Annotated in this window: 42 protein-coding genes and 1 pseudogene (1 of these 43 only partly in view); 30 read left to right on the top strand and 13 right to left on the bottom strand. The window is 63.3% G+C overall.

What is annotated here, in order from left to right:
- Positions 1-85: 85 nt before the first annotated feature.
- A complete protein-coding gene (locus ABE528_RS04960) occupies positions 86-1,408 on the bottom strand; it encodes an ATP-binding protein (RefSeq protein WP_346652359.1) in 1,323 nt (440 codons plus the stop codon).
- Entirely contained in the window at positions 1,405-2,088 is a 684-nt protein-coding gene (locus ABE528_RS04955; protein WP_346652358.1) for a response regulator transcription factor, read from the bottom strand. Before ABE528_RS04955 ends, ABE528_RS04960 begins: the two co-directional genes overlap by 4 nt.
- A gap of 334 nt (positions 2,089-2,422) precedes the next feature.
- Here ABE528_RS04955 and ABE528_RS04950 point away from each other — a divergent pair.
- The 3 genes and pseudogenes from ABE528_RS04950 (at position 2,423) to ABE528_RS04940 (ending at position 5,063) form a co-directional block, all read left to right on the top strand.
- Positions 2,423-3,768: pseudogene (locus tag ABE528_RS04950) on the top strand (DUF6861 domain-containing protein).
- 18 nt (positions 3,769-3,786) lie between these two features.
- Entirely contained in the window at positions 3,787-4,404 is a 618-nt protein-coding gene (locus ABE528_RS04945; RefSeq protein WP_346652357.1) for a GAD-like domain-containing protein, read from the top strand.
- A 35-nt stretch (positions 4,405-4,439) separates the two neighbouring features.
- Positions 4,440-5,063, top strand: a complete 624-nt coding sequence (locus ABE528_RS04940; protein ID WP_152958938.1) for a GAD-like domain-containing protein — start codon at positions 4,440-4,442, stop codon at positions 5,061-5,063.
- A 9-nt stretch (positions 5,064-5,072) separates the two neighbouring features.
- On the opposite strand, the gene ABE528_RS04935 is transcribed toward ABE528_RS04940, so the two are convergent.
- From ABE528_RS04935 to ABE528_RS04915, 5 genes are read right to left on the bottom strand one after another with little or no spacing between them, the layout of a single operon-like run.
- The gene (locus ABE528_RS04935) at positions 5,073-5,639 is read right to left on the bottom strand and encodes a nucleotidyltransferase family protein (protein ID WP_346652356.1); all 567 of its coding nucleotides are present in this window, start codon (positions 5,637-5,639) and stop codon (positions 5,073-5,075) included.
- The gene (locus tag ABE528_RS04930; RefSeq protein WP_346652355.1) at positions 5,636-6,607 is read right to left on the bottom strand and encodes an XdhC family protein; all 972 of its coding nucleotides are present in this window, start codon (positions 6,605-6,607) and stop codon (positions 5,636-5,638) included. Before ABE528_RS04930 ends, ABE528_RS04935 begins: the two co-directional genes overlap by 4 nt.
- Before the next feature lie 3 nt (positions 6,608-6,610).
- On the bottom strand, positions 6,611-7,822 hold the full coding sequence (locus tag ABE528_RS04925) for a cytochrome c (RefSeq protein WP_152958936.1): 1,212 nt from the start codon (positions 7,820-7,822) through the stop codon (positions 6,611-6,613).
- A 2-nt stretch (positions 7,823-7,824) separates the two neighbouring features.
- Positions 7,825-8,361 (bottom strand): (2Fe-2S)-binding protein, encoded by a 537-nt coding sequence (locus tag ABE528_RS04920; RefSeq protein WP_013973477.1) that lies wholly within the window; start codon positions 8,359-8,361, stop codon positions 7,825-7,827.
- On the bottom strand, positions 8,354-11,185 hold the full coding sequence (locus ABE528_RS04915) for a xanthine dehydrogenase family protein molybdopterin-binding subunit (RefSeq protein ID WP_152958935.1): 2,832 nt from the start codon (positions 11,183-11,185) through the stop codon (positions 8,354-8,356). Before ABE528_RS04915 ends, ABE528_RS04920 begins: the two co-directional genes overlap by 8 nt.
- Before the next feature lie 280 nt (positions 11,186-11,465).
- On the opposite strand from ABE528_RS04915, the gene dsbD reads away from it, so the two are divergent.
- From dsbD to dsbG, 3 genes are read left to right on the top strand one after another with little or no spacing between them, the layout of a single operon-like run.
- Positions 11,466-13,178 (top strand): protein-disulfide reductase DsbD, encoded by a 1,713-nt coding sequence (gene dsbD / locus ABE528_RS04910; protein ID WP_346652354.1) that lies wholly within the window; start codon positions 11,466-11,468, stop codon positions 13,176-13,178.
- Positions 13,178-14,014: a TlpA family protein disulfide reductase gene (locus ABE528_RS04905; protein ID WP_152958933.1), complete on the top strand. Its 837-nt coding sequence runs from the start codon at positions 13,178-13,180 to the stop codon at positions 14,012-14,014. Before dsbD ends, ABE528_RS04905 begins: the two co-directional genes overlap by 1 nt.
- A gap of 1 nt (position 14,015) precedes the next feature.
- Complete coding sequence (dsbG, locus tag ABE528_RS04900; RefSeq protein ID WP_152958932.1) at positions 14,016-14,774, top strand: thiol:disulfide interchange protein DsbG; 759 nt, start codon at positions 14,016-14,018, stop codon at positions 14,772-14,774.
- 72 nt (positions 14,775-14,846) lie between these two features.
- On the opposite strand, the gene ABE528_RS04895 is transcribed toward dsbG, so the two are convergent.
- Positions 14,847-14,969 (bottom strand): hypothetical protein, encoded by a 123-nt coding sequence (locus tag ABE528_RS04895; RefSeq protein WP_346652353.1) that lies wholly within the window; start codon positions 14,967-14,969, stop codon positions 14,847-14,849.
- Between the two features lie 402 nt (positions 14,970-15,371).
- Here ABE528_RS04895 and ABE528_RS04890 point away from each other — a divergent pair, with 402 nt between their 5' ends.
- The 3 genes from ABE528_RS04890 to ABE528_RS04880 all read left to right on the top strand — a co-directional run bounded on the left by ABE528_RS04890 (position 15,372) and on the right by ABE528_RS04880 (position 17,309).
- Positions 15,372-15,578, top strand: coding sequence for a hypothetical protein (locus ABE528_RS04890; RefSeq protein ID WP_294337493.1), 207 nt, complete (start codon positions 15,372-15,374; stop codon positions 15,576-15,578).
- Positions 15,579-15,655: 77 nt separating this feature from the next.
- On the top strand, positions 15,656-16,528 hold the full coding sequence (locus ABE528_RS04885) for an McbB family protein (RefSeq protein ID WP_346652352.1): 873 nt from the start codon (positions 15,656-15,658) through the stop codon (positions 16,526-16,528).
- Complete coding sequence (locus ABE528_RS04880; RefSeq protein ID WP_346652351.1) at positions 16,518-17,309, top strand: SagB/ThcOx family dehydrogenase; 792 nt, start codon at positions 16,518-16,520, stop codon at positions 17,307-17,309. The genes ABE528_RS04885 and ABE528_RS04880 overlap by 11 nt, the downstream gene beginning before the upstream one ends.
- Before the next feature lie 316 nt (positions 17,310-17,625).
- On the opposite strand, the gene ABE528_RS04875 is transcribed toward ABE528_RS04880, so the two are convergent.
- Positions 17,626-17,880, bottom strand: a complete 255-nt coding sequence (locus ABE528_RS04875) for a hypothetical protein (protein ID WP_346652350.1) — start codon at positions 17,878-17,880, stop codon at positions 17,626-17,628.
- A 623-nt stretch (positions 17,881-18,503) separates the two neighbouring features.
- On the opposite strand from ABE528_RS04875, the gene ABE528_RS04870 reads away from it, so the two are divergent.
- Both ABE528_RS04870 and ABE528_RS04865 read left to right on the top strand, forming a co-directional pair.
- A complete protein-coding gene (locus ABE528_RS04870; RefSeq protein WP_346652349.1) occupies positions 18,504-19,262 on the top strand; it encodes a hypothetical protein in 759 nt (252 codons plus the stop codon).
- Positions 19,263-19,973 carry an ATP-binding cassette domain-containing protein gene (locus ABE528_RS04865; protein WP_346652348.1) on the top strand — a complete coding sequence of 237 codons (711 nt, stop codon included), beginning with the start codon at positions 19,263-19,265 and terminating at the stop codon, positions 19,971-19,973.
- A gap of 144 nt (positions 19,974-20,117) precedes the next feature.
- Here the strand turns inward: ABE528_RS04865 and ABE528_RS04860 are convergent, their stop codons facing one another.
- A complete protein-coding gene (locus ABE528_RS04860) occupies positions 20,118-33,059 on the bottom strand; it encodes a non-ribosomal peptide synthetase (protein WP_346652347.1) in 12,942 nt (4,313 codons plus the stop codon).
- A gap of 295 nt (positions 33,060-33,354) precedes the next feature.
- On the opposite strand from ABE528_RS04860, the gene ABE528_RS04855 reads away from it, so the two are divergent.
- Entirely contained in the window at positions 33,355-33,885 is a 531-nt protein-coding gene (locus tag ABE528_RS04855; RefSeq protein ID WP_079229034.1) for an RNA polymerase factor sigma-70, read from the top strand.
- A gap of 87 nt (positions 33,886-33,972) precedes the next feature.
- On the opposite strand, the gene ABE528_RS04850 is transcribed toward ABE528_RS04855, so the two are convergent.
- Positions 33,973-34,986 (bottom strand): GNAT family N-acetyltransferase, encoded by a 1,014-nt coding sequence (locus ABE528_RS04850; protein WP_346652346.1) that lies wholly within the window; start codon positions 34,984-34,986, stop codon positions 33,973-33,975.
- A gap of 64 nt (positions 34,987-35,050) precedes the next feature.
- A complete protein-coding gene (locus ABE528_RS04845) occupies positions 35,051-35,851 on the bottom strand; it encodes a transporter substrate-binding domain-containing protein (protein ID WP_152958926.1) in 801 nt (266 codons plus the stop codon).
- 163 nt (positions 35,852-36,014) lie between these two features.
- Between ABE528_RS04845 and ABE528_RS04840 the strand changes: the two genes are divergently transcribed.
- Positions 36,015-36,566 (top strand): exonuclease domain-containing protein, encoded by a 552-nt coding sequence (locus ABE528_RS04840; RefSeq protein ID WP_152958925.1) that lies wholly within the window; start codon positions 36,015-36,017, stop codon positions 36,564-36,566.
- A gap of 76 nt (positions 36,567-36,642) precedes the next feature.
- Complete coding sequence (locus ABE528_RS04835; protein ID WP_152958924.1) at positions 36,643-36,927, top strand: pyrimidine/purine nucleoside phosphorylase; 285 nt, start codon at positions 36,643-36,645, stop codon at positions 36,925-36,927.
- A 55-nt stretch (positions 36,928-36,982) separates the two neighbouring features.
- Here ABE528_RS04835 and ABE528_RS04830 read toward each other — a convergent pair whose 3' ends face one another.
- Positions 36,983-37,675, bottom strand: a complete 693-nt coding sequence (locus ABE528_RS04830) for an alpha/beta family hydrolase (protein ID WP_346652345.1) — start codon at positions 37,673-37,675, stop codon at positions 36,983-36,985.
- Positions 37,676-37,726: 51 nt separating this feature from the next.
- On the opposite strand from ABE528_RS04830, the gene ccoN (ABE528_RS04825) reads away from it, so the two are divergent.
- From ccoN (ABE528_RS04825) to ABE528_RS04750, 16 genes are all read left to right on the top strand, one after another.
- A complete protein-coding gene (gene ccoN / locus ABE528_RS04825; protein ID WP_152958922.1) occupies positions 37,727-39,151 on the top strand; it encodes a cytochrome-c oxidase, cbb3-type subunit I in 1,425 nt (474 codons plus the stop codon).
- Between the two features lie 13 nt (positions 39,152-39,164).
- Complete coding sequence (ccoO, locus tag ABE528_RS04820; protein WP_054884101.1) at positions 39,165-39,773, top strand: cytochrome-c oxidase, cbb3-type subunit II; 609 nt, start codon at positions 39,165-39,167, stop codon at positions 39,771-39,773.
- A 5-nt stretch (positions 39,774-39,778) separates the two neighbouring features.
- Positions 39,779-39,985 (top strand): cbb3-type cytochrome c oxidase subunit 3, encoded by a 207-nt coding sequence (locus tag ABE528_RS04815; RefSeq protein WP_152958921.1) that lies wholly within the window; start codon positions 39,779-39,781, stop codon positions 39,983-39,985.
- On the top strand, positions 39,982-40,923 hold the full coding sequence (ccoP, locus tag ABE528_RS04810) for a cytochrome-c oxidase, cbb3-type subunit III (protein WP_152958920.1): 942 nt from the start codon (positions 39,982-39,984) through the stop codon (positions 40,921-40,923). Before ABE528_RS04815 ends, ccoP (ABE528_RS04810) begins: the two co-directional genes overlap by 4 nt.
- Positions 40,924-41,288: 365 nt before the next feature.
- Entirely contained in the window at positions 41,289-42,731 is a 1,443-nt protein-coding gene (gene ccoN, locus ABE528_RS04805) for a cytochrome-c oxidase, cbb3-type subunit I (protein ID WP_085677877.1), read from the top strand.
- Positions 42,731-43,339, top strand: a complete 609-nt coding sequence (gene ccoO, locus ABE528_RS04800) for a cytochrome-c oxidase, cbb3-type subunit II (protein ID WP_054884105.1) — start codon at positions 42,731-42,733, stop codon at positions 43,337-43,339. The genes ccoN (ABE528_RS04805) and ccoO (ABE528_RS04800) overlap by 1 nt, the downstream gene beginning before the upstream one ends.
- Before the next feature lie 5 nt (positions 43,340-43,344).
- Complete coding sequence (locus ABE528_RS04795; RefSeq protein ID WP_056801413.1) at positions 43,345-43,536, top strand: CcoQ/FixQ family Cbb3-type cytochrome c oxidase assembly chaperone; 192 nt, start codon at positions 43,345-43,347, stop codon at positions 43,534-43,536.
- Positions 43,533-44,513: a cytochrome-c oxidase, cbb3-type subunit III gene (ccoP, locus tag ABE528_RS04790; RefSeq protein WP_152958919.1), complete on the top strand. Its 981-nt coding sequence runs from the start codon at positions 43,533-43,535 to the stop codon at positions 44,511-44,513. Before ABE528_RS04795 ends, ccoP (ABE528_RS04790) begins: the two co-directional genes overlap by 4 nt.
- Before the next feature lie 246 nt (positions 44,514-44,759).
- Positions 44,760-46,175: a cytochrome c oxidase accessory protein CcoG gene (ccoG, locus tag ABE528_RS04785; RefSeq protein ID WP_152958918.1), complete on the top strand. Its 1,416-nt coding sequence runs from the start codon at positions 44,760-44,762 to the stop codon at positions 46,173-46,175.
- 17 nt (positions 46,176-46,192) lie between these two features.
- Positions 46,193-46,723 (top strand): FixH family protein, encoded by a 531-nt coding sequence (locus ABE528_RS04780; RefSeq protein WP_346652344.1) that lies wholly within the window; start codon positions 46,193-46,195, stop codon positions 46,721-46,723.
- 80 nt (positions 46,724-46,803) lie between these two features.
- The gene (locus ABE528_RS04775; RefSeq protein ID WP_346652343.1) at positions 46,804-49,275 is read left to right on the top strand and encodes a heavy metal translocating P-type ATPase; all 2,472 of its coding nucleotides are present in this window, start codon (positions 46,804-46,806) and stop codon (positions 49,273-49,275) included.
- Positions 49,257-49,472, top strand: coding sequence for a cbb3-type cytochrome oxidase assembly protein CcoS (gene ccoS / locus ABE528_RS04770; protein WP_152958915.1), 216 nt, complete (start codon positions 49,257-49,259; stop codon positions 49,470-49,472). The genes ABE528_RS04775 and ccoS overlap by 19 nt, the downstream gene beginning before the upstream one ends.
- Positions 49,465-50,148 carry a sulfite exporter TauE/SafE family protein gene (locus tag ABE528_RS04765; protein ID WP_346652342.1) on the top strand — a complete coding sequence of 228 codons (684 nt, stop codon included), beginning with the start codon at positions 49,465-49,467 and terminating at the stop codon, positions 50,146-50,148. Before ccoS ends, ABE528_RS04765 begins: the two co-directional genes overlap by 8 nt.
- A gap of 107 nt (positions 50,149-50,255) precedes the next feature.
- Positions 50,256-51,638 (top strand): oxygen-independent coproporphyrinogen III oxidase, encoded by a 1,383-nt coding sequence (gene hemN / locus ABE528_RS04760; protein WP_152958914.1) that lies wholly within the window; start codon positions 50,256-50,258, stop codon positions 51,636-51,638.
- Positions 51,639-51,823: 185 nt separating this feature from the next.
- Complete coding sequence (gene fnrA, locus ABE528_RS04755) at positions 51,824-52,558, top strand: Crp/Fnr family transcriptional regulator FnrA (protein WP_060508220.1); 735 nt, start codon at positions 51,824-51,826, stop codon at positions 52,556-52,558.
- Positions 52,559-52,613: 55 nt separating this feature from the next.
- Positions 52,614-53,101, top strand: the 5' portion of a protein-coding gene (locus ABE528_RS04750; protein ID WP_009683910.1) for an adenine phosphoribosyltransferase. 61 nt of this gene lie beyond the right edge of the window; the window shows 488 of its 549 coding nt (coding positions 1-488); it begins with the start codon at positions 52,614-52,616; the stop codon falls past the right edge of the window.

Genomic DNA, 53,101 nt, shown 5'->3' with positions numbered 1-53,101 from the left:
ACCGCGTTTGTCCGGGGATTGGGCGGGCCCCGGCCCGGCCCTTGCGGGGAAAACCCCCCCACCGGCCCGGCACTGGCAGAAAAAATCAACTGGCCGAACGCGCCGGCACCTGCAGCAGCACTCGCAACCCATCATTGCGGCTGTCAAACCTCAGGCTGCCAGCACAACGCTGCACGATCGCCTGAACGATCGCCAGCCCCAACCCACACCCACCACTCTGCCCGTTACGCCAGAAGCGCTCGGTCAGGTGCTGCAAATCGGCTTCGGCAATGCCCGGACCATGGTCGCGCACCATGAACCCCACCTGCCCATCGGCCATTTGCACTTCCAGTTCCACCTCGGTATCGCCGCCGTGACGCAGGGCGTTGTCCAGCAGGTTGCGCAAGGCCGCCACCGCCAGCGGCGCAGGCATGCCCAGATAGATCTGCGTCGCCTCCTGCGGCAGGCGCAAAACGATACGCCGGTTGTCACCGCCGCCAGCATCCTGCACCGCCTGGCGGGCGACCTGCTCGGCACTGCACTGCACACCGTCCTCGAACGACAGGCTGCCCTCGACCCGCGCCAGCATCAGCAGCTGCTCCAGGGTCCGATGCATGCGGTCGGCGCCTTGCTCGGCATGCTCCAGCGCCTGCTCGCGCACCGCGCCGTCGGTCATGCGCGCCACCTGCAGGTGGGTCTTGATCGCGGTCAGCGGGCTGCGCAGTTCGTGGGCGGCATCGTCGGTCAGGCGCCGTTCGCGCTCGATGGTCTGAGCGATGCGCAGGAACAGCTGGTTCTGGGTGTCGAGCAAGGGTTGCAGCTCGCTGGGCAAGCCGGCCACCTGCAACGGTTCGACACTGTCGGCACGCCTTCGTCGCAGGGCATCGCGCATGCGATTGAGCGGCTCCAGGCCTTTGCCCAGGCCGATCCACAACAGCCCGAGGCTGCCGAGCAAGGCCATCAGCACCGGTGCCGAGGCAGCCAGCAGAATCGACTGGTTCAGCGCCTCGCGCTCCATGTGCCGGTCGGCGGTGGTGATGCGCACGTCATTGTGGCTATAGGTGAAGGTGCGCCACAACGCGCCATCGATGGTCTGGTCGCGGAAGCCGCTGCGCTGGTCGTCCATGGCGCCGTCATGCTTGTGGTTGCTCGCGAGGATCTCGCCGCGCAGGGAACTCACCTGGCAGGCCATGCCGTCGGGCACGCTCAACTGGTCGGCAGAAAAGTGCGCGTCCTCGCCCTTGGCCGCCAGCGGTTGCGGCAGCTGGTCGATCAGCCCCGCTACCATGCGCGCCGAAGCCACCAGGCGCTGGTCGAGGGAGAACATCATCTGCTGGCGCAGGTCGCGCAGCATCCACGCGGCTGCCAGCGCCCAGATGATGATGAAGGCGGTACCGAGGATCAGGCTGAGGCGTACCCGCAGGCTCATGAAGCGCTTCTCTCAGGGGCCTGCGCCGGGCCCAGGCGATAACCCAGGCCACGCACGGTCTCGACGATGCTGTTGCCGAGCTTGCGCCGCAGGTGGTGGATATGGACGTTCAGCGCGTTGCTTTCGACCTCATCGCTGAAGCCGTACACGCAGTCCTTGAGCTGTTCGCTGGACAGCACCCGGCCGGGGTTCTGCAGCAATGCCTGGAGCAGCGCCTGCTCACGCCGTGACAGGTCCACAGGTTGGCCGGCCAGGCTCGCTTCGCAGCTGCTCGGGTCGTAGCGCAGCGGGCCATGCTCGATCACGTTGACCGCACGCCCTGCCACCCGGCGCAGCAGGGTATGCAGCCGTGCGGCCAGTTCGCGCAGGTCGAAAGGTTTGAGCAGGTAGTCGTCGGCACCGGCCTGCAGACCGTCAACCCGGTCGGTGACCGCGTCGCGGGCGGTGAGCACCAGCACGGGCAGGTCCACACCTTGCTGGCGCAGGCGGCGCAAGAGTTTCAGGCCATCTTCGTCGGGCAGGCCGAGGTCGAGGATCATCACGTCGAACTGCGCCGCCTGCAGCAGGGCCCGGGCGCTGGCGGCATTGGCTACGCGGTCGACGGTCAGGCCCTGGGCGGTGAGGCCGGCGCAGATGCCGCTGGCGATCAGGTCATCGTCCTCGCAGAGCAGAACGTGCATGGTGAGGCTCCCGGAGTGTGTGTGGCTGGCATTGCACTATGGGGGGATTAAGGGGGGATTATGGACCTTTTTGTGTTTGCCTTGATGCTTTCAGCGCCTGAGGGGGGCTCGCCTTGGTGTTTTCAGCGCCTGTGAGATCGAGCGCCGGGCGGGGGGCGCTCGATCTCACAGGCGACAAATCCCTCCAGCCTTACCCATCGCAGCAACACCTCAATCCCGCCCCCTCTACCCCCACCAACAACGAAATAGACTTTTCCTACCAGCGACTCAGGAACGTCCTACGCCCACTCCATGATGTGATTTCCCCTGCACAAAACTGGCAGGGAGACGCCTCATGCTGTTCTGGCAAATCGTGCCAACCTGGCGCGATATCGAGACCCGCATCACCGATGAAATGGGCTATCAAGGAGGCGCCCATTTCCGTACTTACCTCAACGAAGCAGTGCCGTCACTGGCCCTCAACCTGCGCCGCGTCGATAGCGTGCGACGCGCGTTTTACAAGGCCGAATCGGTAGCCGGCCAGCTGCTGCGCCAGCGCTTCGCCGACCTCGACATCAAAAGCATCCTCAACGACCTGCTCGGCGTCGCCGAGCAAATGGCGATGATCGTCGCCGGCACTGCCCTCACCGGCGGCCTGCTCGGTGCCGGCATTGGCGCCTTCGCCGGCGGTGTCGGCGCCTTTCCCGGTGGCGTTGCGGGTACCGCCATCGGCTTCAAGGTCAGCGGCTGGATCCTCGGCGTGCTGGGCATCGCCTCCCTCGCCGAGTTCTTCGTCGACGGCCTGCCGCGCATTGGCGAGTACTACCTGGACGGCATCGGCCTCGCCTGGGAAGGCACACGCGGTGAAGACGGGCTGAACGCGTTCAGCCAGGACAACCCGTATGCCATCAATCAGGCGGCGCATTTCATTGCCACCGGGCATGTGGAAGTGGTGATGCTGCTGTTGGGCGCCATGGTGTCCTACCTCACCCGTGGGGGTGGCAACGCAGGTGTGCTGGCCCAGGAAATGGCCGCCAGCAAGAAAGGCGCGCGGATTGGGCAGTGGATGCTCAAGCACGAAGATGCTTTGAAGAAACGGCCGGACCTGCAGGTGCCGGAGCGGCGCAAGGGCGCGGTGGGTGAGCCACAGCCTGCGCAGCCTAACTGCCGGCGGGGAAAGACAAGGAGCCATCCAAAGGCAAGCCCGGTAGCATGCCGGTGCATACGGTGGCGTGCTTCAAGGCGGACAAATTGCCGCCATCGAAGCATGGCGAGTTTGAACGGCAGCTAAAAGGACAGCAGGATGGGTTAAACCGGCTTACGGTGGAAGAATTCCTGGAAAATGTTGCCAATCCAGTCAAACGTGATCCGAAACTTGCTAAAAAGGCACGCAAGGACCTTTATGTAAGTCTGAGAGATAGAATCCAGGAGGATTTATCCAAAACGATGGGGCCGCGAGAAGCGAGAAGACTTTCAGAAGTGCAAGCTAGGGAGACGATGTCAACACTCGCCGCCTTGCATAACCCTGACCTTAGTGCAGGTGGATGAGACGCTATTGCTGACTTTGACGACAGACAGGTGAATTCAAGTATTGGCCCTCAATGGAAAAGTAGAATAGGAGGGCTTCGACGAGCAGCCGAAGAAACGGCCGGAATGGGAGGCAAGACCGGCCTTTTAAACGTGAAATTAAACAAATGCTAACTGACTGGAGGTCATCAAATGGATGAAGCATTTTCTGTTTTTATTGAAGAGGTCGGTGAGCCTACGCACAGGCAGGAGGTACCCACATCGACCATCGAGCGTTACAAGGGGAAGCTCCCGGATAAACTTCTGCAATATTGGATTGAGCACGGATGGTGTGGATACGGAGATGGTTTGTTTTGGACCGTAAACCCTCTAGAGTACGAGGGCGTGGTGGCATCTATGCTTGAGAGTGCAAACCTGGAAACTTACGACAAGTTTCATCTCATCGCCCGCGGAGCCTTTGGCGACCTTTATCTATTTGGTGAGAGAACCGGATTTTCACTGAAAATCGCACCACATATAGGTCGGTATATTGGCAGCAAACGAGAAGTAACGCCGTCCGACATGGACAGACTAGTGCAGAGTTTTTTCGCCTGTAGAGATTTGGATTCAAATGATTTTGATGACCTGTTTGAACCTGCAAAAAATAGCCTCGGCATACTTGGTCCGGACGAGATGTACGGCTTTGTTCCAGCCTTGGTGTTCGGCGGCCCCATTCGACTCGATAATCTTGAGAAGCTGAAAGCCATTGAACACTTGGTACTGCTGTCTCAGCTTTGCACAATCGAGCCCTATAGCTTTTCTGATTTTTGAAGCCCTTACCCAACAGTAATAAAAGGATCTAAAAAATGAACGCACTCTTCTCCATCTTCCTCGAAACCTTCAACGACCCCATCGGCCACCAGCCCGTCCCGCCTGCCGCTCTGGACCACTACCAAGGCAAACTCCCCAACCAACTCCTGACCTACTGGAAAGACCACGGCTGGTGCGGCTACGGCGGTGGCCTGTTCTGGATGGTCAACCCGCAGGAATACGAAGACGTCGTGGCCTACTGGCTGACAGGTACGCCCTTCGAAACCCGCGACACCTACCACCTCATCGCCCGCAGCGCTTTCGGCGAGCTGTACCTCTGGGGCGAAGAAACCGGGTCAGTCCTGACCATCACTGCCTACGCTTCCCAATACATCGATGGCGCCTGCAGCTCGACCGACGAAGAGCGTGACGCGAAGATCCAGGGGCTGCTGATGTGGGTCATGACTGAAGGCATCGACCTGGACCTGTTCGAATCGGCCAGGGAAACACTCGGGACGTTGGCGCCAGACGAGATGTATGGCTTCGTTCCGGCGCTGATGCTGGGCGGGCCTGCAAGCCTGGCCAATCTCCAGCGGCTCAAGGCCAACGTGCATCTGATTTTGCTTTCCCAGCTGAGCGAATTGGAACCTTATGCATTCGATGAGGAAGAAGATGAGTAAAACCGACGCTCATTCGCGCAGCGCATCGGGCGTATCGACATCCCGCAGCACGCCGGCATCCTCGACGGCCAGCCTGACGCAACGGTCCGGATGGTCCTTCACCACCGAACGCGCCCCTTCATCGCCCGTCAGCCGCGCAAGCGCTGGCCAGAAATCACGCCCAAACAGCACCGGATGGCCCTGCTGCCCGGCATGACAAGGCAACACTATCGTCGACCCACTGGCCTCGCGTGCAAGCAAACCAAGGGTCCCGAGTCCCACCCAGGGCATGTCACCCAGCAGAATCGCCACCGCCTGCGCCTCGCTGTCGACCAGCGAAGCGGCGCCAGCCGCCAGACTATGACCCATTCCCTGCGCGAAATCCGCACTGCAGATGACCCGGCACGCCGCTGGCAACCCCAGCTCCTCGCCCCGCTCGCCATCACGCAGCACCACCCGTACGTCATCGAAAACGGCACAGGCATGTTCGACGCTGTGCACCAGCAAGCTGCGACCATCCGCCATCAGCGCCCGACGCTTGTCAGCACCGAAGCGCATGCTGCTGCCGGCCGCCAATACCAACGCCACCACACTCACAGCGCTGCCCGCCCGATGCCATTGCGCAGGCGCAGGATATCGGCGAGCACCGCCAAGGCGATCTCGGCCGGGGTCTTGCTGCCCAGGTTGAGGCCGATCGGCGCGTGGATCCGCGCCAGCTCGTCGTAGCCCAGGCCGCCGATGCGCTGCAAGCGTTCGCGACGCTTGTCGGAGGTCGCCTTCGAGCCCATCACGCCAATGTAGAACGCTTCGGTACGCACCGCTTCAAGCATGGCCAGGTCATCGATTTTCGGATCATGGGTCAATGCAACCACCGCTGTGTCGGCATGGCAACCACCCTTGGCGATAAACTCCGACGGCAGTTCACGACGCACCTCGATGCCATCCAGCACCACGCCTTCGAGCACCTCGTCACGCGGGTCGCAGAGGATGACTTCAAAGCCCATGGCTTTGCCGAACTCGGCGCAGAAATGCGCGACGCTGGAGTACCCAGCCAGCAGCAGGCGCTGGGCAGCCCCGACGCGCAAACGCACCCGGTCGCTTGCAAGCTCCACGCGCGGCCCCTGGCTGTGGTCGTCGAGCAGCTGACGATCCCCTTGTGGCAAGCTCACCTCGCGCAGCAGCCGGCGCTGGCCGCGCAGCGCGCCTTCCAGCTCACGCAGGTGGGCCTGCACGTCACAGTCGGCCGGCAGGTTTTCCACCAGCACCTCGAGCACGCCGCCACAGGGCAGGCGGATGCTTGAACGCGGGTCGCTGCCATCGCCATAGCGCACGATGGCAATCGGTTCGGGAAACTCACCGCGCCCCACACGTTCGAGGAAATCTTCCTCGACACAGCCACCGGACAGTGAACCCAGCCACTGCCCGCTGGCGTTGACCGCCAGCAGCGAGCCCGGCGCACGCGGCGCCGAGCCGTAGGTGGCGAGCACCGTGCACAACCACACCCGCTGGCCGCTGCACGACCACTGCAGCGCCTGGCTGATCACCTGAAGATCGAGATGCTGCACGGTTTACTCCGCCTTCAGCTCGGCAAGCTGCTGTACGGTCAGGTCGCCGGGCAATCCACCCCAGGCCTGGCGCAGGTAGTTGACCATGTCTGTCACTTGTTGGTCGTCGAGCTTGTCGGCGAAGCCCGGCATCGGCTGCATGCGCTCGAAGCCGGTGAACTGCTGCTCACGGATGCCGTCGCGGATGGCCTTGACCAGGTTGCGCGAGTCGCCCTGGCGCAGCACCGTGTTGCCGCGCATGGCCACCGCGATGTGCGGCTTGCCCTCGCCATCGACGCCATGGCAACCGGCGCAGACGTTGAGGTACTGCTGCTGGCCGCGCTTGGCACTGTCGCTCATCTGCTCCAGGGCAACGGCCTGGATCGCCTTGGCCGGCGGCGGCTGGTCGCCGAGCAGGTAGGTGGCCATGGCCGCCAGGTCGGCGTCTTCCAGGTGCTGGGTGCTGTGGTGCACCACCGGGAACATCTCGTTGAACATGCTGCCCTGGGCACTGATGCCGTGCTTGAGGAAGGTGGTCAGGTCCGGCTGGGTCCAGCCGCGGTCGGCCAGGTCCTGGGCCAGCAGGCTCGGTGCCAGGTAGCCACCGAGCAAGCCGCCGCTGAAGCGCTGGTCCTGTTGCAGGGCACCGATGGCGTTGCGTGGGGTGTGGCATTCGCCGCAATGGCCCATCACCTCGACCATGTACTGCCCGCGCTGCCAGGCCGGGCTTTTGCCTTCGGTTGGCTGCAGTTGCACGCTCTTGCCATACAGCATGTTCCAGCCGGTCAGCCCCAGGCGCACGTTGAACGGGAAGCTCAACGCCGTCTGCGGTGCCGGGCGGTTGATCGGCGGCACGGTCATCAGGTAAGCAAGAATCGCATCGGAATCCTCGCGCTTGATCAGGTGGTACGAGGTGTACGGCATCGCTGGGTAGAGGTTGGCGCCGTCCTTGCGCTTGCCCTCGGTGACCGCGGCAAAGAACTCGTCAGCCGTGTAGTTGCCGATGCCGTACTGCTTGTCCGGGGTGATGTTGCTGCCGTAGATGGTGCCGAACGGCGAATGGATCGGCAGGCCACCGGCGAACGGCGCGCCGCCTTCGGCGGTGTGGCAGGCCATGCAGTCGGCCGCACGGGCCAGGTATTCACCGCGTTTGACCTGCGCCTCATCGGCCGCCTGGGCCAGCGAAACAACGGCAAGGCCGAGGGCCAGCGCGAGTGTGTTGCGAACGAAGCCCATGCTCAACCCTCCTTGACCAGGCCGAGGTCGTTGAGCACCGTGCGGGTGGCGTCGTAGTAACGCACGTAGCCGGTGCAGCGACAGATGTGGTGGCCGAGGCTGGCTTCGATACGGTCTTCCACTTCGCTCTTCTTGAGCGGCTGGCGCTGGGCGGTTTCCACCAGCACCGTGGCGGCGTTGACGAAGCCCGGCGCGCAGTAGCTGCACTGGAAGGCGAACAGGTCGACGAACTTCTGCTGGATCGGGTTAAGCGTCAGGTTGCCGGCCTCGTCCTGCTTGGCGTGGCCTTCGATGGTGCGCACCTTCTTGCCTTCGAAGTAATGCGCGCCGGTGATGCAGGTGCGCACTTCCTCGCTGGTGCCGTCGGGGTTGTCGACGATCACCACGCAGGCGTGGCAGATGCCCTGGCCGCAGCCCAGACGGGAACCGGTGAGGTTCTGGTGTTCGTGCAGGTAGTCGATCATCGCCAGGTCGTCAGGGACCTCGACCGGGCCGACCGGTTGACCGTTGAGGGTCAGTTGCAGTGGACGGTTAGCCATTGAGGGCCTCCTTGATACGGGCTGGAGTGATGGGGAGATCGCGCACGCGCTTGCCAATGGCATGTGCCACGGCGTTGCCGATGGCACCGACGACCGGGATCATCACCACTTCGGCGATGCCCTTGGACGGGTCGGTCGGTGACAGCGGCGGGAGGATTTCGCTGGTCTGCTTCCACACCGCCACATCGCGTGCATGCGGCAGGCGGTAGCGGTTGAAGTTCCAGTCGCCCTCCCCGGGCCCGCCCTCGTACAACGGCATTTCTTCGGTCAGCGCATGGCCGATGCCCATGGCGATACCGCCTTCGAGCTGGCCCTTGACCAGTTCCGGCACCAGCACGCGGCCGCACTCGACCCAACTGTGGTGGTTGAGCACCTGCGTCTCAAAGGTGCCCTTGTTGACCTTGACCTCGACGATGGTCGCCACCGGGCTGTAGTAGGTGACCATGGCGTTGTTCAGCTGGGTATCCGGGTAGGCGGCGTTCTGCCGGTCGAGCAGGTGGTAGCCATGGCTGCTCATCTGCGCCTTCTTGGCATTCACCGCGCCATCGCCGTACTTCACCGCCACGGCATCGAGCGGGAAGCGCTCGCGCACGCCGTCGATGACGAAGTCGGCCTCGGCCCAGCTCCAGCGGTTGAAACCGTGCACGCTGACGCCAGTGACCAGGCCCATCTCATGGGCCTTCTGCGCCAGTTGGGCGAACGGGATCGGCGCCAGGCCGTTACCGGTCAGCTCGCCGTTGACCCACACCGCGTTCTCGCGGCGCACCACCAGCGGGTTGGCCTGGCCACCGTGCGGGCCCTGGCTCCAGAGTGCCATGGCTGCCGGCCACAGGCCGTGGTTGAACAACACACGGGCCGCTTCGCGGGTGGCGTGGCTGAAGTAGAACGCCGAGTTGGTCGCCGACGACGGCGAGGCGAGCTTGCCGACCCAGCGCGGGTTGCGCAGCGCGGTGTCCTGCTCAGGCTGGCTGATCAGGTACGGGTTGCCGCTGGTGGTCAGTTGCAATTCCGGCCATTCGGTGACCGCCGTCTTCACCTCGTCGGCCGAGCGGCCAAGGAAGTCGCTGACCACCAGGGCCTGGGAAGTGGACATGCCAGTCCCCAGCTCGGTGCCGATGTGGCGCAGGCTGATGCGCCCATCAGCGCTGAACTCGATGCTCGCCATCGGCGCTTCAGAGCCGGTGCCGAAGTCCTTCTGGCAGATGGCGAAGCCGACGCCATACCAGTGGTCCGGGTCCTTGGCGTCCATCTGCTGCTTGCGTGCATCGCGGTTGCGCCACCCGTCGTGCACTGCAGCCTTGTCGAGGATCTCGTACAGGCGCAGGGCACCGGCCGGGACCGCGCCCTGGGTGTTCTTCATGCCCGACTTCAAGGCGTTGGCACGGCGCAGGTCGATGGCATCGACGCCCAGGCGACCGGCGACTTCATCCACCATCATCTCGGTGGCGGCCATGGACTGCAGGGTGCCGTAACCGCGCATGGAGCCGGCCTCGACACCGCGGGAGAAGTAGGCGGTCACCGACAGGTCGTTCTGCGGCATGTAGTAGATCGACTGCGCCGCGGTGGCGCCCACTGCAGCCACCGACGGGCTGTAGTTGATGCGCCCGCCGCCGTCGCAGCTCATGTCGGCGCGGAAGATCTTGAAGCGGTTGTCCTTCTTGTCCACGGCCAGCTGGTAGCGGATGTCGAAGGCATGACGCTTGATACCGCTCTGGAACTGCTCGTAGCGGTCGTTGGCCAGGCGGATCGGTACACCGGCGCCATACAGCGCGGCCACGGCAGCGTAGAAGACGAAGATGTTGTTGTCTTTGGAACCGTAGCCCACGGTGTAGCCCGGGTGCATGTTCAGCGTGTTCAGGGTGAAGCGCGACGGCTTGATCATGTGCACGCATTCCTGCGCCACTTCGAACGGGCATTGGGTCGCGACCACGAAGTGCAGCGTGCCAGTCGCCGGGTCGTACCAGCCGTTGCCGTTGTCCGGCTCCAGTGCCGCAGGCTCGATCGACGGCGTCTTGTAGCGCTCGTCGAACACCAGCCAGTCCTCGGGCGGGTTGTCCAGTTGCTCACCCATGCGCTTGGCGTAGAACAGGCCCTGTTCGGTCAGGTCGCCGTGCTGGTCAGGCTGCTTCGACCACACCGGTTTGCGGTTGAGTATGGTCGGGAACAGCATGGAGTTCTTCAGGCTGGAGAACTCATCGTCGTCGAACGGCGTGGCGCCGCCCACGCGCACGAAGCGGAAGCTGCCATAGGGGTCGCGCTGGTACAGCGGGGCCTGGGCGCCGTATTTGATCGCCTTGTCGTTGAACTGCAACTTGCGCTTGGCCTGACGGAAACGCTCGAAGTCGTGCCAGATCAGGATCGCCACCGGATGGCCGATGAACATCGGCACCTGGCCGGGCGGCAACAGTGGGTCGGGCGAGTGGGCCTCGGGCCAGGCAATGCCATCTCGCGCCAGGTCGGCGGCGGTGACGATACGGTCCGGCTGCAGGTCGGCGCCGAGCAGGCTGAGGTCATGGCCGTCATAGATCCGGTCGACCTTGGTCACCTTGAGCAGCAGCGCGTGGCCTTGCTGGGTCGGCCAGCCGGGCATGTCCTTGGCGCGGATGTCGCGGGCGAAAACCTTGTTGCCACAGACCTTGGACAGCGCGTCGTTACGGAAACGCGCCTTGCCGTCATGGTTCATCCACTTTTGCGGCGAGGTAGTAACGCGCTCCTCCATCAGGGCGGCGAACGCCTGGCTGCCGAGTGGCGCCATGGTCACGCCGACACCAGCAATCAGGCCGCCTTGCAAGAAGGCGCGCCGGGATATATCACGGTTGGACATGCTTGATCCTCTGGGCAGAAGAATTTCTGCCCATGTTTTTTGATTCTTGTGCGGGGGACTCGGAAGGGTAAAAACCTTGTCACGCGGGACGTAAAAACTGACTTCTGCGTCAACTTTACAACAAGAATATGGGCATAAGCAAAGTCAAGCCGACAATATGTCGCGCTGTGTCAAAGGCCGACATGCGGCAGCGCCGCAACAGCTTCGGCAGCAACGGTTAACCTTGGGTTAATCGACCCCAGCCAGCATGGCCACCATTCCGTACTGCCAAGGCGAAGACATGCGCATCCTTCTGCTCTTCCTGACGTTCCTTCTGGCCGGCCCGTTGCAGGCCAACCCGTTCGACGCCAAGCCCGACTTCCTGCCGGTCAACCAGGCGTTCGTGCTGACTCACGACCGCCAGGCCGATGGCCAGATGCGCCTGTACTTCCAGATCAAGCAGGGTTACTACCTGTACCAGAAGCGCCTGAAATTCGACGGCTTGCCTGCCGAACAGCAGCCGCAACTCCCACCCGCCCTGAATCACCACGACGAGTTCTTTGGTGACAGCGCGGTGTACCGCGACCAGCTCGAACTGCTGATCCCGGCCAATGCCCAGGGCCAGTTGCGCCTGGGCTGGCAAGGCTGTGCCGATGCCGGCCTGTGCTACCCACCGCAGACCACCGCCATCGACCTGGGCGGCAACGCGCCGCCGGCCGCCGAACAAGCCAGCGACCAGGCTCTGGCCAGCGGCCTGCAAAGCGCCAGCCTGGCCTGGAGCCTGCTGGCATTCTTCGGCCTCGGCCTGCTGCTGGCGTTCACCCCCTGCTCGCTGCCGATGCTGCCGATTCTCGCCGGCCTGGTCCTGGGCAACGGCGCCAGCGCCCGGCGCGGCTGGCTGCTGGCCGGGGTGTATGTGCTGAGCATGGCGCTGGTGTATGCGGCCCTGGGCGTGGTCGCGGCGCTGCTGGGGGCCAGCCTGCAGGCGTGGCTGCAGCAACCCTGGCTGCTGGGCAGCCTGGCCGGCTTGTTCATCCTTCTCGCCCTGCCGATGTTCGGCGCTTTCGAGCTGCAACTGCCGGCCGCCCTGCGTGATCGCCTCGACCGCGCCGGCCAGGGCACCCGTGGTGGCAACCTGTACGGTGCGGCGCTGCTGGGCGCCCTCTCCGGCCTGCTGCTCGGCCCCTGCATGACCGCGCCGCTGGCCGGTGCGCTGCTGTTCATCGCGCAAAGCGGCGATGTGCTACAAGGTGCGCTGGTGCTGTTCAGCCTCGGCCTGGGCATGGGCGTGCCGCTGCTGTTGCTGGTGACCCTGGGCAACCGCTACCTGCCGCGCCCGGGGGCGTGGATGAACCGGGTCAAGGGCGTGTTCGGCTTCGTGTTCCTGGCCATGGCCCTGTACACCGTGCGCAGCCTGCTTGCCGCCCCGGTGATGCTGGCCCTGAGCGGGGCCTGGCTGATTGCCCTGGGCTGGGCCATGTGGCCAGCCCTGCAGCGCTTGCCAGCGCTGCGTGCGGTCCCACTGCTGGGCGCTTTGTGGGGTGGCCTGCTGCTGGTCGGCGCCGCTGCGGGGGGCGACGACCTGTGGCAACCGCTGCGGCCGTTCGCCGGCGGCAGCGTAGCCGCCACCGTACAAAAGGCCGACGAGCACTTCGTCACGGTCAGCAGCCCTGAAGCCCTGCAACGCGAGCTGGACGCCGCCAAGGCCCGCGGCCAGTGGGTCATGGTCGATTACTATGCCGACTGGTGCGTGTCGTGCAAGGTCATGGAAAAACAGGTGTTCACCCGCCCCGACGTACAAACCAGCCTGGCCGGCGTGCACCTGCTGCGCCTGGACGTGACCGCCGACTCTGCCGCCAGCCGCGCCCTGCTGCAGCGCTACCAGGTGCCAGGCCCCCCCAGCATCATCTGGCTCGGCCCGGAAGGCGAAGAGCGCCGCGCACGGCGCATCACCGGTGAGGTGGATGCCGCCGCGTTCCTGCAACACTGGACCCAGACCCGGAGCCAAGGCTGATGCTCACGGTAACCCTTGGGCCGCTGACCATGGCCCTCAACCACCTGCTGATGCTCGCCGCCCTCGGCGTGGCCTGCCTGGTCGGCTGGTGGGTCGCCCGGCGTGGCGGCGAAAGCCCGGAGTCGGCGCTGTTCAACCTGTTCCTGGTCGGCCTGCTGTGCGCCCGCCTGGGTTTCGTGCTGGCCTACTGGCCGATGTACCGCGACGACCTGGTGCAAGTCATCGATATCCGTGATGGCGGCTTCCTGCTCTGGTCGGGCCTGGTCGGCATTGTCCTCGCCACCCTCTGGCAGGGCTGGCGCCAGCCTGGCCTGCGGCGCCCGCTGGGCTGGGCACTGTTCAGCGGTGCGTTGTTCTGGGGCCTGACCAGCCTGGGCAGCCACCTGTACAGCAAGGGCACCGCACTGCCTGAACTGAGCCTGCGCAATGCCGCTGGCCAGTCGGTGGCCCTGCACAGCTACCGTGGCAAGCCGCTGGTGATCAATATCTGGGCCACCTGGTGCCCGCCCTGCCGCCGGGAGATGCCGGTGCTGCAGCAGGCCCAGGGCGAATACCCCCACGTGACCTTCATATTCGTCAACCAGGGCGAGACGCCGGAAAACGTCACGACCTTCCTCGCCACCACCGGGCTGAGCCTGACCCATGTGCTGTTCGACGGCACCGGCGTGCTGGCCCAGCGGGTTGGCTCGATGGCCCTGCCCACCACCCTGTTCTACGACGCCGACGGCCGCCTGATCGGCAGCCACCTTGGCGAGCTGTCGCGGGCCAGCCTGCGCCATGCGCTGGAACCTTTCGAGCGGGCCAAGGCGCCCGCCCCTGCCGCACAAGGAAACTGACATGCGATTGACTGCCCTGTTGCCCCTGTCCCTGGCCCTGCTGGCCGCCCCGCTGGTGCAGGCCGAAGACCTGCCCAAGGCGATCCAGCAACTGCAAGCCAAAGGCGCCGAGATCAAGGGCAGCTTCGATGCGCCCAACGGCCTGCGCGGCTATGCCGCCGAGTACCAGAACAATGCCCTGGCCTTGTACCTGACCCCGGACGGCAAGCACGTGCTGGTCGGCAGCCTGTTCGACGAACAAGGCAAGGACCTCAGCGCCGAGCCGCTGCAGAAGTTGGTGTACGCGCCGATGAGCAAGGAGATCTGGGCGAAGATGGAGAAAACCGCCTGGATCGCCGACGGCAAGGACAGTGCGCCGCGCAAGGTGTACCTGTTCAGCGACCCCAACTGCCCGTACTGCAACATGTTCTGGGAACAGGCGCGGCCGTGGGTGGAGTCGGGCAAGGTGCAGCTGCGCCATATCATGGTCGGCATCATCCGCGAGGACAGCCCGGGCAAGTCGGCAGCCCTGTTGGCAGCCAAGGACCCGGCCAAAGCCCTGCATGAGCATGAGAAAGCGGGCAAGGCGAGCAACCTGAAGCCACTGGACAAGGTGCCCGATGCCGTGCAGCAGAAGCTGGCGGCGAACATGGCGTTGATGGAGGAGATGGGGCTGCAAGCGACCCCGGCAATCTTCTATCAGGATGAGCAGGGCAACCTGCAGAGCCAGCAAGGCGCGCCGCGGCCGGAGTTGCTTGGCAAGATTCTCGGCAAGCGGTAGTGCACGGCTTGGGTTTTGCGGTGACGTGCAGATCGAGCGCCGCCCCGCAAAACTCAAGGCGAGCCCTACGCTCTACAGCCCTTCGAGCTCGGCCATCAGATCACTGAGCCGATCAGCCTTGGCCTCATCCACCTCGCCCCCCTGCAACCCACGCACATACTCGGCCAATTCCTCCACCGTGCTGCACTCGAACATCGCCCGGCATGTTCAATCGTGCATGAGAGCGAGACCAAATATTTTGAAACAATCTGCCGCAAAGATTATTGGCTAAACATCGCGCCGCCGCCTCTGACACCCAAAAATCGAGAGACGTGAAGAACTAGAATTATCTGACATTACAAAGAAAATTTTCTTACCGCGAGACGATTATAAAACTTACAAAAAATTAAGCCCACCGCATAAGTAGTCAGAAACAACGCCCCTAGGTAGGAATTTTCCACAGGAACGCTCCTACACCCACCTCTTCAAACCAAACATAATTATTACGCCTGCAATCCACGCAAGCCTCGCCGCCGCATTGACAATTAAAAGTCAAACTTCTAAACCTGTAGATGCCCGCACACATCGGGCGACAACAAAAACAGTTAAGGAGACACTATGGAAACTCAATACGGCATCAACATCCTTGAACTGTCCTCAGACAGTAATTGCGATATGGACTCCGAGTTTTTCGGTGGTTCTGGCGGCGCCGGTGGTTGCGGTGGTAGTGGTGGCTGCGGCGGTGGAGGCGGGTGCAGCGGTGGCAGTGGCGGTTCCGGTGGCAGCGGGGGAAACGCTATTGACATCGAAGGCAACGCAAACTGATAACCCCATAACTTACTAAGGAGCGAGCGTTCCCGGCATAACGCTAGGAACGCCCGCATCACGCAAAAGGCAATCCAATGAACGTATTGAGAATCTACAATTACGAGATATTAAATTTCGACCTAGACCCCATGATATTTTCGAGCACAGGATTTACAAAAATCACAGAACCCAAAATAATCAGGGCCTTGCAGAAAATTGAGAGCACCCAATCCAAATACATTAAACACCACGAACTTGAAGAGATTTTTGAAACTGAGAAGCTTGAATCAAAAAGTACGTTAAACTTCCTAAAATCGCTATCAATTCTGGGAGAGAAAGCTGAGCCGCCACACTTTCATAACGTGATAATTTATCACGACCTAGACGTACCACTACCACTGATAAAGTTTTACGAGAAAAAACACAGCAACACAATAACAATCAAAAAAATCGAGCACTTTAAAGCACCTGACACCTGCACACCAACGTTATTCGTTTTCGCCTGCCTTAAACTTCACCCTAACTCAATCAGAAGCATCTACACAAATCTAACGAAAGAGAACCCGGAGCACGGCATCAGCATCGGATTCATAAGCAATCGTTACTTCCACCTAACAGAAGTGCATGTGCCATCAATAGGAAACCCGTGTGCCTTTTGCACTCTCGATCGAGTTACATATTACGAATCCAAGCGCCTAAGCCAACACCCATGGAGCAAAATATGGGCCTTCTGCTGCAACAACAACTATGACCTACCTAAAGCAGCAATTGACGACTTCCAGACTTCACTGATCCTGGGAACCATCATTTCCTTCACAAACAAGCTTACGCAAGCACCAAAGTCCAAGTACACGCAAGACCAGACACTTCTATCCAGAACCATCGACCTTGAGACCGGTGCTACCACCGAAGAAGTAAGCGTCCACTGGCCATTCTGCGAATGCTTAGGTAAACAAAATGAGTATTAGTCACGATCAGTATTCAAGATTCACCGACTCCAGAGTTCTCGACGAAACATTAGCATTTCATGCCAAAGGGAACTATACACTTCACGAGACAACACGACATATAAGCACTCTCCATCACATACCCGCTAAAGAACTAAGCAAGCTAACCGGCAGAGAGCTGAAACTCAACACCCTCACAAATGAGGCCGAAAACCCCGAGTTTCAGTTATCAGCGCTCCCCCTGGATCATCCCCTCGTAAGAAACGAGTCGTGCGATCGCTTTCGTGAGCGCCACCTGCACTTTGATGCCGTTCGCAATCTAATTGCCCCCATTTTGAAAAAAATAGGATCCAACCACAAGCGCGGCTACCCGAGCGCTGGAGCAATTTTCCCAATTGAAATATTTTGCATCAATCTAAACAATAGAATTGAACAGTGGCCAACTGACTGCATGGCCCTGCATCTGCTCCCATCATCCCAAACATTTGAAATACACAGCACAAACATCAATATCAAACAGCTCAGTCAAGCTATTACTCCACAAAATCCAGAAATCGGCGCACCTGCCCTAGCACTCGTCTATGTGATTTACCTGCCTAAAGCATTGTTTAAATACCGATATCGAGGCTACCGCCACGCCCTAATGGAGGCGGGCTCGCTGTACATGCTCACAGACCTACGCTGCAAAGAATTAAATTTTGATAGCAGACCTTGGTCCGCCTTCACAGACCATCAAATAACAAAACTCTTAAATCTTAATCCAACCCTATTCCTGCCGACATGCATCCAATTAATAGGTTAAAACAATGAACATATTCAACGAGGTACATCATCCTTCGTCTCCTGATTTCGAACTGCTTCGCCCAAGCGCGGTAACACACCTACCTCATAGCGTAGAGTGCGGCAGTCGCTGGCAAACCTACGGATCCAGTAGCGGTTGGTCAACAAATGTCACGGTCTGTGCCAGAGGTGAGCATTTCGAGCGGAAGCATTTTTACTTGGACATCCCGGTCAACGACGCCGAGAAGCTCGCCGATGGACTGAGCAACCAAGAACTTAATGAGTTCAGGGAGGCATTTCTGCAGACATCCACATACGACTCAGATACAGAACTTCAATCACACGTCTTCGATCGCACCACCGTGTACAGAGTAATCGATTTTACCTCCTGCAAAGTCCCAACGGCATGTCTTTCGATAACAAAATGTAGAAACCACATTGACAACAAGTATTACCCAATGCGAGACACCTGCGGATGCAGCGCGCATGACAACATTGAAAGTGCCATATTTGGCGCTGTAAAAGAAAGTGTCGAACGGCAATTTTTGCTGCGATTCTGGCTCACCCTTAAATTCAAAAAACGTCTTGACCATCACGAGGCCTGTGCTCTCCTAGAGTTTCGACCCAGCTCAACCCTCTTTCGTGAGCTATCAAAGTCTGGGGATATTCTCGTTCTAGACCTCACTGACGGGCGTTTTCCAGGCACCTGCATTCTTCTCTGCTATGGCAACATGCGTGCCGAAGCCAAGGTCCAGTATTGCGCAGGCATGTCATATTCAGACACTGCAAGCAACGCGCTTGAAAAAGCTGTCCTAGAACTCTGGCAAACGTTCCGTTATATGCAGTCCATTGACAGCTTAGCCAGTGAGCCTCAAGACCCCTACCTTAGGCATTTCCTTGCTTGCAACAACTACAAAACTTACATAGAAATGTCTACAGCCACCCCTTACGACGACTGTGAAGCGCTTATAATCAAGCACCCACCATTAGACTGCCGAACACTTCTGAGCACACTCAGATGCTTAGAGCTGAACGGTTACATCTACCTATCCAGACTGACACCCAATCATCCAAAAATATACTTTTGCAAATACTTTTCACCAAATCTGTTCCTCCACATGAACAATGCGAATCATTTCAACCTGAAGAACAGATACTCCGCCAACTTCCTCAACCAGGTTATCGCACGCCAATCATCCCGAATGGTACCCTTCCCATGACCAGTCACTTAACACCCATCATCATCAATACAAAAAAAGTATTCCATATCACGCGAATCTTAACCCTAGAGCACCTGAGAGAACCCACAGCCCTTATATGGTCAGCCATCGCGCCCTGCCTGCTATTCTTGTTGACACAAGGTCATGCAGAAGCAGAGCCTGCCCGTAATGAAACTTATGTTCTCTCTGCATCGTGGTTTTTCTCGTACATCTCTGCAAGCGTTGCCTTTTTTGGATTCAGTTTTTACCTGATCGGAAGACGTGAGAGCGGTTTCACCAGGTCATTCATCTACCAGCCCGACGCGATTAGGCGCTTTCTGGCAGCTCACTTCCTTAGTTATTCCACGATCAGCGTGCTCTATGCGGCACTCTTTTACCTTCTCACCAAACCGCTGTATGGCGATTACAGAATTACGGAACTGCTATACGTGACTGCATGTTTTTACACCAGCTTCTTGACATTCAGCTGCATCGGACTCGTCGTAGCCGCGCTACCCATTAAATTCAATACAGCCAGCACCTTGTTTTCACTGTTATCATTTCTCATGTTGCTCTCTGGATACTTAGGATCCGCTCAGTCTCGCTCCGCGCCTCAGAGCGCCCTCTCTTTAAACCCACTGCAATTGAGCAGCAAAATTTTCAACCATGAATTCCCCCTGCTGACCTCCTTCTGCATCGCGCTCGCGGCGCTGCTCACCGGGCTTTACCTCACTGGGCGACACTTCAGGACCCAACCTGTCTGGAGCAGATACTAAATGAATCCACTCAGCCTAATAGACCTGAGCTTCAGCTATAAAGACATGCCGCTAATGAAAGAAGTTACACTCAACCTAAAACAAGGGGAATTGATAGGCATTTTAGGGAGCAACGGCGCCGGCAAAACAACATTATTTGATCTCATCTGCAATATAAAAAAACCTTCAAGCGGACACATTCTCAACTCAGCAAAGAGACAAATTTATCTTACCCAAATCCTTACACCGCCACCCTTGCTACGTATGAGCGAAACAGGTGATCTCATCAGGCACCTAGACTCATCCACAGCCCCTACCCAAAGCGAAATGCTGGCTCGCTTGGAAAGATGGTCACCGTCACTTTACAAACGATACAGCTTAATCTCCCAAAAAAAAGTCGCCCGCTGCAGCTACGGCGAGATCCGCAGCTACTTCACGCTTACGCTATTACTGCTAGAGAGTGATTTGATCATCCTCGACGAACCGACTGCAGGTGTGGACGCGGAGTTCAGGCATTACATCTGGCTTGCCATTAACAGTGCGCGCCAAGAAGGTGCAAGCGTGCTGGTATCATCCCATTACACCGAAGAGATCGCGGCAAATTGTGACCGCTTCTACATGCTCGCAAACCAGCGGCTTGAGGCGTTTGATAGCGGCGGGGAATTTATGTCGCGCTACAACGCTTCATCACTCGATGAGGCATTCATCAAAGCGTCCTCCCATGAGGATTGACAGGGCAAACTGCATTGCCAGCATGGGGCGCCGCGGCGGGAGTTCCTTGGCAAGATTCTAGGCAAGCGCTGATACCTCGGTTGCCTGTTCCGGCCCTTTCGCGGGTTTACCCGCGAAAGGGCCAGCACAGGCTAGCCAATCAACTTAAAGCCCTTCCAGCTCAGCCATCAGATCACTAAGCCGATCAGCCTTCGCCTCATCCACCTCGCTACCCTGCAACCCGCGCACATACTCGGCCAACGCCTCCACCGTGCTGCACTCGAACATCGCCCGCAGCGGCACGTTCAGTTGCAACTGCTTCTGCACCCGCGAAGCGATCTGCGTGGCCAGCAGCGAATGCCCGCCCAGCTCGAAGAAGTTGTCATGCACCCCGACCCGTTCGGCCTTGAGCACATCGGCCCAGATACCGGCCAGCACCTCCTCCAGCTCATCTCGCGGCGCCAGGTAGTCCTGGCAGTGCTGCCCACCAATCTCGATGGCCGGCAACGCCTTGCGATCAAGCTTGCCGTTGGCGTTGTGCGGCAGGCTGGCGAACCAGCCCCAGTGCAGCGGCACCATGTACTCCGGAAGCTCCGCACGCAGGCGCTGCTTGACCAGCTCCAGCAGCGCGGCGTCGGCAACCACACCTTGGTGTGCCACCAGGTAGCCAACCAGATGCTTGCCATTGACCCCCTCCTGCACCCCCACCGCCGCATCACGAATCTCGGCCTGCTCGTGCAGGCGCGCCTCGATCTCGCCCAGCTCGATACGGTAACCGCGGATCTTCACCTGGTGGTCAATGCGCCCGACATACTCGAGCACCCCGTCCGGGCGCTGCCGTGCCAGGTCACCGGTACGGTACAGGCGTTCGCCCGGTGCCCCGTGCGGGTGCGGGATGAAGGCCAGTGCCGTGCGCACCGGGTCGCCGACATAACCGCGACCGACACCAGTGCCGGCCACACACACCTCACCCACCGCCCCCAGCGGTACCAGGGCCTGGTCCTCGCCATACAGGTACAGCCGATTGTTGTCGGTCGGCGTGCCAATCGGCAGGTAGCTGCCGCGCGTCGAGGCCATGTCGACGCGGAAGAAGGCCACGTCATCCGAGCACTCCGCCGGCCCGTAGGCATTGACCAGGCCGATCTGCGGATAACGCTGCAGCCACTGCGCAGCCAGCTCCGGCGGCATCGCTTCGCCAGTCGGCAACATCCAGCGCAGGCCATCGAGCGCCTGATGATCGTTGGCCAGCATGCCCTGGATCAGCGATGGCACGCTTTCCAGCACCGTGATGCCAGTGGCCTGCACATGCGCCAGCAAGCCTTGCGGGTCGTGGGCGATGGCGTTCGGCACGATCTCCAGCCGGGCGCCGAACAACGGCGCGGCAAGGAACTGCCAGACCGAAATGTCGAAGCTCTGCGAGGCGGTCTGGGCGATCACGTCGTGCTCGCTCAAGGCCAGGTACGGCACCTTGCTCAGCTGATTGTTGAGCATCCCGCGCTGCTCGACCATCACGCCCTTGGGCAGCCCGGTGGAGCCGGAGGTGTAGATCACGTAGGCCAGGTTGTCCGGCCCACTGTGAATGCCTGGGTTGTGGCTGGCGATGCTGCTGCCCTGCACCTCTTCCCACACCAGCAACTGCGGCCGCGCCACACCTGCCAGTTCATCCAGCAACTGACGCGCCTGCTCGGCACAGGCCGCGCTGCACACCAGTACCGGCGTGCGGCTGAGTTCGACGATGCGCTGCAGCCGCGCCGACGGCAGCCCCGGGTCCAGCGGCAGGTAGCCGGCGCCCGCCTTGAAGCTGCCGACGATCATGCCCAGCAACGGCAAGCCCCGTTCGGCCAGCAAGGCGACCGGCTGGTCGATGGCCACGCCCGCGGCGACCAAAGCATGGCCCAGACGGTTGGCCGCCAAGTTCAGCCCGGCGTAGTCATAAGACGCGTCAAGGCAGCGGGCGACGGTTCGCTCAGGGTGCGCAGCCACCTGCGCTTCGAACAGCGACACATAGCTCTGCTCCAGCGGGTAGGCGTGCTCGGTGCGGTTGCAGCCGTCGAGCAGGAAGCGCTGTTCGTCCTCGCCCAGCAACGGCAACTCGCTCACCTCCCCTGCAAAGCCTTGCACCAGCGCCAGCAGCAGGCGCTTGAACTCGGCCAGCAGGCGCTCGACGGTCGGGTAGTCGAAGTAGCGTTGGTCGAATGACAGGTGCAGGCCCAGGTCATCGCCCGGATAGCACACCGCCGTCAGCGGGAAGTTGGTGTGGGTACGGCCCGAGTCGGAAGTGGCATTGAGGTGCTGGGCATGGTCGAGCACCGCCGTTTCCACCGGGGCGTTCTCGAACACGAACAGGCTGTTGAACAGCGGCTGGCCCTTGGGCAGTTCGCTGCATTCCTGGATCGCCACCAGCGGCAGGTACTCGTACTCACGCAGCTCCATGTTGCGTTCCAGCACGCCTTGTAGCCACTGGCGCACGCTGCGGCGCTGGCCCGGCTCAGGTAGTTGCACGCGCAGGGCGATGCTGTTGATGAACAGGCCGACCGTGCGTTGCATCTGCGGCAGGCTCACCGGGCGCCCGGCCACGGTCACGCCGAAGGCCACGTCGCGGTCGCCGCTGTAGCGCGCCAGCACCAGCGCCCAGGCCGCCTGGGCGAAGGTGTTGATGGTCAGCTGGTGGGCCTGGGCCAGTTCGCGCAGGCGCACCCCGTCGCTCACCTCCAGGCGGGTGTAGCAGTCGCCCACCACCATGCCGTCACCGGCGTGCTCGTTGCGCAGCGGGCGGTCGCTGGGGAGCGCTGTGGCGCGTTCGAAGCCGGCCAGGTTGGCCTGCCACCAGCTGCGCGCTTCGTCCATGTCCTGGCGTTGCAGCCAACCGATGTAGTCGCGGTAGCGCGGCGGCACCGGCAACTGGGCCTGGCGGCCTTCGCCGAGGGCCTGGTAGATCTCGAAGAAATCGTGCATCAGCAACGAACGGCACCAGGCATCGATGAGGATGTGGTGGTTGCTCATCATGAACCAGTAGCGTTGGTCATCAACCCGCACCAGGCGCAGGTGGAACGGCGCCTCCTGCAGCAGGGCAAAGCCTGCCTCCCGCTCCACTTTGTGCAGGGCTTGCAGGCGCGCCTCCTGGGCCGCTTCATCAAGGCCGCGCCAGTCCTGATAGTCCAGCGGCGTGTTGCCCGGCTTGTGGATGATCTGCAGCATGGTCTGGCCAGCGTTCCAGCTGAACGAGGCGCGCAGCGCTTCGTGACGCGCCACCACGGCCTGCCAGGCCTGGGCGAAACGTTGCGGGTCGAGGGTGCTGTTGATGCGATAGCGGTCCTGCATGTAGTACAGGCCGGTGCCCGGCTCCAGCAGGGTGTGCAAGAGCATGCCTTCCTGCATCGGCGTCAGCGGGTAGACGTCTTCGATCTGCGCGGCGGGTACCGGCAGCGCGTCGATCTGCTGCTGGCTCAGGTGCGCCAGCGGGAAGTCCGAGGGCGTGAAGCTGCCGTTGCCATCGACCAGGCAGTGGCTGACCAGTGCCAGGAGTTCCTGGCGATAGGCTTCGGCCAACTGCTCGATGGTCCGCGCGTCGTAGCGTTCACGGCTGTAGGTCCAGCGCAGTTGCAAGGCACCGCCAAAGACCTGGCCGTCGATGCTGAGCCAGTTCGGCAGCGGCGCATCCAGATCGTGAGCCAGGCCTGCCGGTGCATCCAGCGGCTGGAACAAGGCGGCCTCGTCAAACTGCTGGTCGAACTGGCCCAGGTAGTTGAAGGTGATGCGCGCCTGGGGCAGCGCCGCCATGCTTTCGCGGCTGGCAGCATCGCCCAGGTAACGCAGCACGCCGTAGCCCAGCCCCTTGTGCGGCACCTGACGCAGTTGTTCCTTGATGTGCTTGATCGAGGTGGCACGCGCAGCATCGTCGTCGCCAGCCTGCGGGTTCAGGCGCAGCGGGTAGGCATTGGTGAACCAGCCGACGCTGCGGGTCAGGTCCATGTCCTCGAACAGGCCGTCGCGGCCGTGGCCTTCGAGCTGCACCAGCACTTCCTGATCACCGCTCCAGCGGCACAGGGTGCGGGCCAGCGCGGTCAGCAGCAGGTCGTTGACCTGGGTGTGGTAGGCCGCCGGGGCCTGTTGCAGCAACTGCCGGGTCTGCTCCGCGTCCAGGGCGATGGCCAGGGTGTCGGCATGCCGGTGCAGGTTGCCACCTTGCGGGTGATCGCATGGCAGCTCGTGACGCACGCTGCCGAGCTGGCCTTGCCACCAGCCCAGTTCGTCGCGCAGCGAATCGCTGCCGGCGTAACTGGCCAGGCGCGCGGCCCAGTCGGCCATGGCGTGGGTCTTGGCCGCCAGTGGCTGGCCGCGATACAGCGCCTGCAGGTCTTCGAGCAGCACGCGCCAGGACACGCCATCGACCACCAGGTGGTGGATCGCCAGCAACAGGCGCTGGGCACCTTGCCCGTCACTGACCAGCAAGGCACGCAGCAGTGGGCCGCGCTCCAGGTCAAGGCTGCGTTGTACGTCGGTATACAGCGCCTGGCAGCCGTCGAAATCGGCGACCGTGGCAGTCCACAACAGTTGCTCGGCAGATACCGTAGCGAAGGCCGCCTGCCCTTGAGTGAAGCGCAGGCGCAGGCTGTCGTGGTGCGCCAGCAGCCCGGCCAGGGCCTGCTCAAGGGGGGCACGGTCCAGGGGCTGACGCGCCTCCAGCAGTACTGCCTGGTTCCAGTGCTGCGGCTGGACCACGCCACTGTCGAAGAACCAGTGCTGAATCGGCGTGAGGCCGCTGCGCCCCTCGCGCGGGCCCTGCTCGATGCTGCTCGGCGCCACGCTGCGGCTGACCACGGCAGCCAGGGTCTGGATGGTCTGGTGCTGGAACAGGTCGCGCGGGGTGAACTGCAAGCCCAGCTGGCGCGCACGGCTGACCACCTGAATCGACAGGATCGAGTCGCCGCCCAGTTCGAAGAAGTTGTCCTGTACACCCACGCGGGACGTGTTGAGCACTTCACGCCAGACTTGCGCCAACTGCGCCTCCAGCTCATTGGCCGGGGCCTGGTAATGCTGGCGCGCCTGCTCCAGGTCCGGCGCTGGCAGTGCGCGGCGGTCGAGCTTGCCGTTGCCCATCAGCGGCAGGCGGTCGAGTAGCACCAGGTGCGCAGGCACCATGTAGTCGGGCAAATGCTGACGGGCATCGGCCTTGACCGCTTCGCGCAGCCTGGACTGAGCCTCGCTGTCGGCAGTGGCCTGCTGGCAAACAAGGTAACCGACCAGCTGCTTGCCACCCGGCAGGTCGAGGGCCAGGACCACGGCCTCGTCGACATCGGCATGTTCCTGCAGGCGGCTTTCGATTTCGCCCAACTCGATGCGAAAGCCGCGGATCTTAACCTGCTGGTCGGCACGGCCGACGTATTCCACCAGCCCATCGGCACGCAGGCGCACCAGGTCGCCGGTACGGTACAGGCGCCCGCCGTCACGGCTGAACGGATCGGCGACAAACCGCTCGGCGCTCAGGCCTGGGCGGTCATGGTAACCCTGGGCCAGGCCGGCGCCGCCGACGTAGAGCTCACCAATACCGCCTTGCGGCAGCAGGGCCAGGTCCTCGTCAAGAATGTAGGCGGTGCGGGCACCGATCACCCGGCCGATCGGCACGCTGCCGGCGTCGGCAGGCATCACCTGCGGCGCCAGGCAGGCCAGCGGCATGACCACGGTTTCGGTGGGGCCATAGGCGTTGAACAACTGCTGCGGGGCAAAGGCCTGGCGAATACGCTGCAGGTGCTCGCCGGTCAGCGCTTCGCCGCCGGTGATCACCAGCCGCACCGGCAGCTGCTCCCCCTGCCCGGCCAGGTACTGGGCCAGCTGGCTGCCATAGCTAGGGGTGAAGCCGAGCACGCTGACCTGCTGCTCGCGCACCAGCTGGCAGATGTCCTCGGCGCCCCATTGGCCCTGGGCACGCAGCACCACACGGGCGCCGCACAGCAGCGGTACCAGCAAGCGTTCGCTGGCGGCATCGAAGTTGATCGAATAGAAGTGCAGCTCGCAGTCATCGCTGCGCATGCCGAAGGCGTCGATCACGGCCTGGCAGTGCATGGCGATTTCACCGTGGCTGACCACCACCCCCTTGGGCTTGCCGGTGGAGCCGGAGGTATAGATCAGGTAAGCCTGATGCTGCGGCAGGTTGAGGTTGTCCAGCGGCGCATCGCTGTAGGCCGACAGGCTCGCGGCATCGTCTTCCAGGCTCCAGCGTGCCACCCCGTCAGGCAATTCACCGAGGGTTTCGAGCAACACACGCTGGCTGAGCAGCAGGCCGATGCGGCTATCCTCGATCATGTAGCGCAGGCGGTCGAGCGGGTACTCCGGGTCGAGCGGCACATAGGCGCCACCGGCCTTGAGAATGGCCAGCAGGCCGACCACCATCTCCAGCGAGCGCTCCAGCGCCAGGCCCACCCGCACCTGCGGGCCGACCCCGCGCTCACGCAGGGCACGGGCCAGGCGGTTGGCCTGCCGGTCGAGCTCGGCGTAGCTCATGTGCTGGCCGGCGAAGGTCAGCGCACCGGCAGTCGGCGTGCGTGCCGCCTGGGCGGCGAACAAGCCATGTAGCGTCTGGTCGAGGGCGAAGTCCCGCTCGCCCTGCAATTGGCCGATCAGCACCTGCTGCTCGGCATCGGCCAGCATCGGCAGTTCGCACAGGCGCTGCTGCGGGTTGTCGAGCAGGCCGACCAACAGCTGCTGCCAGTGCTCGGCCATGCGCGCGATGCGCGGCTCGTCGAACAGGTCGCGGCTGTAGGTCAGGCAGCAGCCCAGGCGGCCGTCGAGGTCGGTGACCTCCAGGTACAGGTCGAACTTGGTGGCGCTGGCGTCGTTGACCAGGTAATCCACCTGCATGCCGGCCAATAGGCGGCTTTGCTGGAAGGCCCAGCGCTGCACGTTGCACATCACCTGAAACAGCGGGTTGTAGGCGCTGCTGCGTGGCGGTTGCAGGGCCTCGACCAGTTGGTCGAACGGCAGGTCCTGGTGCGACTGGCCTTCGATGGCGGCCTGGCGTACCTGGTCGAGCAAGGCGGCGGCGGTCATTTGCCCGTCCAGCTCGCAACGCAGCACCTGGGTGTTGAGGAAGGCGCCGATCAGGCCTTCGCTTTCCGGGCGGATACGGTTGGCCACCGGCGCGCCGATGCGCAGGTCACGCTGGCCGCTGTAGCGGTGCAGCAACGCGGCCAGCGTGGCGGTCATGGTCATGAACAGGGTCAGCCCACGCTGGTGGTTGAAGGCATGCACGCGGGCAACCAGGGCCGGGTCGAGGTCGAAGCGGTAGAGCTCGCCACGGTGGCTCTGCACGGCCGGGCGCGGGCGGTCGGCGGGCAGCGCCAGCACCGGGTGCTCATCGCCCAGGCGGTCTTTCCAGTAGGCCAGCTGGCGTGCACCCTCGCCGCTCTCCAGCCATTGCCGCTGCCACACGCTGTAGTCCAGGTATTGCACTGGCAGCGGCGCCAGTGGCGACTCGCGGTCATCGACGAAGGCTTCGTACAGCTCGCCCAGCTCGCGGGCGAAGATGTCCATGGCCCAGCCTTCGGTGACGATGTGGTGCAGGGTCAGCACGAAGTAGTGTTCACGGTCCTCGGTCTTGACCAGGCAGGCGCGCAGCAGCGGGCCGCGCTCCAGGTCGAATGGCTGGTGGGCCTGGTCGTCAGCCAGTTGCTGCAAGTGCTGCTGACGGCTATCGGCCGGCAGGGCCGTGAAGTCCTGCCAGTCCAGTTGCAGCCCGCTGTCGTCGGCCACGCACTGGTACGGCACGCCATCGATGCTGGGGAAGGTGGTACGCAGGGTCTCGTGGCGCACGATCAGCGCCTGCAGGGCGCGTTCGAAGGCATCCACATGCAGCGTTCCACGTAAACGCGCCATGCCGCCAACGTTGTAGGCCGGGCTGCCCGGCTCCATCTGCCAGAGGAACCACATGCGCTGCTGCGAGTACGACAGCGGCACGGCCTGGCGGCGGTCAACCCGGGCGATTTCACCTTGCTGGTTGCGCTCGCCGGCAGCGCGGATACGGGCGATTTCCTCACAGAACGCGGCCAGTTCGCTGGCCTCGAACAGCGCCTTGAGCGGCAGCTCGACATCACAGGCCAGGCGGGTGCGCGAGACGATCTGGGTGGCCAGCAGCGAGTGACCACCGAGGGCGAAGAAGTCGTCGTGCAAGCCGACCTGCGGCAGGTTCAGCACCTCGCGCCAGATGGCCGCGACCTGCTGCTGCAGCGCGGTCTGTGGCTCGACGTGGGCACGCTGCTGCCAGACCGGTGCGGGCAGCGCCTTGCGGTCGACCTTGCCACTCGGGCCCAGCGGCATGTGCTCCAGGCCGATCAGTTGGGCCGGCACCATGTACGCCGGTAATTGCTTGGCCAAGGCGGCCAGCAAGACTTCGGACGGTGCGCTGCCGCTGTAGTAACCGACCAGCTGTGCACCGACCGCGTCCTGGTGAATCAGCACCAGTGCCTGTTCGACACCCGGCTGAGCCAGCAGGCGCGCCTGCACTTCTTCCGGCTCTACGCGGAAACCCCGCACCTTGACCTGCTGATCGAGGCGACCGAGGTATTCCAGGGCTTCACTCTGCACCTGCCAGCGGGCGCGGTCGCCACTGCGGTACAGGCGTGCGCCGTTGCCGTCAGCCTGGGGCACGAAGCGTTCGGCGGTCAGGCCAGGGCGGCCCAGGTAGCCACGGGCCAGGCCGGCACCGCCAAGATACAGCTCGCCTGGTACGCCAGGCGCGGTCAGTTCAAGCTCATCGTCCAGTACCCGACAGAGCACGTTGCCCAGCGGGCGACCGATCGGCGAACGCTCGCCATCGCCGGCCTGGCAATGCCAGTGGGTAACGTTGATGGCGGTTTCGGTCGGGCCGTAGCGGTTGTGCAACTGCACCTGTGGCAGCAGCTGCAACACACGGTCACGCAGGTTCGATGGCAGCGCCTCGCCGCCCGAGAACAGCCGGCGCAGGCTGCTGCAACCAGCGGCCAGCGGCTCCTGCACGAACACCTGCAGCAGCGGTGGTACGAAGTGCAGCGTGGTCACGCCATGCTGCTGCACCAGCGCGGCGATGCGCTGCGGGTCGCGGTGCTCGCCGGGGCCGGCCAGCACCAACTTGCAGCCGGTGACCAACGGCCAGAAGCACTCCCACACCGACACGTCGAAGCTGATCGGCGCCTTCTGCATCAGCACGTCACTTTCATCCAGCGCATAGCGGGCCTGCATCCACTGCAGGCGCTCGGCCAGGGCGGCATGGGTGTTGCCCACGCCCTTCGGCTGGCCGGTGGAGCCGGAGGTGTAGATCACGTAGGCCAGGTTGTCGCCGTGCAAGTGCAGGCCCGGCGCCTGGCTTGGCCAGCTGTCCAGGTGCAGCTGGTCGAGGGCGATGGCGCTGACGCCGTCGACCTGCGGCAGCGTGCCGAGCCGGCTGCTATGGCTGAGCAGCAGGCTGGCCTGGCAGTCGCCAAGCATGTAGGCCAGGCGCTCGGCCGGGTAGTCGACGTCCAGCGGCACATAGGCGCCGCCGGCCTTGAGGATCGCCAGCAAGCCAACCAGCAGTTGCGGCGAACGCTCGACCGCGATGGCCACGCAAGTGTCGGGGCCGACGCCTTTGTCGCGCAGATAGTGCGCCAGGCGGTTGGCCTGCTGATGCAGTTCGGCGTAGTCGAGGCTGCCACCCTCCCAGACCAGGGCGGTGCGCTCCGGGGTCAGGCGCGCCTGTTCGTTAAGCTGCTCGACCAGCAGGCGCTGCGGGGCAGGCGCAGGTGCCTCACCCCACGCGAGCAGTTGCTGACGCCCCTGCTCATCCAGCAGTTGCACGTCGCCCAGCGGCAGTAACGGTTGCGCGCAGACTTGCTCAAGCAGCGCCAGCAGGTGCTGGGCCAGGCGCTTGACGGTGCTGACGTCGAACAGCTCGGCAGCGTAGTCGAAGGCCAGGCTCAGGCGGCCCTGGTGGTCCTCTTCGCTGTGCAGTTGCAGGTCGAACTTGGCTTCGCGGCTGTGCCATGGCAGCTCTTCGGCGAGCAGGCCCGGCAGGCGGCGCAGCGCCGAAAGATCACGCTGCTGGTGGTTGAACATGACCTGGAACAGGCCCTGCTCACGCGCGTCGGGCAGGGCTTCGAGCAATTGCTCGAAGGGCAGGTCCTGGTTGGCCTGGGCGTCGAGGGTCGCGCCGCGCACCTGGGCCAACAGTTGGGCGAACGGCAGGCGGCCATCCAGCTGCGCACGCAGCACCTGGGTGTTGATGAAGAAGCCGACCATACCCTGGGTTTCCTGGCGTGGGCGGTTGGCATTGGGCACGCCGACACGGATGTCGCCCTGGCCGGTGTAGCGGTGCAGCAGGCCTTGCCAGGCGGCCAGCAAGACCATGAACAGGCTGGCCTGCTGTTCGCGGGCCAGGCCCTTGAGGGCATCGGCCAGCCTGGCCGGCACTTTTACTTTCAAGCGCGCGGCGCGGTTCTGGTGCTGGCTGGAGCGCGGCTGGTCCGGGTACAGGTCGAGCACCGGCAAGGCATCGCCCAATGCACTTTTCCAGTACGCCAGCTGACGGGCGCTTTCGCCCTCGGCCAGCCACTGGCGCTGCCAGCTGCCGTAGTCGGCGTAACCCAGGGTCAGCGCCGGCAACTTGGCGTCCTGGCCCTGGCAACGGGCGGCATACAGCTTGGCGAACTCGTCGAGCAGGATGTTCAGCGACCAGCCATCGGCGACGATGTGGTGCAAGGTCACCCACAGCTGATGGTCTTCGTCATCCAGGCGCACCAGGGTCACGCGCAGCAGCGGGCCCTGGGTCAGGTCGAAGGGCTGTTGCGCCTCTTGCTCGCGGCGCAAGGCCACCTGCTCGGGCGCCAGCCCTTCCAGGTCCAGGCGCTGAAGGCTGAACGGCTGCTCCGGCAGGACACGCTGCAACGCCTGTCCGTCCTCTTCGCTGAACACCGTACGCAGCGACTCGTGGCGCGCTACCAACGCCTGGAACGCTGCTTCAAGCGCGGGCTCATCCAGCTCGCCGCGCAGGTGCAGGCCGGCAGGAATGTTATAGGCCGCAGACTGCGGCTCAAGCTGCCAGGTCAGCCACAGGCGGTTCTGTGCCAGCGACTGCGGCAAGGCTTGGCCACGGTGCAGCGCCGTGATAGCGGTGGGCTCACCAGCCCCTTCAGCAAGGATGGCGGCCACCGCAGCGCTGTACTCGGCCAGTGTCGGCGCCTCGAACAAAGCCCGCAGGCTCAGCGCGATACCCAGCTCATCAGCCAGGCGCGCAGTGACCTGGGTAGCGGCGATGGAGTTGCCACCCAGCAGCAGGAAGTGGTCGTCAACGGCAACCGCCTCGACCTTGAGGACTTCGCGCCAGATACCCGCAATGCGCGCTTGCAGGTCGTCGCCGGTTGCTGTCTCTGCAACCGGCCCGGCAGCCACGGGGAAGCGTGCATAGCAATCCAGGCTGCCATCATTCATGCGCAGGCGGCAGGCCGAACGCTGCAGCTTGCCGCTGGAGGTCTTGGGCAATGCACCCGGGTTGAGCAGCAGGACCACCGCCGGTGCCTGGCGACAGGCATCGGCGATCACTTGGCGCAGGGCCTTGATCAGGGCCTCGGGTTTGACCGCCTTCTGCACGTTGCGGCTGATTTCCACCGCCACGCCGATGCCCTCCTCGCCTTGGTCGTCGACGGCGAACACGGCCACCCGGCCCTTGCGCAGCACTTCGACCTCACGCTCCAGGGTCTTTTCCAGGTCTTGCGGGTAAAGGTTCTGGCCGCGGACGATCAGCATGTCCTTCAAGCGACCGGTGACGAACACTTCGCCGTCACGCATGAAGCCGAGGTCGCCGGTCCGCAACCAGGTCTGGCCATCCCTTTCGACGAAGGTGCGCGCCGTGGCTTCAGGGTTGCGCCAGTAGCCCCGGGCGATGCTCGGGCCGCCGGCCCAGATCTCGCCGACCTGGTTGTCGCCCAGCACTTCAAGTTGCTGCGGCTCGACGATGCGCACCGCGTGCCCAGGCTGCGGGTAGCCGCAGCTCATCAGCACACTGCCCTTGCCGGCTTCGGCACGGTTGGCGGCGAACGCATCGCTGTCCAGTTCCAGCGCGCCGATGCCCTGGCCACGGCGGCTGCCACTGACGAACAAGGTGGCTTCGGCCAGGCCATAGCTGGCAAAGAAGCTGCCCGGCTGGAAGCCGCAGGCGGCGAAGGTGTCGGCGAAGGTGGCGAGGCTGTCCTGGCGGATCGGCTCGGAGCCGGAATAGGCCACACGCCAGCGGCTCAGGTCGAGGCCGGCAAGGGCCGCCTCGCTGACCCGCTCGCTGCACAGCCGGTAGGCGAAGTCCGGCCCGCCGCTGATGGTGCCGCCGTACTCGCTGATGGCCTGCAACCAGCGCAACGGCCGGGCGAGGAAGTAGCCCGGCGACATCAGCACGCACGGCACGCCACTGAAGATCGGCTGCAGCAGCCCGCCGATCAGGCCCATGTCGTGGTACAGCGGCAGCCAGCTGACGATCACATCGTCCGGGTTGAGGTCGATGCCAAAGCCGGTGCGGATCAGTTGCTCGTTGGCCACCAGGTTGCCGTGGCTGACCTGCACGCCCTTGGGCAGTGCGGTGGAGCCGGAGGTGTACTGCAGGAAGGCGATGTCGTGCGCATTCAACACCGGCTCGCGCCAGCGCTCGGCCAATGCCGGATCAAGCGCATCCACTGCCAGCAGTTCAGGCGCGTGGTCGCCGGCCAGGGCTTCGAGACCCTGCAGGCTGTCGTGCAGCGCACCGACGGTCAGCAGCAGGCGCGGTTCGGCATCGTCGATGATCGACAGCAGGCGCTCCTGGTGATGGCGGCGTGACGACTCCGGTGGATAGGCCGGCACGGCAATGACCCCGGCGTACAGGCAACCGAAGAACGCCGCCACGTAGTCCGGGCCGCTGGGGAACAGCAGCACGGCCCGCTCGCCGAAGCTGGCGCGGGCCTGCAACGCCGCGGCGATGGTGCGCGCACGGGCATCCAGGTCGCGGTAGCTGAGCACGGCCTGCTCGCCGGGGGCATCGGCCAGAAAGCGCAGGGCGATGCGGTCCGGGGTCTGCGCGGCGCGTTGCGCCAGGGCCTGGACCAGCGAGAGCGGGAGTTCGAAGGCGTCCGTCATGGGGGGTTCCTGCCAGTGTCTGGTTAAGTCGGGCTGGCTGCCCCGCACAAGGTCGGCGGGTAGCGGCAGCGGCCGGATGTACACAGGGGAACGGATGGGCGCGGCGGGAAATTAGCCGTGTAAGCAGGGGCGCAAGGTGAACTGCATCACGCGGTTCACCTTAGAACTGAAACTAATAGAAACTCATTAACTTTCGTATTTGACAATCATTATCATTCTGAATAGTTTGTCGCACGTCGTAGGCAGCTTCCCTTCAAGGGGTGCTCCCTTCCCCGTTCGAGACAAGGTGATTTCCATGGCGGAACAACTATCCACAAGTAAGTGCGATTCACCATTACTCCAGGCATTCGTCGACAACCGCAGCATCCTGGTCAAGATCGCAGCCCGCATCACCGGCTGCCGCTCGCGCGCCGAGGACGTGGTGCAGGATGCCTTCTTCCGGCTCAGCGCCGCCCCGCAGATCACCTCGTCGTTCAAGGCGCAGCTCAGCTACCTGTTCCAGATCGTGCGCAACCTGGCCATCGACCATTACCGCAAGCAGGCCATGGAGCTGAAGTATTCCGGCAGCGAAGAGGAAGGCCTGAACGTGGTCATCCCGAACGCCTCGCCCGAAGCCACGCACATCAACCTGGCGGCGCTCGAACACATCGCCGAGGCGCTCAACGAACTGCCCCAGCGCACCCGCTATGCCTTCGAGATGTATCGCCTGCATGGCGTGCCGCAGAAGGACATCGCCAAGGAACTGGGGGTTTCGCCGACCCTGGTCAACTTCATGATTCGCGATGCCCTGGTGCATTGTCGCAAGACTGCCAACCGGCAGGCCTGACAGAAGCTGCAAGCTCTAAGCTGCAAGCTGCAAGCTGCAAGAAACAGCGGTCTACCGCCAATCACACTTGCAGCTTGAGGCTTGCAGCTACACCAGCTTGCAACGCTCGAAGAACCGCTCCCGCCCCAGAATCATCAATGCCGCGCGCTTGTGCGGGAAGTCGAATTCCTTGTCGCAATGGAAACACTGGTCGTGCATGTAGCCGATCATCTTGCCGTTGTCGGCACGGGGCTCAGCCACCACGCGCTGGGTGCGCGGGTCGTCCAGGAACAGGTAGTGCACCAGCGCCGACAGCCAGCTGGCGACCTTATGCGGGCCCCGGTGTGCCTCCTCCCCCACCAGCATGTGGATGCCACGGTCATAATCGTCGGCTGGATAGAACGGCGCAATACGATCCTCCTTGGCCCAGTACGCTTCGAAGTAGGCGAACGGCTGATCATCGAAACAGCCGATCAGGGTCAGGGTGTGCGGGTCGGCTTCGAGCTTGGTCAGGTACGCGCGGTGCTGCTCCAGCGAGCCCGCCTCCTGCCAGAATTTCTCCACCCGGGGGTGGTTCTGCCAGCGGTTGAAGCGCTCCAGATCCTGGTCGACTTCCAGGGTACGCAACGACACCCAGGCGCCCAGCCGCGCATCGAACCGGCGATACACCTCGCCACGCGGCTTGGGTGCCCGGCGCGGGTGGCGCTTGCCGTTGCTGAACTGCATCTGCTGCGGATAGGCACCGCTGTTCGAAGCCACCAGCCACGGCTGCGGCAACTGCCAGAACAGCGCGCGCTCACACAGGTAGACCCCGGCGACTTCGCCGGCCAGCAACAAACCGCTGGCCAAAGCCTGCGGCACGCTGGACGGCAGGTGCACGGCCAGGCGCTGGCGAGCCGGATCACGTGACAGCAGCCAATAGCAGGCAGCCCATAGCGCTTGCTGCGGGCGCTCCGAACACAGGCTTTGCACATGCACTTGCAGCGTATCGCCCGGCTCCAGTCGCAGCTGAATCAATGGCTGCCCTTCAAGGGTCAGGCTCAACCGGCGGTCATCTTCCTCGGCATCGAGGCTGCGCCAGCGGGGTAAAGACAGAGGCTGCGAAGCGGCATCGAACGGCATGGTCTTGGCTCACGAAGTCATAAAGAAAGGCTCACTTCTGATGACGTGCCCATGCCTGGGGAATTTAGTCGTTCGGCGCGGCGACGGTGATCCGGTAGGGCTGGAAGATGCGCGTCAGTTCGCCCGTGTCGCGCAGGTGGCGCAGCAGCTCGGCGAACTTATGGTCGGTGATCGGGGCACCGGGACGCAGCAAGGCATAGTGGTGATAAACCTGGTCGATGCGCTGCGAGGCGATCAGCTGGCTGAGGCTGTCGGGGTTGCGGGCCAGGAAGTCGCTCAGGTAGGAGCGCGTCACCAGGGCAATGTCGGAGCGACCGGCCTGGACCATCAGCAGGTTGCTGTCGTGGGAGTAGGTCAGCGTTGCGTTGTAGGTCTTGCGCAGGTAGTTGGGGTCGGAGTTGAAGTTGGCAAAGGCATAGTGATAGCCGTTGAACAGCGCCAGACGCTTACCGCTCAAACTGTCGAAATAATGCTGATCGCGACCGCTGGTTTTCCTGGCAACGAACACTTCGGCATCCTCCAGGCCCATGTCCACCGCCTGGTGGGTAATCTGCTGCCAGCCCCACTCGGGGTTCTCGAAGATCGCCATGTCGGTGCGGCCTTGCTGGAAATCACCAAAGCGCCGCTGGATGGAGGTCGGCACCAGGATGAAGCGGTAGTCCGACTGCATGCGGTTCAATGCCTCGACCAACTGGGGCAGCAAACCGGTGTCGGCGCCCTGCTCCGGGCGCACGGTATAAGGCGGGAAATGCGCAGCGCCGATCTTCACCTCGATGGCCTCGACGGCCCACGCTGGCAGCGCCAGCCAGGCCGCAGCCAGCAGCATCAGAGTGGAGATTAGCTTCAGGCCGGGCGCTGGAGTCAAAGCGGACGCTCATCACGGTTCATACCTGGATGCGCTTAAGCTAGGCGTTTTCCCGGCACTGCACAACTGCTGGTTATGCCAAAGTAAGGGCATTTTGCCAGGGGATGCCGTAAGGCCAGACATTGGCTACGCTGCTTTGGCATGTTTGGCGAGGGAGCCTGGTATGGGCCACTGGTTGGTGATCGACCTGGAAGCCACCACCGATGACGGTGGCTGGCCGGTCACGGAGATGGAAATCATTGAAATCGGCGCCAGCCTGGTGACCCGCGAAGGCCGTGAAGTGGACCACTTCCAGCGCTTCGTGCGGCCCCGGCGGCGGCCGCAGCTGACACCGTTCTGCCGCGAGCTGACGCACATCAGCCAGGCCAGTGTCGACAGTGCCGCGGCCTTCCCCGAGGTCTGGGAGCGTTTCGAGCGCTGGCTGGGGCACCACCGCGGGCAGCTGCAAGCCTGGGTCAGCTGGGGCGACTATGACCGCCAGCAGCTGTTGCAGGAATGGCGCCAGCATGAAGTCGACAGCCTGCTGCGCGAGCTGCCGCACATCAACCTCAAGCAGCGCTTCGCCAAGGCTCGCCACCTGCAGCGCCCGGCCGGGCTCAATGGCGCGCTGCAACTGGCGGGCATGCACTTCTGCGGGCAGCAGCACCGGGCCCTGGAAGATGCGCGCAACACCGCACGCCTGCTGCCCTTGAGCCTGCCTGCGAACGGCACCTGAAAGCAGATGACGGGGCCAATGGGCTTGGGCATACTGGCCAGCCCTTTTTCACCCCCCATTCTTTCAGGAGTCGCCCATGTTCCAGGTCAACGAGTACTTCAACGGCACCGTCAAGTCGATCGCCTTCGCCGGTGATGAAGGCCCTGCCACTGTGGGCGTGATGGCCCCGGGCGAATACGAGTTCGGCACTGCCAAGCGCGAGATCATGCACGTGGTGTCCGGCGCCCTGACCGTGAAGCTGCCGGGTAGCGACAACTGGGAAACCTTCAACGCTGGCGACACGTTCAACGTGCCGGCCGACAGCAAGTTCCAGCTGCAGGTGAAAGTGGATACCGCTTACCTGTGCGAGTACCGCGACTAAGCGTTAGCCCGCACTGGCTTCTTCGCGGCGTCGAGCCGCCGCGAAGAAGCCAGCATTAATCCTTCAGAAAACCCTCCACTTTTTCGGCCGCAGCCTGCAAGTGCTGCTCATGGCTGAACCCCGAAGCCTTCAGCGGCTTCAGATCATGATCCCCCGCCACCAGCCAGCTCACGTCGATAGCCGGTGACAGCGCATACCCCTCCACCGCCTCCCGATTGCCCAGCGCATCGCGCTCGCCCTGCACGATCAGCGTGCGCGTCTTCAGCTCGGCCAGGTGCTCGACCCGTGGCTTCTCCGGCTTGCCCACCGCATAGAACGGATAGCCCAGGCACACCAGCGCATCCACCCCCAGTTCATCGGCCAGCAGGCTGGCCATGCGCCCGCCCATCGACTTGCCGCCAATGGCCAGCCTGCCCGTGACCAAAGGTCGCACCTGCCGGTACACCTCGCGCCAGCATTCCAGCAGCACCTTCTGCGGATTGGGCGGCCGCTTGCCGCCGCCGTTGCGCCGCTCGGCCATGTAGGGGAACTCGAAGCGAACCACCCCGACCCCAAGCGCCGCGAGCCTTTGCGCCATTTCGTCCATGAACTCGCTGTCCATCGGCGCACCCGCGCCATGGGCCAGGATCAGGCACGCGCACGCACTGCCCTCGCCGCCCATTCGCGGAGGATCGCAGCGCAAGCCTGGGACATTTCCGACTTGCGCCCATTGATCCCCGTCAATACCGGCACTTTGCCCATTACTCATGCTTGCCTCGCTGTAAAGCCTGCCAAAATAACCGTGGATGGGAACCCATACATGAACACAACCAGCAGTACCGCCTATAACTACAAGGTGGTCCGCCAATTCGCCATCATGACGGTGGTGTGGGGAATCGTCGGGATGGGGCTCGGTGTCTTCATCGCCGCCCAGCTCGCCTGGCCTTCCCTCAACTTCGACCTCCCCTGGACCAGCTTCGGCCGCCTGCGACCCCTGCATACCAATGCGGTGATCTTTGCCTTCGGCGGCTGCGCGCTGTTCGCCACCTCCTATTATTCGGTGCAACGCACCTGCCAGACCACCCTGTTCGCGCCCAAACTGGCCGCGTTCAGCTTCTGGGGCTGGCAACTGGTGATCCTGCTGGCGGCCATCACCCTGCCGCTGGGCTACACCAGCTCCAAGGAATACGCCGAGCTGGAATGGCCGATCGACATCCTGATCACCATCGTCTGGGTGAGCTACGCCATCGTGTTCTTCGGCACGCTGATGAAACGCACCACCAAGCACATCTACGTGGGCAACTGGTTCTTCGGCGCCTTCATCCTCACCGTGGCGCTGCTGCACATCGTCAACAACCTGGAACTGCCGGTCAGCCTGACCAAGTCGTACTCGGTCTACGCCGGCGCCACCGACGCCATGGTGCAATGGTGGTACGGCCACAACGCGGTAGGTTTCTTCCTCACCGCCGGCTTCCTCGGGATGATGTACTACTACGTGCCCAAGCAGGCCGAGCGCCCGGTGTATTCCTATCGCCTGTCGATCGTCCACTTCTGGGCACTGATCACCCTGTACATCTGGGCCGGCCCGCACCACCTGCACTACACCGCGCTGCCGGACTGGGCGCAATCGCTGGGCATGGTGATGTCGCTGATCCTGCTGGCGCCAAGCTGGGGCGGCATGATCAACGGCATGATGACCCTCTCGGGCGCCTGGCACAAACTGCGCAGCGACCCGATCCTGCGCTTCCTGGTGGTGTCGCTGGCGTTCTACGGCATGTCCACCTTCGAAGGCCCGATGATGGCCATCAAGACGGTCAACGCCCTGTCCCACTACACCGACTGGACCATTGGCCACGTGCACGCTGGCGCCCTCGGCTGGGTAGCGATGATCTCGATCGGCGCGCTGTACCACACCATCCCGAAAGTGTTCGGCAAGCAGCAGATGCACAGCATCGGCCTGATCAACGCGCACTTCTGGCTGGCAACCATCGGCACCGTGCTGTACATCGCCTCGATGTGGGTCAACGGCATCGCCCAGGGCCTGATGTGGCGCGCGGTCAACAGCGACGGCACGCTCACCTACTCGTTCGTGGAAACCCTGGTGGCCAGCCACCCAGGCTTCATCGTGCGCTTCGTTGGCGGCGCGATATTCCTCAGCGGCATGTTCCTGATGGCCTGGAACACCTGGCGCACCGTGCGTTCGCCGGCGCTCGACGCCGCCCCTGCGAACGCCCAGCTGGCTTGAGGAGACCTGCCTGATGAAACATGAAGTCATCGAGAAAAACGTCGGCCTGCTGGCCCTGCTGATGGTGTTTGCCGTGAGCATCGGCGGCCTGACCCAGATCGTCCCGCTGTTCTTCCAGGACGTCACCAACAAGCCGGTCGAAGGCATGAAGCCCTACACCGCGCTGCAACTGGAAGGCCGCGACATCTACATCCGCGAAGGCTGCGTCGGCTGCCACTCGCAGATGATCCGCCCGTTCCGCGCCGAAACCGAACGCTACGGCCACTACTCGGTCGCGGGCGAAAGCGTCTGGGACCACCCGTTCCTGTGGGGCTCCAAGCGCACCGGGCCGGACCTGGCCCGCGTGGGTGGCCGCTATTCGGACGACTGGCACCGCGCGCACCTGTACAACCCGCGCAACGTGGTACCGGAGTCGAAGATGCCGTCCTACCCGTGGCTGGTCGCCGAAAAGGTCGACAACAGCCACACCGACACCAAGATGCGCACCCTGCGCACCCTGGGCGTGCCGTACACCGACGAGGACATCGCCGGTGCCCGTGATGCGGTCAAGGGCAAGACCGAGATGGACGCCCTGGTCGCCTACCTGCAGGTGCTCGGCACCGCCATCAAGAACAAGAGGTAACCCGCATGGAAATGGACATCGGCATGATCCGTGGCCTGGGCACCCTGGTGGTGATGGTCGCCTTCATCGGCCTCTCGCTATGGGTGTTCAACCGTCGCCGCGACCATGATTTCGCCGAAGCGCGCCTGCTGCCCTTCGTCGACGACCGCCTGCCCCCTGCCGGGCAGGAACCTGCTGCCATGACTGCGGCTGTGAGGAGCAAAGCGCAATGACCACCTTCTGGAGTACCTACATCAGCGTACTGACCATCGGCAGCCTGATCGGCCTGGCGTGGCTGTTGCTGTCGACCCGCAAGGGCCAGAGCAACAGCACCACCGACCAGACCATGGGGCACAGCTTCGATGGCATCGAGGAGTACGACAACCCGCTGCCCAAGTGGTGGTTCTGGCTGTTCGTCGGCACCCTGGTGTTCGGTGCCGGCTACCTGGTGCTGTACCCGGGCCTGGGCAACTGGAAAGGCATCCTGCCCGGCTACGAGAATGGCTGGACCGGTGCCAACGAGTGGCAGAAGGAGATGGAGAAGGCCGACGCCAAGTTCGGCCCGATCTTCGCCAAGTATGCCGCCATGCCCGTCGAGGAAGTGGCCAAGGACCCACAGGCACTGAAAATGGGTAGCCGCCTGTTCGCCTCCAACTGCTCGGTGTGCCACGGTTCGGATGCCAAGGGCGCCTACGGGTTCCCCAACCTGACCGACCAGGACTGGCGCTGGGGCGGCGAGCCGGAGACCATCAAGGCGTCGATCATGAATGGCCGCCACGGCGTGATGCCGGCGTGGGCCGAGGTGATCGGGGAACAGGGTGTGGCGGATGTCGCCGCGTTCGTGTTGACCAACCTCGACGGCCGCAGCCTGCCGGAAGGGGTCAAGGCCGACCCGGTCAAGGGCAAGGAAATCTTCGCCGGCAACTGCGTGGCCTGCCACGGGCCTGAAGGTAAAGGCACCCCGGCCATGGGCGCACCGAACCTGACCCATCCGCAGGCGTTCATCTATGGTTCGAGCTTTGCCCAGTTGCAGCAGACCATTCGCTATGGGCGCCAGGGGCAGATGCCGGCCCAGGCGGAAATCCAGGGCAATGACAAGGTGCATCTGCTGGCTGCCTATGTGTACAGCCTGTCGCAGAACGGCACCGCCGAGAACCTGACCGCCCAGTAATACCCTTGGGGCCGCCTTGCGGCCCCCCCTCCCCGCTCTACCTCCGCCCTTGCACCCCCTCCGAACAGAACTAAGCTTGTTGCCTCAGTGGGCTTCGCTCCGCAAGGACCGAAGCAGACGCGGCGCACAGCCTGATGCCGCCCCCGAAAAAGCCTGACCGATCGATCAGAAAAAGATGAAAAACGGTACACATTACAAATATTTATTTGTGTACAATCGTCCCGACCCTATCGCCGTGGGACACCGGCGAAAGGGCCCGGACACGGGTCGGCGCAAGGATCCTTGCGTTGCCATAACCCAAGTGGTTATCGATACTGGCGCCGATTTTTCGACCAACAAGAACACCAAAACCGTGGAACCTTAGAATGAGCACAGCAATCAGTCCGACTGCTTATAACTATAAGGTCGTCCGCCAGTTCGCCATCATGACGGTGGTCTGGGGGATCCTTGGCATGGGCCTGGGCGTCTTCATCGCCTCGCAGCTGGTGTGGCCGCAACTGAACCTGGACCTGCCCTGGACCAGCTTCGGCCGCCTGCGCCCGCTGCACACCAACCTGGTCATCTTCGCCTTCGGTGGCTGTGCGCTGTTCGGCACCAGCTACTACGTGGTGCAGCGGACCTGCCAGACCCGGCTGATCTCCGACAGCATGGCCGCCTTCACCTTCTGGGGCTGGCAGGCGGTGATCGTCGGCGCGCTGATCACCCTGCCGATGGGCTTCACCACCACCAAGGAATACGCCGAGCTCGAGTGGCCGCTGGCGATCCTCCTGGCCATTGTCTGGGTGACCTACGGGTTGGTGTTCTTCGGTACCATCGTCAAGCGCAAGACCAAGCACATCTATGTCGGCAACTGGTTCTACGGCGCCTTCATCGTGGTCACCGCGATGCTGCACATCGTCAACCACATCTCGCTGCCGGTGAGCCTGTTCAAGTCGTACTCGGCCTACGCTGGCGCCACCGACGCGATGATCCAGTGGTGGTACGGCCACAACGCGGTGGGCTTCTTCCTCACCACCGGCTTCCTGGGGATGATGTACTACTTCGTACCCAAGCAGGCTGAACGGCCGATCTACTCCTATCGCCTGTCGATCGTGCACTTCTGGGCACTGATCACCCTGTACATCTGGGCCGGCCCGCACCACCTGCACTACACCGCGCTGCCGGACTGGGCGCAATCGCTGGGCATGGTGATGTCGATCATCCTGCTGGCACCGAGCTGGGGCGGCATGATCAACGGCATGATGACCCTGTCGGGCGCCTGGCACAAACTGCGTACCGACCCGATCCTGCGCTTCCTGGTGGTGTCGCTGGCGTTCTACGGCATGTCCACCTTCGAAGGCCCGATGATGGCCATCAAGACCGTCAACTCGCTGTCGCACTACACCGACTGGACCATCGGCCACGTGCACGCCGGTGCCCTCGGCTGGGTGGCGATGATCTCGATCGGCGCGGTCTACCACATGATCCCGAAACTCTACGGCCGCGAGCAGATGCACAGCGTCGGCCTGATCAACGCGCACTTCTGGCTGGCGACCATCGGCACCGTGCTGTACATCGCCTCGATGTGGGTCAACGGCATCACCCAGGGCCTGATGTGGCGCGCCATCAACGATGACGGCACGCTCACCTACTCCTTCGTCGAAGCCCTGCAGGCCAGCCACCCTGGCTATATCGTCCGCGCCCTGGGCGGTGCGTTCTTCGCCACCGGCATGCTGCTGATGGCCTACAACGTGTTCCGTACCGTGCGTGCCGCCAACCCGGCACAGGCCGAGGAAGCCGCCAAGATCGTCGTCGTGGGAGCGCACTGATGAAGCATGAAGCCGTCGAGAAGAACATAGGCCTGCTGGCCTTCTTCATGGTCATCGCCGTGAGCGTCGGTGGCCTGACCCAGATCGTCCCGCTGTTTTTCCAGGACGTCACCAACAAGCCGGTCGAAGGCATGAAGCCGCGCACCGCGCTGGAAGTCGAAGGCCGCGACATCTACATCCGTGAAGGCTGCGTGGGCTGCCACTCGCAGATGATTCGCCCGTTCCGCGCCGAAACCGAGCGCTACGGCCACTACTCGGTCGCGGGCGAAAGCGTCTGGGACCACCCGTTCCTGTGGGGCTCCAAGCGCACCGGCCCGGACCTGGCCCGCGTGGGTGGCCGCTACTCCGATGACTGGCACCGCGCGCACCTGTACAACCCGCGCAACGTGGTGCCGGAATCGAAGATGCCGGCCTACCCGTGGCTGGTCGAGAACAAGCTCGACGGCAAGGACACCGCGAAGAAACTGGAAGTGCTGCGTACCTTGGGCACACCGTACAGCGACGCCGACATCGCCGGCGCCCGCGACGCGGTCAAGGGCAAGACCGAAATGGACGCACTGGTCGCGTACCTGCAGGGTCTTGGCACCATCATCAAAAGCAAACGGTGACGCTGATGGATATCGGGATGATTCGCGGCCTGGGCACCGTCGTGGTGATGGTGGCCTTCGTGGGCCTGGCACTGTGGGTGTTCAACCCCCGGCGCAAGAAGGACTTCGACGAGGCGACGCAACTGCCCTTCGCGGATGACCCCGAGGCCAGCCGGCACGTCGAGCAAGCAAAAGCTTCTGGGAGCAAACAACAATGACAACCTTCTGGAGTCTGTACGTTACCGTCCTGACCCTGGGCACCATCTTCTCGCTGACCTGGCTGCTGCTGTCGACCCGCAAGGGCCAGCGCGAAGAGGTCACCGACGAGACCGTCGGGCATGCCTTCGATGGCATCGAGGAATACGACAACCCGCTGCCGAAATGGTGGTTCTGGCTGTTTGTCGGCACCATCATCTTCGCCCTCGGCTACCTGGTGCTGTACCCAGGCCTGGGCAACTGGAAAGGCATCCTGCCGGGCTATTCGTACCTGGATAACGACAAGCAGACCGAGTTCTCCAACGGCCAGCCGGGCTGGACCGGCGTGCACGAGTGGGAAAAGGAAATGGCCAAGGCCAACGCACGCTTCGGGCCGATTTTCGCCAAGTTCGCGGCGATGCCGATCGAAGAGGTTGCCAAGGACCCGCAAGCGCTGAAAATGGGCGCACGCCTGTTCGCCTCGAACTGCTCGGTGTGCCACGGTTCCGATGCCAAGGGCGCCTATGGCTTCCCCAACCTGACCGACCAGGACTGGCGCTGGGGCGGCGAGCCGGAAACCATCAAGACCACCATCATGGGCGGCCGCCATGGCGTGATGCCGGCCTGGGGGGAAGTGCTTGGCGAACAGGGCGTGGCCGATGTCGCCGCGTTCGTCACCAGCAAGCTCGATGGCCGCAGCCTGCCGGAAGGTGCCAAGGCCGATGCCGAGAACGGCCAGAAGCTGTTCGCCGCCAACTGCGTGGCCTGCCACGGCCCTGAGGGCAAGGGCACCCCGGCCATGGGTGCGCCGAACCTGACCCACCCGCAGGCGTTCATCTACGGTTCGAGCTTTGCCCAGCTGCAGCAGACCATTCGCTATGGCCGCCAAGGGCAGATGCCGGCGCAGGAACAGTTGCAGGGCAATGACAAGGTGCACTTGCTGGCGGCTTATGTGTACAGCCTGTCGCACCAGGCTGAACCGGCCCAGCAGGCTGAGTAAGGCAGGCCTGGCCTCTCGCGGATTTATCCGCGATGAGGCCGGCAAATGCAGCACAAGATGACCTGGATCAATTGACACCCGCCATAACACGATTCATACCACGAACCCAACGCGACTAAAGGTCGCAGCGCGATCCCATATCGCCACCAGCGGCGTATCATTGATCGCAGAGCGCTAGCAGCATGCGCGAGACTGTGGCCGGCACGCACTGGCCGCGGCGTTTCTCCACTGCCGTGGGACTTGATGATGAGCAAGCAAATTCCGGTACATGACGTCACCCCGCCTGCCAACAAAGGGAAGGATTCCGTCGACCTCTACGCCTCTCGCGAGAAAATCTACACCCGCGCCTTCACCGGCATCTTCCGCAGGCTGCGGATGGTCGGCGGGGCCGCGCTATTCCTGCTCTATTTCGGCACCGTGTGGCTGAACTGGGGTGGCCACCAGGCTGTGTGGTGGAACCTGCCTGAGCGCAAATTCTACATTTTCGGCGCCACCATCTGGCCCCAGGACTTCATCCTGCTTTCAGGCATCCTTATCGTCGCCGCCTTCGGCCTGTTCTTCATCACTGTGTTCGCCGGCCGCGTGTGGTGCGGCTACACCTGCCCGCAAAGCGTGTGGACGTGGATCTTCATGTGGTGCGAGAAAGTCACCGAGGGTGACCGCAACCAGCGCATGAAACTCGACCGCTCGCCCATGAGCGGCAACAAGTTCCTGCGCAAGTTCGCCAAGCACAGCCTGTGGCTGCTGATCGGCTTCGTCACCGGCATGACCTTCGTCGGCTACTTCTCGCCGATCCGCGAACTGCTCACTGAGTTCTTCACAGGCGATGCCGATGGCTGGGCCTACTTCTGGGTCGGCTTCTTCACCCTGGCCACCTACGGCAACGCCGGCTGGCTGCGCGAGCAGGTGTGCGTGTACATGTGCCCCTACGCGCGCTTCCAGAGTGTGATGTTCGACAAGGACACCCTGATCGTCTCGTACGACCCGCGCCGCGGCGAAACCCGTGGCCCGCGCAAGAAAGACGCCGACTACAAGGCCATGGGCCTGGGTGACTGCATCGACTGCACCATGTGCGTGCAGGTCTGCCCCACCGGCATCGACATCCGCGATGGCCTGCAGATCGAGTGCATCGGCTGCGCAGCGTGCATCGACGCCTGCGACAGCATCATGGACAAGATGAACTACCCCAAAGGGCTGATCAGCTACACCACCGAGCACAACCTCTCGGGGCAGAAGACCCACATGCTGCGCCCGCGCCTGATTGGCTATGCCGTGGTGCTGCTGGTGATGATCGTCGCCCTGGGCACCGCCTTCGCCACCCGCTCGCTGGTCGGTTTCGACGTCAGCAAGGACCGCGTGCTGTACCGCGAAAACGCCCAGGGCCGGATCGAGAACGTATACAGCCTCAAGGTCATGAACAAGGACCAGCGCGACCACGTCTACGTGCTGGACGCCGCCGGCCTGCCCGACCTGCGCCTGGAAGGCCAGCGCGAAATCCGCGTAGCCGCCGGCGATATCGTCAGCCTGCCGGTACAGCTGTCGATCGCCCCCGAGAAGCTGCCCTCGACCACCAACGAAATCACCTTCATCCTCAAGAGCGCCGACGACAGCGCCGCCAAGGTTGAAGCCAAGAGCCGCTTCATCGGCCCACAGATCCGCTGACAGAGAGAACCCTGACAATGCCTGCCGCCACCGCCGCCAGCCCTTGGTACAAGCACCTCTGGCCCTGGATCATCATCGGCATCCTGACCACTTCGGTGTGCCTGAGCCTGACCATGGTCAGCATTGCCGTGCGCAACCCGGACAACCTGGTCAACGACAACTACTACGAGGCCGGCAAAGGCATCAACCGTTCGCTGGACCGTGAGCTGCTGGCCCAGACCCTCAACCTCAAGGCCAGCGTGCACCTGGATGAGCTGACTGGCGAGGTGGACGTGCGCCTGAGCGGCAACAGCGACCCGCAGAGCCTGGAGCTGAACCTGATTTCGCCCACCCAGCCGGACAAGGACCGCAAGGTGCTGCTCAGCCGGGTGGCGGCCGGGCGTTATGTCGGGCAACTGGAGGACAAGGTCGACGGGCGTCGGTTCGTGGAGCTGTTGGGTAGCCAGGACGAGCATGTATGGCGGTTGTTCGAGGAAGAGAAGGTCGAACATGGCGTGACCTTGCAGCTGGGCGATGAAGCGCTCCAGGGCGCCGAACACCAACAGTAGCCACATCATCATTCCCTGAGGGGGCAGGCAAGCCCGCCCCCTCAGGAATTGTCATCTGCCCCACCAGCCGTGCCTGCCTTATGACCCAGCCCACCCCTTGCTACCACTGCGCCCTGCCCGTTCCCGCCGGCAGCCGCTTCACTGCCGTGGTGCTCGGCGAGCCCCGGCAATTTTGCTGTCCCGGCTGCCAGGCGGTGGCCGAATCCATCGTCGCCGGTGGCCTTGAGCACTACTACCAGCACCGCAGCGACCGCAGTGCCAACCCCGAGGCGCTGCCGAAACAACTGCAAGACGAACTGGCGCTGTACGACCGCAGTGATGTCCAGCAGAACTTCGTCCGCCATGCCGGCGACCTGGCCGAGGCGACCTTGCTGGTCGAAGGCATCAGCTGCGCCGCCTGCGGCTGGCTGATCGAAAAGCACCTGCGCAATCTGCCGGGCGTCGCCGAAGCCCGCCTGAACCTGTCCAACCACCGCCTGCTGCTCAACTGGGACGACCACCAGCTACCGCTGTCCCGGCTGCTCGCCGAACTGCGCCAGATCGGCTATGCCGCCCACCCGTATCAACCCGACCAGGCCGCCGAGCAGCTGGCCCGGGAGAACCGCAGCGCCCTGCGCCGCCTGGGCGTAGCCGGCCTGCTGTGGTTCCAGGCGATGATGGCGACCATGGCCACCTGGCCAGAATTCAACATCGACCTGTCGCCGGAAATGCACACCATTCTGCGCTGGGTCGCGCTGTTCCTGACCATTCCCATCGTCTTCTACAGCTGCGCGCCGTTCTTCAAGGGCGCCGCGCGCGACCTGCGCACCCGCCACCTGACCATGGACGTGTCGGTGTCGCTGGCCATCGGCCTGGCCTTCGGTGCTGGCATCTGGACCGCCGTGACCGGCAGCGGCGAGTTGTATTTCGATACCGTCGGCATGTTCGCCCTGTTCCTGCTCACTGGCCGCTACCTCGAACGCCGCGCCCGCGAACGCACGGCCGCAGCCACCGCGCAGCTGGTCAACCTGCTACCGGCCTCGTGCCTGCGCCTGGACAGCTACGGGCGGGCCGAACGCATCCTGCTTGGCGAACTGCAGCGTGGCGACACCGTGCAGGTGCTGCCCGGCGCGGTGATCCCGGCGGACGGGCGCATCGTCGAAGGGCGTTCCAGCGTCGACGAATCGCTGCTGACCGGCGAGTACCTGCCGCTACCACGGCGGGCCGGCGAGCGCGTCACCGGCGGCACGCTGAACGTGGAGAGCACACTGAACGTGGAAGTCGAAGCCCTCGGCCATGACTCACGCCTGTCGGCCATCGTCCGCCTGCTTGAACGCGCGCAGACAGAAAAGCCACGGCTGGCGGAAATCGCCGACCGCGCCTCGCAATATTTCCTGCTGTTCTCGCTGCTGGCCGCCGTGGCCATTGGCCTGTGGTGGTGGTACCTGGACCCGGCACGGGCCTTCTGGATCGTCCTGGCCATGCTGGTGGCGACCTGCCCGTGCGCCCTCTCGCTGGCCACCCCGACCGCGCTCACTGCCGCCACCGGCACCCTGCACAAGCTCGGCCTGCTGGTGACCCGTGGCCATGTACTTGAGGGCCTGAACCAGATCGACACGGTGATTTTCGACAAGACCGGCACCCTCACCGAAGGCCGCCTGACCCTGCGCAGCATCCGCCCACTGGCGGCACTGCCGGCCGACCGTTGCCTGGCCCTTGCCGCCGCCCTCGAGAACCGCTCCGAGCACCCGATCGCGCGTGCCTTTGGCCGCACCGCCGCCGCTGCCGACGACGTGCAGACAGTCCCGGGGCTCGGCCTTGAAGGCAAGGTGGACGGCCAGCCGCTGCGCATCGGCCAAGCCACATTCGTCTGCGCCCTTAGCGGCGCCGAGATCCCTGCCGTGCCGGAACCGCGTGGCCAGTGGCTGCTGCTGGGCGACCGCCAGGGCCCGCTAGCCTGGCTCGGCCTCGATGATCGCCTGCGCGAGGATGCCCCGGCCCTGCTCGCTGCCTGCCAGGCACGCGGCTGGCGTACCTTGCTGCTGTCCGGCGACAGCTCGCCGATGGTCGCCGAGGTGGCCGCGCAACTGGGCATCGACCAGGCCATCGGCGGCCTGCGCCCGGATGACAAGCTCGACCGCCTCAAGGCACTGCAGGCCGCCGGGCGCAAGGTGCTGATGCTCGGCGATGGGGTCAACGACGTGCCCGTGCTGGCCGCCGCCGACATCAGCATCGCCATGGGCAGCGCCACCGACCTGGCCAAGACCTGCGCCGACGCAGTGCTGCTGTCCAACCGCCTGCAGGCACTGGTACTGGCCTTCGACCTGGCCCGCCGCACCCGCCGCAACATCCTCGAGAACCTGCTCTGGGCAACCCTGTATAATGGCCTCATGTTGCCGTTCGCCGCGCTTGGCTGGATCACCCCGGTATGGGCGGCCATCGGCATGTCGGTCAGTTCGCTGATCGTGGTGCTCAATGCGCTGCGTCTAACCCGCTTGCCTGCATCAGCTGGCTTACCGGCGAACGACACAGCCGCTTACGGAAGGAAGTCGCCATGCCCGCCCTCTATGTGATGATCCCTGCCGCCCTGCTGTTGGTTGGCGTGGCCGTCTACATCTTCTTCTGGGCAGTGGACAGCGGCCAGTACGACGACCTCGAAGGCCCGGCCCACAGCATCCTGTTCGACGATCAGGACCCGCGCCACCAGGCAGCCGTCAAACCCGAAGAAACCGCAGCACCAGACGACAAGGCAGCGCCACCCCGTGCCTGACCTGCTTCCCCTGCTCGGCTCGGCACTGGTCCTTGGCCTGCTCGGCGGCGGCCACTGCCTGGGCATGTGCGGTGGCCTGATGGGCGCGCTGACCCTGGCCATCCCCCCCGAACAACGCGGCCGGCGCCTGCGCCTGCTAATGGCCTACAACCTGGGGCGCATCCTCAGCTATGCCTGCGCCGGCCTGCTGCTGGGCCTGGCTGGCTGGGCGCTGGCCAGCAGCCCGGCGGCGATGGCCTTGCGCGTGGTGGCCGCGCTGCTACTGATCACCATGGGGCTGTACCTGGCCGGCTGGTGGAGCGGGCTGACCCGCATCGAAGCCCTGGGCCGAGGGCTGTGGCGGCATATCCAGCCGGCTGCCTCGCGCCTGATGCCGGTCTCCAGCATGCCCCGTGCCCTGCTGTTGGGGGCACTGTGGGGCTGGTTGCCGTGCGGCCTGGTCTACAGCACGTTGCTGTGGGCGGCCAGCCAGGGCAATGCCGGCTACAGCGCGGCATTGATGCTGGCATTCGGGTTGGGCACCTGGCCGATCTTGCTGGCCACGGGGCTGGCGGCAGAGCGGGTAAACGCTTTGTTGAGACGGCGCAGCGTGCGCATGGCCGGCGGGGTACTGGTGATCCTGTTTGGCATCTGGACCTTGCCCGGCCCGCACCAGCACTGGCTCATGGGCCACTGACAGAGAGGCCGCCTTGCACCCCCTGTATGCCTTGATACAAATCAACACAGTTTCCTACAGACGGCCATAGACTCCGGACACTGCTGCATCATCCGGGGACCGCCCACATGCTCGCCGACCTACGTTGGGATGCCGACCTGATCCGCCGTTACGATCTCGCCGGCCCACGCTACACCTCCTACCCGACCGCCGTGCAACTGCACAGCGAGGTAGGCTCGTTCGACCTGCTCCACGCCCTGCGCGAGAGCCGCCGGGCCGTGCGCCCGCTGTCGCTGTACGTGCACGTGCCGTTCTGCGCCAACATCTGCTACTACTGCGCCTGCAACAAGGTCATCACCAAGGACCGCGGCCGCGCCGCACCTTACCTGCAGCGCCTGGAGCAGGAGATCCAGCTGATCGCCTGCCACCTGGACCCTAAACAGCGCGTTGAGCAGCTGCATTTTGGCGGCGGCACACCGACCTTCCTCAGCCATGTCGAACTGCGCCAGCTGATGGCCACCCTGCGCCAGCACTTCAACCTGCTGGATGACGATTCCGGCGACTACGGCATCGAGATCGACCCGCGCGAAGCCGACTGGTCGACCATGGGCCTGCTCCGTGAGCTGGGCTTCAACCGCGTCAGCCTCGGCGTGCAGGACCTCGACCCGGCCGTGCAGCGTGCAGTCAACCGCCTGCAGAGCCTGGAGCAGACCCGCACCCTGATCGAGGCCGCGCGCACCCTGCAGTTCCGCTCGATCAACCTCGACCTGATCTACGGCCTGCCCAAACAGACCGTGGAAGGTTTTGCCCGCACCGTCGACGAAGTGATCCGCCTGCAACCCGACCGCCTCTCGGTGTTCAACTACGCCCACCTGCCCGAGCGCTTCATGCCCCAGCGGCGCATCGACAGCAATGACCTGCCGGCGCCGGCGGCGAAGCTCGAGATGCTGCACAACACCATCGAACAGCTGACTGCCGCCGGCTACCGCTACATCGGCATGGACCATTTCGCCCTGCCCGACGACGAACTGGCGATCGCCCAGGAAGAAGGCACTCTGCAGCGCAACTTCCAGGGTTACACCACCCACGGTCATTGCGACCTGATCGGCCTGGGGGTATCGGCGATCAGCCAGATCGGCGACCTCTACTGCCAGAACAGCAGCGACCTCACTACCTACCAGGACACCCTGTCCAACGCCCAGCTGGCGACCCAGCGTGGGCTGGTCTGCAACCACGACGACCGCCTGCGGCGGGCCGTGATCCAGCAGCTCATCTGCCATTTCGAACTGGACTTCGAGCCGATCGAGGAGGCTTTCACCGTCGATTTTCGTGGCTATTTCAACGATCTCTGGCCAGAACTGCAGACCATGCAGCGCGATGGCCTGATCAGCCTGGACGACAAGGGCATCCGCATCCTCCCGGCCGGGCGCCTGCTGGCGCGCTCGGTGTGCATGGTGTTCGATGCCTACCTGGCGATGCATAACCGCCAGCGCTTCTCGCGGGTTATCTGATTACGGAGTCAATCGACCACATGGACATGCCCCCTGGGGCTGGCACACTATGGGCTGACAAGGACTCCCGGCATTTTCCCGCCGGGGTTTCGCCAGTTCGCTTCAAAGTAGCGCAGACTGGCCTACACCCTCGTCGTGAGTTACCCTTACGACTTATGTGTGCTTTCCCACAAGGATCGATTCAAATGTCCGAGCCAGTCAAACTGCGCGCCCACAACCAGGCCCATTGCAAGGACTGCAGCCTGGCCCCCCTGTGCCTGCCTCTTTCGCTCAACCTGGAAGACATGGATGCACTGGATGAAATCGTCAAACGCGGGCGCCCGCTGAAAAAAGGCGAGTTCCTGTTCCGCCAGGGTGACAATTTCGGCTCGGTTTATGCCGTACGTTCCGGCGCCCTCAAGACCTTCAGCCTGAGCGACAGCGGTGAAGAGCAGATCACTGGCTTCCACCTGCCCAGCGAGCTGGTCGGCCTGTCCGGCATGGACACCGAAGCCTACCCGGTGTCGGCCCAGGCCCAGGAAACCACCTCGGTCTGTGAAATCCCCTTCGAGCGCCTCGATGAGCTCTCTGTCCAACTGCCACAGTTGCGGCGCCAGCTGATGCGGGTGATGAGCCGCGAGATTCGCGACGATCAGCAGATGATGCTGCTGCTGTCGAAGAAGACCGCCGACGAACGCATCGCCACCTTCCTGGTCAACCTGTCCGCACGCTTCCGCGCCCGTGGTTACTCGGCCAACCAGTTCCGCCTGAGCATGTCGCGCAATGAGATCGGCAACTACCTGGGCCTGGCGGTGGAAACCGTGTCGCGGGTGTTCACCCGCTTCCAGCAGAACGGCCTGATCCGCGCCGAAGGCAAGGAAGTGCACATCCTCGACCCGATCCAGCTATGCGCGCTGGCCGGTGGTGCAATCGAGGCCTGAGGCCGACGTTTAGCGGGTATACTTGGGCATTCGTTTTCCCAGGATACCCGCAACAATGCACAGCGACGCCTTCGACCTCAAAGCCCTGATCCGCCCGGTAGTGGACTTCCCCAAGCCCGGCGTGATCTTCCGCGACATCACCCCGCTGTTCCAGTCGCCGCGCGGGCTGCGCTATGTGGCCGACCAGTTCATCGAGCGTTACGTCGAGGCTGAGTTCAGCCACATCGGCGCCATGGACGCGCGTGGTTTCCTGATTGGCTCGATCATCGCCCACCAGCTGAACAAGCCGCTGATCCTGTTCCGCAAGCAGGGCAAGCTGCCGGCTGACGTATTGAGCGAGGGCTACCAGACCGAATACGGCGAAGCCTTCCTGGAAGTGCATGCCGACAGCCTGTGCGAAGGCGATTCGGTATTGATCTTCGATGACCTGATTGCCACCGGCGGCACCCTGCTGGCCGCTGCCAACCTGGTGCGTCGCACCGGGGCACAGGTGTTCGAGGCGGCGGCGATCATCGACCTGCCGGAGCTGGATGGCTCGCGCCG

Origin of the sequence: Pseudomonas sp. TWI628 (genome assembly GCF_039673865.1) — a bacterium.
In the GTDB taxonomy this organism is placed as follows: domain Bacteria; phylum Pseudomonadota; class Gammaproteobacteria; order Pseudomonadales; family Pseudomonadaceae; genus Aquipseudomonas.
Note: the sequence above shows the minus strand (reverse complement) of the source record. Positions and strands in the feature narration are given on the sequence as shown.

What these genes read in the sequence shown, in the direction of transcription:
- ABE528_RS04840 (WP_152958925.1), top strand. Translation starts at nt 36,015, where the DNA reads ATGGGCCACTGGTTGGTGATCGACCTGGAAGCCACCACCGATGACGGT.
- dsbG (WP_152958932.1), top strand. Translation starts at nt 14,016, where the DNA reads ATGCGATTGACTGCCCTGTTGCCCCTGTCCCTGGCCCTGCTGGCCGCC.
- ccoN (WP_152958922.1), top strand. Translation starts at nt 37,727, where the DNA reads ATGAACACAACCAGCAGTACCGCCTATAACTACAAGGTGGTCCGCCAA.
- ABE528_RS04855 (WP_079229034.1), top strand. Translation starts at nt 33,355, where the DNA reads ATGGCGGAACAACTATCCACAAGTAAGTGCGATTCACCATTACTCCAG.
- ABE528_RS04815 (WP_152958921.1), top strand. Translation starts at nt 39,779, where the DNA reads ATGGAAATGGACATCGGCATGATCCGTGGCCTGGGCACCCTGGTGGTG.
- ABE528_RS04960 (WP_346652359.1), bottom strand. Translation starts at nt 1,408, where the DNA reads ATGAGCCTGCGGGTACGCCTCAGCCTGATCCTCGGTACCGCCTTCATC.
- ABE528_RS04775 (WP_346652343.1), top strand. Translation starts at nt 46,804, where the DNA reads ATGACCCAGCCCACCCCTTGCTACCACTGCGCCCTGCCCGTTCCCGCC.
- ABE528_RS04955 (WP_346652358.1), bottom strand. Translation starts at nt 2,088, where the DNA reads ATGCACGTTCTGCTCTGCGAGGACGATGACCTGATCGCCAGCGGCATC.
- ccoS (WP_152958915.1), top strand. Translation starts at nt 49,257, where the DNA reads ATGCCCGCCCTCTATGTGATGATCCCTGCCGCCCTGCTGTTGGTTGGC.
- ccoG (WP_152958918.1), top strand. Translation starts at nt 44,760, where the DNA reads ATGAGCAAGCAAATTCCGGTACATGACGTCACCCCGCCTGCCAACAAA.
- ccoO (WP_054884105.1), top strand. Translation starts at nt 42,731, where the DNA reads ATGAAGCATGAAGCCGTCGAGAAGAACATAGGCCTGCTGGCCTTCTTC.
- ccoO (WP_054884101.1), top strand. Translation starts at nt 39,165, where the DNA reads ATGAAACATGAAGTCATCGAGAAAAACGTCGGCCTGCTGGCCCTGCTG.
- ABE528_RS04875 (WP_346652350.1), bottom strand. Translation starts at nt 17,880, where the DNA reads ATGGTCAAGACGTTTTTTGAATTTAAGGGTGAGCCAGAATCGCAGCAA.
- ccoN (WP_085677877.1), top strand. Translation starts at nt 41,289, where the DNA reads ATGAGCACAGCAATCAGTCCGACTGCTTATAACTATAAGGTCGTCCGC.
- ABE528_RS04830 (WP_346652345.1), bottom strand. Translation starts at nt 37,675, where the DNA reads ATGAGTAATGGGCAAAGTGCCGGTATTGACGGGGATCAATGGGCGCAA.
- hemN (WP_152958914.1), top strand. Translation starts at nt 50,256, where the DNA reads ATGCTCGCCGACCTACGTTGGGATGCCGACCTGATCCGCCGTTACGAT.
- dsbD (WP_346652354.1), top strand. Translation starts at nt 11,466, where the DNA reads ATGCGCATCCTTCTGCTCTTCCTGACGTTCCTTCTGGCCGGCCCGTTG.
- ABE528_RS04795 (WP_056801413.1), top strand. Translation starts at nt 43,345, where the DNA reads ATGGATATCGGGATGATTCGCGGCCTGGGCACCGTCGTGGTGATGGTG.
- ABE528_RS04835 (WP_152958924.1), top strand. Translation starts at nt 36,643, where the DNA reads ATGTTCCAGGTCAACGAGTACTTCAACGGCACCGTCAAGTCGATCGCC.
- ABE528_RS04880 (WP_346652351.1), top strand. Translation starts at nt 16,518, where the DNA reads ATGAGTATTAGTCACGATCAGTATTCAAGATTCACCGACTCCAGAGTT.
- ABE528_RS04850 (WP_346652346.1), bottom strand. Translation starts at nt 34,986, where the DNA reads ATGCCGTTCGATGCCGCTTCGCAGCCTCTGTCTTTACCCCGCTGGCGC.
- ABE528_RS04920 (WP_013973477.1), bottom strand. Translation starts at nt 8,361, where the DNA reads ATGGCTAACCGTCCACTGCAACTGACCCTCAACGGTCAACCGGTCGGC.
- ABE528_RS04865 (WP_346652348.1), top strand. Translation starts at nt 19,263, where the DNA reads ATGAATCCACTCAGCCTAATAGACCTGAGCTTCAGCTATAAAGACATG.
- ABE528_RS04915 (WP_152958935.1), bottom strand. Translation starts at nt 11,185, where the DNA reads ATGTCCAACCGTGATATATCCCGGCGCGCCTTCTTGCAAGGCGGCCTG.
- ccoP (WP_152958919.1), top strand. Translation starts at nt 43,533, where the DNA reads ATGACAACCTTCTGGAGTCTGTACGTTACCGTCCTGACCCTGGGCACC.
- ABE528_RS04890 (WP_294337493.1), top strand. Translation starts at nt 15,372, where the DNA reads ATGGAAACTCAATACGGCATCAACATCCTTGAACTGTCCTCAGACAGT.
- ABE528_RS04860 (WP_346652347.1), bottom strand. Translation starts at nt 33,059, where the DNA reads ATGACGGACGCCTTCGAACTCCCGCTCTCGCTGGTCCAGGCCCTGGCG.
- ABE528_RS04885 (WP_346652352.1), top strand. Translation starts at nt 15,656, where the DNA reads ATGAACGTATTGAGAATCTACAATTACGAGATATTAAATTTCGACCTA.
- ABE528_RS04940 (WP_152958938.1), top strand. Translation starts at nt 4,440, where the DNA reads ATGAACGCACTCTTCTCCATCTTCCTCGAAACCTTCAACGACCCCATC.
- ABE528_RS04870 (WP_346652349.1), top strand. Translation starts at nt 18,504, where the DNA reads ATGACCAGTCACTTAACACCCATCATCATCAATACAAAAAAAGTATTC.
- ccoP (WP_152958920.1), top strand. Translation starts at nt 39,982, where the DNA reads ATGACCACCTTCTGGAGTACCTACATCAGCGTACTGACCATCGGCAGC.
- ABE528_RS04925 (WP_152958936.1), bottom strand. Translation starts at nt 7,822, where the DNA reads ATGGGCTTCGTTCGCAACACACTCGCGCTGGCCCTCGGCCTTGCCGTT.
- fnrA (WP_060508220.1), top strand. Translation starts at nt 51,824, where the DNA reads ATGTCCGAGCCAGTCAAACTGCGCGCCCACAACCAGGCCCATTGCAAG.
- ABE528_RS04905 (WP_152958933.1), top strand. Translation starts at nt 13,178, where the DNA reads ATGCTCACGGTAACCCTTGGGCCGCTGACCATGGCCCTCAACCACCTG.
- ABE528_RS04780 (WP_346652344.1), top strand. Translation starts at nt 46,193, where the DNA reads ATGCCTGCCGCCACCGCCGCCAGCCCTTGGTACAAGCACCTCTGGCCC.
- ABE528_RS04895 (WP_346652353.1), bottom strand. Translation starts at nt 14,969, where the DNA reads ATGTTCGAGTGCAGCACGGTGGAGGAATTGGCCGAGTATGTGCGTGGG.
- ABE528_RS04945 (WP_346652357.1), top strand. Translation starts at nt 3,787, where the DNA reads ATGGATGAAGCATTTTCTGTTTTTATTGAAGAGGTCGGTGAGCCTACG.